Genomic DNA, 57671 nt, shown 5'->3' on the forward strand with positions numbered 1-57671 from the left:
AGAAAACTGATTCTGAGTTGAATTAAATGGAAAGAAGCGTACGCAATCACAGCCTAAATCGACGCTAACAAGAACCTTTGTTTTATCCAGTAACAAGGATTGATGGGCATGAGAGGCAAGGTTTTCAGCCAAGCGTAAAGATTGGTTATCAATCGTTTGTATATGTTGCACGATTTGATGATTGTCATCGGTTGAGAATATATCAATATGGCCTGAACCGTATTGAGCAGTAGTCACTAAGTGATGTTTGATATGATTTTCAACATAGCAAGGTTCGCTACCCGTTAAGCTTGATTCGCTTTTTAAGTGTATCTGATTTTTGTGCAGTGAGTATTGTTGAATAAGTGGCCCTTGGGGTTCAAAAACTTCAGAAATAACCGTGAGTAGCTTATGTTCTTCGCAAGAATCTATTGTTACGTCAAAATAAGAAGGGTGTGGTAAATCGATTTTTGATGGAGTGGTAACTAAGTGACCATCTGAGGTATTGAGTTGGGCAAAGTAAAGCCCTGTTGCTTCATCTCCAGCGGTATATCCGCTAATGATAAGAGGTAATGCTGTCATTCTTGTTTCCTAACACGGTATGAACTTATTCGTCTTATCTTGCTGGTTTTAATTAAATAATGAAAATTAATATAGAAAAGATTGAGTGATATGGTTGGCAAAAATTAAAATTATGAATGACAGAAACAACAAAGCCCACAATTAAGTGGGCTTTGTTAAATAATGGTGCGGACGGAGAGACTTGAACTCTCACACCTTGCGGCGCCAGAACCTAAATCTGGTGCGTCTACCAATTCCGCCACGTCCGCAAATACGTGTCTAGAAAACTCGTTTCTAGTTTCTCGAATATTATGAAAGTGCTAATTGATGAAACACTTTCTTCGAGATACGAGCCTCGATGAACGAGATTCATAAAAAGTGGCTGGGCTACCTGGATTCGAACCAGGGAATGCCGGCATCAAAAGCCGGTGCCTTACCGCTTGGCGATAGCCCAGTTGACGGAACTCGAGTTTTCGTTGCTCGTAACTCGATGTTTATTTCGAAATACGAGACTCGATAACCGAGAAACGTTAAATATGGTGCGGTCGGAGAGACTTGAACTCTCACACCTTGCGGCGCCAGAACCTAAATCTGGTGCGTCTACCAATTCCGCCACGACCGCATGTTCGTGTTTGAGAGTTGAACTCCCAATTTTCTCGATAAAAAAAGCAAGCTGATTGGTTAAGCTTGCTTTTCGAGATGAAGCTTTATATTCACAAAACTTCTTTTCCTAGAAACTAGGAACTAGCTACCTAGGAACTTTAATATGGCTGGGCTACCTGGATTCGAACCAGGGAATGCCGGCATCAAAAGCCGGTGCCTTACCGCTTGGCGATAGCCCAACAATGATGGATAACCATCTAAATAATGGTGCGGACGGAGAGACTTGAACTCTCACACCTTGCGGCGCCAGAACCTAAATCTGGTGCGTCTACCAATTCCGCCACGTCCGCAGCGCTTCTTATGGATTAAGAAGAATTCATAGTTAGAAAGATAATTGGAAAATCTTAATAACGTTGTAATAGTGGCTGGGCTACCTGGATTCGAACCAGGGAATGCCGGCATCAAAAGCCGGTGCCTTACCGCTTGGCGATAGCCCAACTAAATCATGGTGCGGTCGGAGAGACTTGAACTCTCACACCTTGCGGCGCCAGAACCTAAATCTGGTGCGTCTACCAATTCCGCCACGACCGCAAATTCGTGACTAGGATAACTCCTAGCTTTTCGATATGAATGGTAAGTTGATTGGTTAAACTTACTTATCGAATAACGACCCTTATAAAGCATCGTTTAAAATATGGTGGCTACGACGGGATTCGAACCTGTGACCCCATCATTATGAGTGATGTGCTCTAACCAACTGAGCTACGTAGCCATGTGTTACTTTTGGAGCCGAGGAGTATAACTAAATATCTTCTAGACTTCCAGTCTCGAAATTATCTTTTCGAGATTCAAGTTCTGAAAGGTCAGAACTTAGAATAATTGGCTGGGCTACCTGGATTCGAACCAGGGAATGCCGGCATCAAAAGCCGGTGCCTTACCGCTTGGCGATAGCCCAACTAAATCATGGTGCGGTCGGAGAGACTTGAACTCTCACACCTTGCGGCGCCAGAACCTAAATCTGGTGCGTCTACCAATTCCGCCACGACCGCAAATTCGTGACTAGGATAACTCCTAGCTTTTCGATATGAATGGTAAGTTGATTGGTTAAACTTACTTATCGAATAACGACCCTTATAAAGCATCGTTTAAAATATGGTGGCTACGACGGGATTCGAACCTGTGACCCCATCATTATGAGTGATGTGCTCTAACCAACTGAGCTACGTAGCCTAAATCTTGCTGTCTCTTCAACACGTCTGTGTCTCAAGGACGGAGCGCATTATGCGTATCTGGGTCGCAAGCGTCAATAGTTTTTTTTAATAATTTGACTTTCTTGAATCGTTCGACCTTTTTTTAAACAAAAAGCTTTGTTTATGAGCAAATAGCAGCGTTTTAGAGAGGGTTTTTATGATGAAAAAGAACTGAGTAAACTTTTATTTAGGCAATAAAAAAGCCAGCAAATAGCTGGCTTTATTAAAATTATTAGAAATTGTGCTTGTTCTTTATACGTTAAAGCGGAAATGGACGACGTCACCATCTTTTACAATGTAATCTTTACCTTCTAAACGCCATTTACCCGCTTCTTTTGCACCACTTTCACCTTTAAATTGGATGAAATCATCATAACCAACAACTTCGGCACGGATGAAGCCTTTTTCGAAATCAGTATGAATTTTACCTGCAGCTTGTGGGGCCGTAGCACCAACAGGGATTGTCCATGCACGAACTTCCTGCACACCGGCAGTAAAGTAAGTTTGTAGGTCAAGTAGTTCGTAGCCAGAACGAATAACACGGTTTAGGCCTGGTTCTTCAATGCCAAGATCGGCTAAGAACTCATTGCGGTCTTCTTCATCCAATTCTGACATTTCAGATTCAATGGCTGCGCAAACAGGTACTACAACGGCATTTTCACCTTTCGCGTATTCACGTACTTTATCGAGGAATGGGTTATTTTCGAAACCATCTTCGTTTACGTTAGCAATGTACATGGTTGGCTTTAAAGTCAGGAAGTTTAAGTAGCCTACCGCAGCTAGTTCTTCTTTACTTAGCTCTACAGAGCGCGCCATGCCACCTTCGGTAAAGACAGGGAGTAGCTTTTCTAGAACTGTGATTTCATATTTCGCGTCTTTATCTCCGCCTTTGGCTTTTTTAGCTTGACGTTGAATGGCGCGCTCACAGCTATCTAAATCAGCAAGAGCAAGCTCAAGGTTGATGATTTCGATATCTTCAATTGGAGAAATTCGACCTGCAACGTGAACAATGTTTTCATTCTCAAAACAACGAACAACGTGACCAATCGCATCAGTTTCACGGATGTTCGCGAGGAATTTGTTACCTAAGCCTTCACCTTTTGATGCACCTGCAACCAACCCTGCGATATCAACGAATTCCATCGTCGTTGGAAGAATACGTTTAGGGTTAACAATTTCAGCTAACGCATCCAAGCGTAGATCCGGCACTGGTACCACACCAGTATTTGGTTCAATCGTACAGAAAGGGAAGTTAGCCGCTTCAATACCCGCTTTTGTTAATGCATTAAACAATGTTGATTTACCTACGTTTGGTAAACCGACGATTCCACATTTGAAACCCATGATATTAACCTTCTTTCATTCGGCATTGTTGGCCGACTTATGTTGTAATTTGATGACCTTTCGAGATGAATTATTCAGCTTTAAAGGTATGTAATCTATTTTGCGCTTTTGCTAAGCCGTCTTTGAGTAGGATATCTAAGCTTCTCACTGCCTCATCGACCACTGCGTCGAGTAATTCTTGTTCTTTGGCTGGTGCTTTGCCGAGGACATAGCCAGCAACACGATCTTTGTGTCCAGGGTGGCCAATACCGATTCTTAGGCGATAAAAATCTTTGTTATTGGCTTGTTTGGCAATGATATCTTTTAGCCCATTATGGCCACCATGCCCGCCGCCTTTCTTGAATTTAGCAACCCCAGGAGGAAGATCCAACTCATCATGAGCAACCATGATCTCTTCTGGTTTTATTTGATAAAACTTAGCGAGAGCAGCAACGGATTTGCCGGACAAATTCATGAACGTCGTTGGAATCAGTAAGCGAAGATCTTGGCCATTAACCAAAATACGCCCGGTGTGGCCATAGAACTTACTTTCGTCTTTTAGCGTAACGTTGTGAACGCGAGCTAATTCTTCAACCACCCATGCACCTGCATTATGGCGAGTTTTTGCATATTCCGGTCCGGGATTCGCGAGACCAACAAGTAATTTGATAGGTTGAGTCAAAGTCTAGTTCTCTTTCCAAATTTAAAAAGCGCGGCATGATAGCATATTTTTTAGCTTGATGGTGAAGGCGATAAATATAAAAAAACCACTTCACCGTAAAGTAAAGTGGTTTAATTTTTCGAGTCTCGAATTTCTGCTATTAGTTAAACATCGCAGAAATAGATTCTTCGTTACTAATACGACGAATCGCTTCAGCCAGCATGCTTGAAAGCGTTAGCTGAGTGACTTTACCCGTTGCTTTCATTTCTTCTGATAGCTTAATTGAGTCAGTGATGATCACTTGGTCAAGAACTGAATTCTTAATGTTTTCAGCTGCTTTACCAGAGAATACAGCGTGCGTTGCGTATGCGAATACACGCTTAGCGCCACGTTCTTTTAATGCTTCAGCTGCTTTACATAGTGTGCCACCAGTGTCGATCATGTCGTCAACGATCACACAGTCGCGACCTTTAACATCACCGATTAGGTTCATTACTTCAGAAACGTTGGCGCGTGGGCGACGTTTATCAACAATCGCGATGTCCGTATCGTCTAACATTTTTGCTGTTGCACGAGCACGTACAACACCGCCTAAGTCAGGAGATACAACAACAGGATCTTCAAGGTTACGAGACTTCATATCTTCCATCAGTACCGGAGTACCGAAGATGTTGTCTACAGGAACATCAAAGAAACCTTGGATTTGTTCTGCATGTAAGTCGATAGTCAAAACGCGGTCAACACCAACGTTAGAAAGGAAATCTGCAACAACTTTTGCAGTGATTGGAACACGAGCTGAACGGACACGACGGTCTTGGCGTGCGTAACCAAAGTAAGGAATTACCGCTGTAATACGACCCGCAGAAGCGCGGCGCATTGCATCGATCATGACGACTAATTCCATTAAGTTGTCGTTGGTTGGGGCACAGGTAGATTGGATGATGAATACATCACTACCACGAACATTTTCATTGATTTGTACAGCGACTTCGCCGTCGGAAAAACGGTTAACAGTTGCGTCACCAAGGGAAATGTAAAGACGATCTGCAATACGTTGGGCTAGTTCAGGTGTGGCGTTACCAGCAAATAGCTTCATATCAGGCACGGTGGAAACCTCGGGTTGCGTCCAGTTTTAAATTGAGTTGTGGTCGGCTTGTTTATAGTCAGCCAAAGTCTTATGAAGTGGTGAAATGTTCACCCCTTTGGCGATAAAGCCGAAGACACTATTTGATTCTGTTTGAGTGTGGAGCTGTTCAAGAACAATTTCTGCTTCGGCTTGAGTATCAAACTCAGCAAAAAGACACGAGCCCGTTCCAGTCAATCTCGACGGCGCGTATTGTAGCAGCCATGAAAGTTGCTTAGCAACCTCCGGATAGAGCAAAGTGACGATTTTTTCGCAATCGTTTCCGTAGGGCTGCTGTAAAAGCGTTGTAAGATCTTGCTTTGGCGTGTTTCTGGTGAGATCAGGGTGAGTGAAAATTTCTGCTGTTGCAATATTTTCTTCAGGTTTGATCACAAGATACCATTTCTCATTTGGCGTAGCGGGAGTTAACTCTTCTCCAACCCCTTCAGCAAATGCCGCTTGGCCTCGAACAAACACTGGCACATCTGCACCCAGTTTTAACCCTAACTCAGCCAATTTATCCAATGAAAAATTCAACTGCCAAGCGGTATTTAACACCACAAGAGCAGTAGCCGCATTGGATGAACCGCCACCTAAGCCTCCACCCATTGGTAATATCTTATTTAAAGAGATGTCAGCGCCAAGCGATGCGGCATTTTGAATGCCTTGCATCTTAGCCTCATTTCGTAGAGCTTGAGCGGCCTTCCAAATTAAATTGCTTTCTAATTCAACTCCAGGAATTTCAGGTGAGATTGTGATTGTTCCTGAGCGATTGGGTGAAAATTTTAAGGTGTCACCGAAATCAATGAATTGGAATAAGGTTTGCAATTCATGGTAACCATTATCGAGCCTGCCTGTGATATACAAAAATAGATTTAGTTTTGCAGGTGAAGGCCATTCAATCTGTGCAAGCGTTGAGTGTTGAGACATTATAGGATCCATTTGCTGATCAAGATTTTAATTTCGGTATTCGTATCGTTTTGGTGCAAAAGCATCTGTTTTGGCAAAGTAATGCTCTGTTGTTTATTCGCCACACTTTGATAGCTTTGATAAGTGAGATTCCATTCGCGGTTATCGATTGATTTCGTTAAGCTTTCCACTGTGTTGGCTTGGTTGAATATCACGTTGTCTGCTTGGGTTGGTAAACCTTTAATCCAATCGGGTAATTGGCTAACCGGTATTGCCAGCCCGGTTAAATGTTCGATGAGAGTGTTGGCTTGTTGGGCGGTTTGAACTTGCCCATCTGAATTAGTCACCATGGCGCCAGTAGGCGTCATTTGAACGGTCAGCATCGTTTGCCCAAACACAGACAGTAACTTGAGCTCACTATACGAAGAGGCGTGTTTAAGGATGAAATTCAACGATTGACGATGCTCTGAATCTTTATAGCCGATTTTACCTGTGGCTTTAAAGGTGTTGAGTTGTTCTAGAGTTTGTTTTTGAGCTTGCCAATCAACAGAATAATTTTCTTGTGTTGGCGGTACGCTGCTACATCCGGTAAGAATTAACACCAATGCCGACAGTAATACTGTAGAAAAGCGTTGAATAGGTGAACGGGCACTCAATGTGGTGCGAATAAAAGCTAAACTAGATAACAAAGCGGCTTCCTTTGACAGTTCATAATTGAGTGGCAACTATACCACTGTATTTGTGGAGAGAGCATTAGTAATAGAATATTTAACCTTCAGCTGTAATTCGATAGTCGACAATGCCGCTATTTCGACCTTTTGTATCACCCTATTTGGGGTTTGATGTTAGAAAAGTGGGAATAAAAAGTGATGCCTCTTTCATTAATAAGTCCCATCAAGTAAAATTGCGTCCCTTTTATAATAAATTTCAGAGTGTCCTCACTAGATGTCTTTGCTTGCTATTGGTATCAATCACAATACAGCGTCGGTTGAGTTGCGAGAGAAAATTGCATTTTCACCGGAAAAACTGTCTGAAGCATTAGCTCAGATAGCGCTAAGTGACGCCATAAAAAGCGGTGTCATTGTTTCTACGTGTAATCGAACTGAAATTTATTGCGATGTCAAAAAAGGCACAACGAAAGGTTATGTCATTGATTGGTTGATGAACTTTCACCAGTTAGAGTCTGATGAATTGATGTCGAGTATTTATACTTACGAAGAACAAGCTGCCGTGCGTCATTTAATGCGCGTGGCATGTGGTCTCGATTCCTTGGTGCTTGGCGAGCCACAAATCTTAGGTCAAGTGAAGCAAGCTTATGCTGAATCCACTGAGCTAAAAGCGGTTAATGGCATGACAGAAAAACTTTTCCATAAAGCCTTTTCCGTTGCTAAACGGGTTCGCACTGAGACTGCAATCGGTGGTAGTGCGGTGTCTGTTGCCTATGCGGCATGTATTTTAGCCAAACAAATTTTTGAATCGATGAAAAATGTGACGGTTTTACTGGTGGGTGCCGGTGAAACGATTGAATTGGTCGCCAAACATATTTCATCGACAGAATGTAAAAAAATCATCGTGGCTAACCGTACGCTTGAACGAGCGAAAATCTTGGCGGATCAATTCGGTGGTGAAACCATTACCTTGTCTGAAATTCCTGAGCATTTGGCGGAGGCTGACATTGTCATCAGTTCTACTGCGAGCCCATTGCCAATCATTGGGAAAGGTATGGTTGAGAGCGCATTGAAAAAGCGTAAACATCAGCCAATGCTACTCGTTGATATTGCGGTTCCTCGTGATATTGAATCTCAGGTAGGCGATCTAGATGATGCTTACTTATATAGTGTGGATGACTTACAAGGCATCGTGAATAAAAACATGGAACAAAGGAAAGTCGAAGCGATTCAAGCTGAAGCGATTGTCTCAGAAGAAAGCGCGGCATTCATGACCTGGTTACGTTCACTTCAAGCCGTTGATAGCATTCGTGATTATCGCGAACAAGCCAATGAAATTAAAAACGATCTACTGGAAAAAAGCCTAAACGCGCTTTCGGCTGGTGGTGATCCTGAAAAAGTATTACGCGAATTAAGTAATAAACTCACTAACCGTTTAATTCACACTCCTACACGAGCTATGCAAGTTGTCGCAGAGCAAGGTGAGCCAGAAAAACTTGCCATTATTCGTCAAAGCTTAGGTTTAGAAGAGCTCTAGCTGTATTTAAACTGCGGTATAAAAGCATGTGGTATGAAATGCCAAGTTTATTTAGCTCGATTGTGATGAAACGTCCCCCTTTTATTGAACATTAAAAAAAGAACTAGATTATGAAATCGTCAATTTTGACAAAATTAGAAACACTGGTTGAACGTTACGAAGAGGTTCAACATTTGCTCGGTGACCCTGGTGTCATTGGCGATCAAAATAAATTCCGCGCACTTTCAAAAGAATACTCTCAATTAGAAGAAGTGACTAAATGCTTCCAAGCGTATCAACAAGCGCAAGAAGATTTAGCCGCAGCGGAAGAGATGGCGCAAGAAGATGACGCTGAAATGCGTGAAATGGCGCAAGAAGAAATCAAAGAGGCGAAAGCCGCGATTGAGCGTTTAGAAGCTGAGCTGCAAATTCTATTGATTCCTAAAGATCCGAATGATGATCGTAACTGTTTCCTCGAAATTCGTGCGGGAGCGGGGGGCGATGAAGCGGGTATTTTTGCCGGTGACCTTTTCCGTATGTATAGCCGTTTTGCTGAGAAAAAGGGTTGGAAAATTGAAGTTATAAGCAGCAATGTGTCAGAGCAAGGCGGTTTTAAAGAAATGATCGCGAAAGTGAATGGCGAGGGTGCGTATGGCGTATTGAAATTTGAATCGGGCGGTCATCGCGTACAGCGTGTACCTGCCACAGAATCACAAGGTCGTGTACATACCTCTGCGTGTACGGTTGCAGTTATGGCGGAAATTCCAGAAGCGGAAATTCCAGAAATTAAAGCATCGGATTTAAAAATTGATACCTTCCGTTCTTCAGGCGCGGGTGGCCAGCACGTTAACACCACCGATTCAGCGATCCGTATTACCCACTTACCTACCGGCACGGTGGTAGAGTGTCAGGACGAACGTTCGCAACATAAAAACAAAGCCAAAGCGATGGCAGTACTGGCAGCCCGTATTATTAAAGCTGAAGAAGAAAAACGTGCGGCGGCTGAATCTGATACCCGTCGTAACTTATTAGGTTCTGGTGACCGTAGTGACCGTATTCGCACTTACAACTATCCACAAGGCCGTGTGTCAGATCACCGTATTAACCTAACGCTTTATCGTTTAAACGAAGTGATGGAAGGGGATTTGCAAAGCTTGGTTGACCCTGTCATTCAAGAGCATCAAGCCGACCAATTAGCCGCGTTGTCTGAGCAATATTAATCGACATGCTCAGTATTGAAGCTAACTTACAAGCGGCAATTGAAGCCTTAATTGCCAGTGGTTCGGAAACACCGGCGCTTGATGCCGCTGTTTTGATGTGCCACGCACTGGATAAGCCACGCAGTTATTTATTGACGTGGCCAGAAAGAGAGCTTGACGACGCACAGCAAGTGAACTTTGATGATTTACTTGCTAAACGTATTGGTGGGCAACCAGTGGCTTACATTGTTGGTGAGCGAGAATTTTGGTCACTACCATTAGAGGTTGCGCCTTCAACGTTAATTCCTCGTGCCGATACCGAAAGATTGGTTGAGCTAGCATTAGAAAAAATTCCAGCAATCGAGGGGGATATTCTTGATTTGGGGACCGGAACAGGGGCTATTGCACTTGCACTGGCGTCTGAATTTCCTACTCGCCATGTGATTGGTATTGATTTACAACCAGAAGCGCAGCAACTCGCGACCCGTAATGGGCAAAAATTAAATCTAACTAATGCGGAATTTTTACAAGGCAGTTGGTTTGAACCATTAGCGGAACACTCTGAATTTGCCTGTATTGTGAGTAACCCTCCTTATATTGATAAGATGGATCCTCATCTTGCACAAGGTGATGTTCGATTTGAACCTCTGACTGCGCTAGTCGCAGAAGAAAAGGGGCTCGCGGATCTTAGCTATATAGCCGACAATGCACGTCAGTACTTGAAAGCGGGTGGTTGGTTATTAATGGAACACGGCTACGATCAAGGGAGTGCGGTTCGCCAAATTCTTACGCAAGCAAGCTACCAACACGTCACAACCGAACAAGATTATGGTCACAATGATCGTGTCACACTCGGTTGCTGGCTAAACTCTTGAATGCTTTCTATTTAATACAGATAACGGTTAGCATGAGCTGACTATCAAAGGAAGAGATAAACAATGTTATATACCTCAATGAAGCACGTACATTTACTGGCTATTGCACTGAGTGTTTTATTTTTAACGGTTCGTTATATTTTGATGATGATGGATTCGCCGTTACTGAATAAGAAATTCTTTAAAGTGACACCTCATATCGTCGATACCGTATTACTCACCTCGGGTATTGCCCTGATTTTTATTACAGGATTTATTCCATTTACTGCCGCTGGTGCATGGTTGACGGAAAAAATCACCTGCGTTTTAGTTTACATAGCTCTTGGTTTTGTCGCGTTGAAATTAGGCCGTGGCAAGGTTATTCGTACCGTGGCATTTTTTGGTGCTTTAGGTTGGTTATATTGGGCAGCGCATCTTGCGATGACCAAAGTTCCGACGCTATAAACACGGTTTTAACTTAAAAGTGATAACTTTAATTCGAAACCGATAGCTTTAACTTGAGTAGTTTGACGTAATGACTGATTTAGAATTATTTGAACAAGAAATTGATGAATGCAGTTTGGTTGAAGGAGCACTGGCGCTAAACGCGTTGATTTTCCCTGAGACAGATAAGCCTTGGGTGTTGCATACGTTAAATGCCATGTTTGAAGAGCTTGAACATGCTTTAGTGCATGAAAGTGATGAAAAGCAAAAATTCGAATCTTTCCTGCGATTTTTCTATCATGATTGGAATTTTTCCGGTGATAGTGAGCAGTTTTTTGACTCTAGCAATACTCAAGTTGAGCGAGTTTTGAAGCGCCGTAAAGGTATTCCCGTCAGTTTAGGTGCATTGCTATTATACTTTGGTGAGCGTTTAGGGTTTCCGGTTGTCGGCGTGAGTTTTCCAAGTCAGTTTATTGTTAAAGTCAATTGGCCACAAGAATCCCCTTTGTACATTAACCCGTTTAATGGCGAATATGTTTCAAAGTCTATTCTACGCGCTTGGTTGATTGGACACGAAGGCCCATTAGCGAAACTAAAGCCTCAAGATCTTGCCGCTTGTGATAATCCTAGCGTTTTAGGTCGTTGGCTTGCAGTCATCAAAGGCGCACTATTGCGTGAAGATAATTTTGCTCAAGCCTTAGTCTGCACCGATATTGCACTAAGCTTTGTACCAGACGATCCTTATGAAATTCGAGATCGTGGTTTTATCTATCAGCAACTAGATTGTCAGCAGTTGGCGGTGGAGGATTTTCAATTCTTCATTGATAACTGTCCAGAAGATCCGTCTTCTGAAATGCTTAAAATTCAGGTGAACGCGCTAAGTGGTCACCAAGTGACTCTTCATTGATTGGAAGCAGTCATCAATCAAAAAACTCATTAACTAAAAGAATTGATTAGTTAAGACATTTATTAATTAAAAGATTCATTAAATTCAAACCATAGCGTTTGAGCGACGGAGCGACCTATGCAACAGAAAACCGTTCAAATTGGCAACATCCCAGTTGCTAATGATAAACCTTTTACTCTTTTTGCTGGCATGAACGTACTTGAGTCTCGTGATCTTGCGATGCAAATCTGTGAGCACTATGTAAAAGTCACTGAAAAGCTAGGCATCCCATACGTATTTAAAGCTTCTTTTGATAAAGCAAACCGTTCTTCAGTACATTCTTACCGTGGCCCTGGCTTGGAAGAAGGCATGAAAATCTTCCAAGAACTAAAAGATACGTTTGGTGTGAAAATCATTACTGATGTGCATACTGAAGCGCAAGCACAACCAGTCGCGGATGTGGTTGATGTGATTCAGCTTCCAGCGTTTCTTGCTCGTCAAACCGATCTTGTTGAAGCGATGGCAAAAACCGGTGCCGTTATTAATGTGAAAAAACCTCAATTCATGAGCCCGAACCAAGTCGGCAATATCGTGGATAAATTCGCTGAATGTGGCAACGATAAAATCATCTTATGTGAGCGTGGCTCGTGCATGGGCTATGACAACCTAGTGGTGGATATGCTTGGCTTTGGTGTCATGAAAAACGCATCAAATGGCAGCCCGATCATCTTTGATGTGACGCACTCACTGCAAATGCGTGATCCTTCTGGTGCGGCTTCAGGTGGTCGTCGTGAGCAAACCGTAGAGTTAGCAAAAGCCGGCTTAGCAACCGGTATTGCAGGTTTATTTATTGAAGCGCATCCAAACCCAGATCAAGCGAAATGTGATGGCCCATCAGCATTGCCACTAGATAAGTTAGAACCATTCTTGAAGCAAATGAAAGACCTTGATGATTTAATCAAGAGCTTCGAGCATATCGATATTCGATAGTTGCACTAATTTTGCCTATCAGCGTTAAAAACCAGTCATCAAGGTGGCTGGTTTTTTTATACCTAATAAAAACGAGTTTGATCACTAAGATTACAATCGATTCTTTCTAATCCTGATAACCAATGCTAGGTTGAAATAAACTCGAAAATAAGGATTAAGCATGTCACTACAGCCCTTTCATTTAGCGATTCCCGTTTACGATGTCCCATTAACAAGATCATTTTATCGAGATGTTTTTGGCTTAGAAGAAGGGCGGTCTTGTGAACAATGGGTTGATTTCAACTTTTTCGGCCATCAACTTGTTATTCATGAACATCCTCAAACTGACTCGCAACAATCGGTCCAAACCAATGCGGTTGATGGACATGATGTGCCTGTTCCTCATTTTGGTGTAGTGCTTGAATGGGAGCAGTGGCAATCATTAGCGAACAAGCTAAAAGCGGCGAATATCCATTTTGTGATTGAGCCTTATATTCGCTTCAAAGGGCAGGTTGGTGAGCAGGCCACAATGTTTTTTTATGATCCATGCGGAAATGCTTTAGAGTTCAAGGCATTTAAAGATATGTCACAATTGTTTGCTAAATGAGAACGTATACCTCCTTAATAATGCAATCGTTTTTCTGTGATTGAAATGCCACATTTGAACGGTGTCTTATTTTTGTTATATAGAATCAATTACACTTTTTCTTTTATGTGAGAAATCATATTCCCCCATTTTACAGGTATTCATAGATGAAACATTTTGTATTAAAGACTTCAGTTGTTGCGATTGCTCTCGCGTCCGTAGTGGCTTGTTCTAGCCAAAACTCAGGGCATGAGTGGCAAGCGGATAAAACCTATAAACTGACCGTTTTGCATACCAATGATAACCATGGCCGTTTTTGGCATAACAAAGATGGTGAATATGGTATGGCTGCTCGCAAGACTTTAATTGAAAGCATTCGCAAGCAAGTGCAAGCGGAAGGTGGCAATGTACTGTTATTTTCTGGTGGTGACATCAATACAGGCGTACCAGAGTCGGATTTACAAGATGCAGAACCTGATTTTAAAGGCATGAACAATATTGGTTACGACGCCATGGCGGTGGGTAATCATGAGTTTGATAATCCATTATCGGTATTAATGAAGCAGCGTGATTGGGTTAATTTCCCAATGCTGTCCGCTAACATTTACGATAAGAAAACCGGTAAGCGATTATTCCAACCTTATAAAATTTTTGATGAACAAGGGATAAAAATTGCGGTTATTGGTTTAACGACAGAAGATACTGCAAAAATTGGTAACCCAGAATATATCGGTGAGGTTGAGTTTAAAGACCCGAAAACTGAAGCACAAAAAGTGATTGAACAGTTGCAAAAAGATGAAAAGCCTGATTTGATTTTCGCGGTGACTCACATGGGACATTACGATAATGGCATGAGTGGCGTGAATGCGCCGGGTGACGTGACTTTAGCGCGTTACTTACCACAAGGTGAGTTAGATATGATTGTGGGAGGCCACTCCCAAGAACCCGTTTGTATGGAGTCGGAAAATCATCGCCAACAAGATTATAAGCCGGGGGATGAATGTACACCGGATAAACAAAATGGCACTTGGATCGTTCAAGCGCATGAGTGGGGTAAGTATGTCGGACGGGCTGATTTTGAGTTTAAAAATGGCGAGCTTAATCTAGTCAGTTATGATTTGATTCCAGTGAACTTGAAGAAAACCGTTCAAGTTAATGGTGAGAAACAAAAAACTTTCGTGCAATCGGAAATCCCTCAAGACCCAGAGCTCAAAGCACTCTTGCAACCTTATCAAGATAAAGGTCAAGAAAAGCTGAATGTGAAAATTGCCTATTCAAATGGGAAATTAGAAGGTGACCGTAACGTGGTGCGTTTTAAACAAACGAACTTGGGGCGTTTAATTGGTTTAGCACACATGGAAAGAGTCAATGCTGACTTTGCCATAATGAACTCGGGCGGGGTACGTGATTCGATTGCCGCAGGTGATATTACTTATAAAGACGTTCTAAAAGTGCAGCCATTTGGCAATATTGTGACTTATATGGATATGAAGGGCAGTGATGTGTTGGATTATCTCAATGTGGTGGCAACCAAGCCGATTGATTCGGGAGCTTACGTACAGTTTGCTGGTATCTTAATGACCGTTGCCAAAGACAAAGTGAGCAATGTAGTCATTGGTGGTAAGCCGCTTGATCCTAACAAAGTTTATCGTTTCTCAATTCCAAGTTTTAATGCGGCAGGTGGTGATGGCTACCCAAAAATCAGTGATAAGCCTGGGTTTGTGAATACTGGCTTTGTTGATGCAGAAGTGTTGAAAGATTATTTAGAAAAGCACAGCCCAATCAGCGTGGCAGATTACGAGCCTAATGGTGAAATTCAATACAAATAATCCAATCATCAATTGAATTGGACACTGGTTTATTCAACAATAAAACAGCCCCTTAATCAGACTAAGTGGGCTGTTTTTGTTGTGACTTCAGGAGTAATCCATTTGGCATTCTTATTTGCCTCTGAGATTCAGCATTTTTGGATATTATTATGACGCCAGCTATTAACCTTGCGAAAAAGAAAAAAATCCCACACACAGTTCATCAATACAAACATGATCCTAATGCCGCTAGCTATGGATTAGAGGCAGCAGAAGTCCTTGGGCAAAACCCAGCACAAGTATTTAAAACCTTATTGTTTTGCCTCAATGGTGAAGCCAAGAATCTCGCCGTCGCAATTATTCCGGTTGAAAATAAGCTTAACTTAAAGCAAGCAGCCAAAGCCGCCGGTGCTAAAAAAGCCGAAATGGCGGATCCAGATGTTGCGCAAAAAACCACCGGCTACGTCGTAGGAGGCATCAGCCCGCTGGGGCAAAAGAAAGCGTTGCCGACATTTATTCATCAATCCGCGCACAACTTTGAGACGATTTGTGTTTCAGCGGGCAAGCGTGGTTTAGAGATAGAACTTGCACCACAAGATTTAGCGAGTTTAACGAGGGCGAAGTTTGTGGATTTGTGTCAGGGGTAAAAGGGTTTGGGGCAGAAATGAATCGATCCGGCCCCGTCATCCCACACATGAGCCTAAGTGAAGAAGATGCGGGATCTATTCACCATTTGGTCTTAGATCCCTGATGTCGCCTAAGGCTCCTCAGGGATGACTGTTTTTTGATTTTCCGTAACTTGTTTTTGGACAAAAGTGAGCTAGGATATTTGATCTAGCACACTAATATAGGATTAGTAAAAATACATCAAAACATCAGTGTGGGAGGCAAGACCAGCCCCTCTTGCTAAAGAAAATCATCTAAGTCTATATTTACTGAAGTAATAGCTATTCATCCGTCCGATCTTCTTTTTTAGGTGTTAAGATTTCAACCCATTCTATTACATGATTTTTTAGCTTAAAATCTATCTCAAACTGTCGAAGTAAAGTGTGTTCAGGGTGGTTTTCTACTGCCATTTCAACCAGTTCAATAGCGAAATCGTAATCCCCAGACGAACGATAACGTTCAGCTAATTGAAGTATCATTCCCGCTTCAAATAACTTGGGGCAGCGAAATTTTAGTTTGTTGTCTCTTTCTCTGAAGTAGTTTATTAAACAGTCATAATGGGTTTTTATATCCCAATCTGGAACATTGTTAAAAAGAAGGTTTACGATTAATGCTTCTGCACTTGGGGTTGATAATTGTCTCTCATAGGTAGTAATGAAACTCTCATAATTTTCCATTCGCTGTGATTGCGAAACAAAGCCATTAAAAATAAGATAAAGAGCTATAAAAGATAATTTGTCATCTTTTTTAAGCTCATTTACTTTCCCTTCAACTACTGTTAACAACTCTGTTAAATCCGTAACCACACTTTTAGAGCCTGTTGTCATGTGGTTAGATAGTTGAGATAAGAAACCTTCTAGTTTCATGCTGCCTGCACCTTTATATAGGTCAGGTCTTCCAACCCAATATTGAGGTGCCATCGGCATTTGTACAATTCCAGCTCTCTCAAGAGAATAATCATAAGTTTCTTTTTCAACCGTGGGCTGACGCATAATGAATTCTGTTATGACATGTCTTGCAAGCCTTGATAGCCCTTGGATAGTAAACCATGTTTTCTTTTTAATTCTGCATGTTTCTGTATACGAATGAGTCGTGATTAACTGGTCTGGAAGTTTTCGTAAGTTATGAATATATTGTGATCGAGCTTGGTAAGCATTTGATAAGGCTTTAGACAAGTCATTTTTAGATATAGGGTTTAGAACGTCTTCTGCTTCTTCTCGATAGTATGAAGGACTTATATTTTCTAGAGAAAAGTCTCTAAATCGACGACTTAGGGATGTATGTTCAATATCTAAAAGAGCTGCCCTCACTTTTTCTGAGATTATTTCATCTGCATCAGATAACGCTGAATCAATTAGCCGTCTTTTTCTCTGGTCATAATTTAACCATGATGCTTTATGACCATCGAAATTTTGTGCAAGGGATTCTATAGAAGCAACCAATAATGTATACGCCAATTCGAAGTCATCAGCTATACGTTGCATGCCTGTAACGTATGTTCGAATTGAACTCATTACCCCTAGGTAAGTGTGTCTTTTTAAGCCGATAAGATGTTTTATTAGTTTTAGTAAGTGTTCTTCGTCTTTATCATTACAGTAAACATCTTTATCAAACACCCGTTTTACTACTTGCTTTGGTGTAGAGTGTGTAGAGATTCCACGTTGATCACCAAGCAATCTATCAGTAAGAGTATAGCTAGGTGAGGCTGTACAGTTCAAAGCAAATGAAATAATGGCTGAAAAATCAAGTATATATGGATCTACTCCATGTGAGGCGAGTACCCCTGCACCATGACCGCTAGCCTCGATTAGTTCTTCTAATTCATAAACAATAGCGTTTGACTGTCCTAAGTTTGATGTTGATAAAAGGGAGCCAGCTTCTGTATCCAGCTTTTTATCTCGGTTTAGTCTTAAATTTGTATAAAGTATTCCTCGTAGACTATTTCTATACTCAACATCTCTTTGGAACATTTTTCCTGAACATATCTGTAGCATTATGGAGCCTTCAACCAATAATCAACTATAGGCATATTCATACATTAGAGAAACTAGGTCAATGGTAGGAGGAGGACATCCTACATATTGTTAGTGCTAAACAGGAATGGGGTAAAAATGTGTCAATGAGATAGTTGAATTTGCAATCTCATTCTATTTTTATAAACGCAAAAAGCCTGACTATTTCTAGTCAGGCTTTCTAAATTTGGAGGCGCCTCCCGGAGTCGAACCGAGGTCCACGGATTTGCAATCCGCTGCATAGCCACTCTGCCAAGGCGCCATATAATACTGAGTATTGATTTGAAGAGAAATCTTCGGGGTAACAAGAGCAAGATTTAGATGGTGCCCCGGGCCGGACTTGAACCGGCACAGCGCGAACGCCGAGGGATTTTAAATCCCTTGTGTCTACCAATTCCACCACCAGGGCACAAGCAACCTAAATTGCAAGGCTCCTAACTGAACAGTTAGAACACCATCGCCTTCACTAGAAGACGAGGCATACTTTATAGGATTGAGCTCAGAGGTAAACAATTATTTTCAAAAATTGAGTTCAAGTGCCTGCTTTTTCGGCTTTTTGGTTTGTTTGTAAGCAGTTAAGGTGAGATCTAATCTATCCGTTTCACATTTTCTTTTTCGTTAATGTATTACTCTTGAACTTATTAGAATGAATTTACTCAAGTGAAATACATTGGGAGTCGCTCATGTTGCATCTTCATCGCATGTCATTACGCCCTAAAAACTGGCGAATGATTGGTCGCGGCGGTCTTGTATCCATATTTTTAGCCTCGCTATTAATTGGTTGTACTCCCTCTGAGCCAACTCAAGCCTCTGGCACGTTAGAGAGAGAGCGCATTAGCTTATTGGCGACAGAGGGGGAAATCATCGTTGCACGGCCAATCGCGGAAGGCAGCTTGGTTAAACAGGGGCAAGTCCTGTTGCAATTAGACAATAAAAACCAACAGGCGAGAGTTGCGAAAGCAAAGGCCGAGTTGATGCAAGCCAAAGCAAATCTAACCAAAATATTAAATGGTGAGCGGGCGGAAGATATTGACGCAGCAAAGGCCAATTTAGCGAATAGCAAAGCGAAACTTACGGATGCTCAAAAACACTATCGCCGGATCTCAGAATTAGTCACCAAGAAGTTGGTTTCGGTGGCTGAACGGGATAATGCGTTAGCTGAACGGGATGCAGCTCAAGCCAGTTATGACTCCAGCTATCAAATATGGCAAAGAATGACCAAGGGAAGCCGAGTGGAAGATATCGATGCGGCGCAGGCTCAATTCGCGGCGGCTAAAGCTCAATTTGTTCTTGAGCGCCACAAACTAGGTGAGCTCACCATCAAAGCCACTCGAAACGGTATATTAGACTCCTTACCCTATCAGCTTGGTGAGCGGGTTCCTCAGCATGCAGTTGTGGCGATTGTGCAAGCAAACTCTCGCCCCTACGCACGAGTGTATATCCCTGAACCATACAAGTATAAAGTCCATGTTGGTGCGCTATTACCTGTGCATGTGGATGGCGTTGCGTCGGTGATGCAAGGCAAGGTTCGTTGGAGTTCGGTGGAACCAGCCTTTACCCCCTATCGTAATATGACGGAGGACGATCGTTCACGTTTGGTGTATTTAACTGAAATTGATTTACCAGAATCCGCTGATTCCTTACCCTCTGGAATTCCTCTGCAAGTGGATTTGGAGGCGAAGTAAATGTCCCAGGAAATTGCGATCCAAGCCCACAACGTAGTGAAACAATTTGGTGATTTTAAAGCGATTGATGATATTTCATTAACGGTGCCGAAGGGCTGTATTTATGGATTTTTAGGGCCAAATGGATGTGGTAAATCGACCACTATTCGCACCTTGACAGGACTATTGACTCCAACCTCTGGTGAGATAGAAGTACTGGGCTACCACATTCCAAAAGATGCTGAGAAGCTAAGGCTAAAAATTGGCTATATGACGCAGAAATTCTCGCTTTATGAGGACTTAACCATAGAAGAAAACCTAACCTTTATGGGGCAGATCTATGGCATGGAAAAACATCGGCTTAAATCAAGAATAGAAGGACAACTGAATACCTATGGTTTAGATCAACTGAGAAAGCAGCGGGTGAAGGGCATGAGTGGAGGGCAAAAGCAGCGCCTGTCGTTAGCCTCTGCCACGATCAATCAACCGGAATTGTTATTTTTAGATGAACCAACCTCGGCGGTTGATCCTGAAAATCGTCGTGACTTTTGGGAAAAACTGTTCGATCTTTCCGATCAAGGCACCACTATTTTGATCACTAGCCATTACATGGATGAAGCCGAAAAGTGCCATCGATTGGCGATTATGGAAGCGGGGAAGATTCGGGCCGATGGCGAGCCGGAGGTCTTGATGCAGCAAATGGGAGTCAATATTGTTGAAATTAAAGCGGATAATCTTCGTCAATTGAAACAACAATTACTGCTCAAACCTGAGATCCGCACCGCTGCACAGTTAGGGATGCGGTTACGGGTATTGATTTATCAAAGTGTCGCGGATCCAATTGATTGGCTACGTAAAACGTTTCCTCCACTGGTAAATTGTGAGATGAATAGGGTACGGCCAACGCTGGAGGATGTCTTTGTCAGCGTAACGGGAGAGGGACGCCAATGAGCAGCCTTTTTCGTATGAAAGCGATAGTGGTTAAGGAGTTTCGTCAGTTAGCCCGAGATAGATTGACCTATGCGATGATTGTGATGATTCCACTGATCCAACTTTTGCTATTTGGCTACGCGATTAATACGGTGGTACGAGACATTCCAGTGGCGGTGGTCGACCACAGTCATAATCAGGCCTCTCGCTGGCTGGTGGAGTCGGTACAGGCCTCTCAAGTCGTTGATGTGGTTAAATATTATCAATCGACCACACAAGCTCAGCAAGGCATTCAAGCAGGGGAGGTGCGAGCGGTCTTAGTGATTCCACACGATTTAGCCCAGAGACAGGCGCAGCAACGAGTGCAAGCCCAGTGGATGATTGATGGCTCCGATAGCATGATAAGCTCGGCGATTTTAGGCTTAGCAAAGATGCCAGTTAATGAGAGGGATAAACTGTCCAATCTACCGGTAGATTTAAAGCGAGAGAGCACCACCTTTGAAATGACTACGTTTTATAATCCAGCCCAGCGCTCGGCGATTAATATTGTGCCTGGGCTATTAGGCGTGATCTTGACCATGACGATGGTGTTGTTTACCAGCGTGGCAATTGTTCGAGAATCTGAGCAGGGTAACTTGGAATTGTTGATCACAACACCAGTGAGCTCATTCGAATTAATGATCGCCAAAATCATACCCTATATATTTGTTGGTTTGCTGCAAGTGGGGATTGTCCTAAGTTTGGGATACTTTATTTTTAAGGTGCCGATCAATGCTTCGCTGGTGGATATTTTGCTTGGCTCGTTAGTGTTTATTTCAGCCAGTTTGACGCTTGGGCTGGTGATCTCAACCATTGCTAAAACTCAGTTACAGGCGATGCAACTGACATTATTCATTATTTTGCCATCAATCTTACTGTCGGGATTCATGTTCCCAATTGAAGGCATGCCCGTTATCGCGCAATGGCTTGCCGAAGGGTTACCTGCTACCCATTATATGCGGATCATTCGGGCATTAGTGTTGAAAGGGGCTGAACTAGGCGATTTGTATAAAGATGTGTTGTGGTTGCTGGTTTTTACGATTGTCGGGATTGTTGTAGCGGCATTTCGATTTAAGAAAACGCTTGATTAAAGATAACCGGTAGCACAGTGGCTACCGGAGTATCGATCAAATGGTTACTTTTTCGGTGTCCATTTTTTGATGGTGCTGCTATTTGAATTACCAAAGCGAGAGCCTTTGCTAGCGTTTGGTTTACTTGAACCCGCTGCTTTCGGCTTATCTTGGTTGCGAGCACGGTTGCCACCAGAACGCTCGCCTTCTTTACCTTTAGCTCGCGGTTTACGCTCGAATTCACCTTTACCACGGTAGGTTTTAAACTGAGGTTGACTATCGGCTTCACGTTGGCGAGCAAATTCACGTTCTTTTTCAGCCTTAGCTTGTATACGTGCATCGTGCAGTTTGGCATCCGTTGCCTTGGCAATGATTTGTCCATCTGCTGCTACCATTGAGGCTTCTTGTGTACCGACAGAACCTTCAATCATGGCATGAATTTCAGCGACTTCCGCATCGGTCAAGTAACGCCATTTACCATTTGGCAGGCCATCAATAGTGATGTTCATGATACGAACGCGACGGAGCTTATAAACATCGTAACCCAAAGCTTCACACATACGGCGAATTTGACGGTTTAAGCCTTGAGTTAAGGTAATACGGAATGAAAAATCGGTTTCCTTGCTTACTTTACAAGGTAGAGTTGTGGTATCCAAAATATCGACACCAGCGCCCATTTTGGCAATAAACTCTTCGGTGATGGGTTTATCGACACGTACGACATATTCTTTTTCGTGTGAGTTACCCGCACGCAAAATTTTATTCACGATGTCGCCATCATTGGTCATAAAAATCAAACCATCTGAGGGTTTATCTAAACGGCCAATCGGGAAAATACGTTTATGGTGACCAATGAAGTCGACGATATTACCTTCCACATGGCGCTCGGTGGTACAGGTAATGCCCGTTGGCTTATTGAGTGCGATATAGATAGGCTTTTCTTTGGTCTTAATCGGCTTGTTATCCACTTGCACATCATCACCCGGTAGCACTTTGGTGCCCATTTCAGGAACGATGCCGTTGATCGTGACACGGCCTTGGTCGATAAGTTTGTCGGCTTCGCGACGCGAGCAAAAACCAGAATCGCTGATGAATTTATTAAGACGAATAGCAGAAGTTTGATTGGTCATAGTGATCTCTTTTGACGTTTCACAACGGAATGCTCACCAAAAAAATGAAAATTGTTAGGTTGAGCGTTAAAGTGGGCAGAGTTTAGCAGCTTGCATGAAAAAGAGACAGCAGTTAACTCATGCGTTTTTGGTGCCGCTCACGGTTATCCAGTTTCATTTCAGGGCTTTTTTTGATCAGAACATACACCGCGCCACTACCTCCATGAAAAGGTTGCGCAGAGTGAAAGCACATTACATCGGAAATTTGTTCAAGCCAGGCTGCTAAGTAGCTTTTCATTAAGGCTGGTGGATTGGAACGTTCACCTTTGCCATGAACAATCAACACACTGCGAGTATCTAAGCGCTGAGCTTGGCGCAAAAATGACACCACATCTTCTCGAGCTTGCTCTAACGTGCGGCGATGTAAATCGAGTTTAGCGGTAATAGGGTACTTGCCGAGACGTAGTTTGCGGAACACGCCGTCTTGTACGCCATCTTTTTTATATTCTAAAATGTCATCCGGTTTGAGCATTGGGGCATTATCGAGCGATAAGTATTCGTCATATTCTTCAGCTAACGATACGGCAGCTTGACGTCTGGCTAGGTGAGCCTCAGTGATAGTACGCTCTTTGATACGAATGGTTGTGTCTTGTTTTATCGGTTTAACATCGCCCATCATTTGTTGAAATAAGTCTAAGTCGTTATCGTCTGTCATCATAATCACCACTTGATGGGAGTTAGTTATAATCAAATTATAACGACCGAGAGTGATATGGGAATCACATCTGATTATAAAAACAGCAAACGAACATTATTTTTTTAAAATCACAAAATAATTGTTCTTACCCCCTTGCACTTACTAATAAAATCCGTAATATACGCAGCTCATTCAGCGACACATTGCTGACATGAATCTCGGTGAATAGCGCAGCTTGGTAGCGCATCTGGTTTGGGACCAGAGGGTCGGGGGTTCGAATCCCTCTTCACCGACCACTTTTAAAAAAAGCTCCGCAGAAATGCGGAGCTTTTTTGCATTTAAGCCCCGACTAATTGGGGGTTCGCCTGAAATTAGAATCTTGGCTCTTCACCGAGCACTTTTGAAGAAGCCGTATCAGAAATGATGCGGCTTTTTTGCATTTAAGCCCCTGCTAATCGGGGGGCGCTTGATGTTAGAATCTTGGCTCTTCAGCAACCCTTTCCTCAAAACAGCTCTACAGCATGGCGCGTTTTTTCATTTGAATTATTGACAATCATTCTTATTAAAAACAACCTCCCTCCGAGACACGAGACACGAGACACGAGACACGAGACACGAGACACGAGACACGAGACACGAGACACGAGCTTCTGCTATTATTCCGCCACTTTTTTCTACCAGATACTTTTCATGCCTAGTTTAAATTCTCATATTACGATTGGTTTAACCAACCCTAAAAGCCCGTCTAATGTTGGCGCTGTGATGCGTGCCGCGGGTTGTTATCGCGCAGATGCAGTGCGTTATACGGGGGTGCGATATGAAAAAGCAGCTAAGTTTCATACTGATACCAAAAGTGCTGCCCGTCATATTCCACTTGATGGGGTCGATGACATGCTGCAAGGCTTGGATGCGGAGACCAAGATCGTGTGTGTTGAATTAGCGGAAGGCGCGATTTCTCTACCGGAATTTGTTCACCCAGAAAAAGCGTTATACGTGTTTGGCCCCGAAGATGGCAGCATCGATCAAGCTGTGGTATCAAAGGCGGATGCCGTTGTTTATGTGCCAACAGTGGGATGTATGAACCTAGCCGCCACGGTGAATGTCTTGTTGTATGACCGCTTGGCTAAATCGTCGAATGTAGAACAAGGCGACGATCTGATCCGTAAAAGTCGTGATAATCGCAATAAACTGCAAGTTGTTTAATTTCTTTAAAATATACCTAAAGTCATTGGAGTTGCAGTCAACAAAGCTGCAACTTCAAATTCGATGGGTATGGGTTAAAGCGGGCAATAACTGTCGCTGCTGGTGGTGACCTGAGTAACGTGATAACCGTGATCAGTCAGTGCTTGAATCAAGTTTTGTTCGGCGATTAAATGCAAGGCACCGACCGCAATAACATAGTGACCTGTCGGAGATAAAAACGATGGGTCAGTGATTTTTTTTATCCAATCTTGGTTACGGCTATACAGTAGATCATCACTGGTTTGCTGATCCCATTCAGATGTTTCGAGTAGTTCGAGTAAGTTGTCTTGATCGCCATCTTGCCAGCTTTGAATCATGCACGAATAAATATCTTCATTTTGTTGTCCTTGCTCACTGATTGCATCAAGTAATAAGCTTTTTCCGTTATCAGGTAGGTTCTGCAATACATCAAGTTGTTGGGCAAGGGTTTCAAAAGTGAGTACTGGGACTTTTAATGCTTGTGCTTGTTTTTGTATGGTCTGATCTACCCCTTCACTGGCGTCATAACCAAGCGATTCAAAGGTTTGATTTTCAATGCTGACTGCGGTTAACCAAGGCGGTAAATTGAGTAACACTATCGGGTCGAGTTTGAGGTGTTTTGCGGTTGTTTCAAGTTGCTTTCTTTGCTCGGAAGTCAGTACTTGCTTGGTGAGTGTGACACCATCAAAGTTTATTTGTGGCATGCCTTCTTCAAGGTTGGCTTCTAATACTAATCCATCACTGGTTTTTAAAAATTGTTCTAATACTTCTGGCAGCGGGTACATACTTTTGTGCCCAAGGTGAATGGTACCGATCAGCATTAATTGTTGTTGTCCTTTGGTCGCTTTCCAAACCAATGGTTCGGCATGACTTGTTGTCGCAAACAACAAAGAGGGCAGTGACAATAAAGAAAGTAGAAGAGGACGCCAGTTTTTCATATCAGCCTTTTAGGTCATAACATTAATCTAAGCATAGAGTAGCATGCGGAATATCTCTGCATACTACTCTCTATCAATTACTGTTTTGGTTTAAATAACCTCAAGCGATTGGCATTACTCACCACGGTGATGGATGACAGTGCCATTGCCGCACCTGCTACCACTGGGCTCAGCATGATACCGAACACTGGGTATAACGCACCTGCCGCAACAGGAATACCGAGGCTGTTATATAAAAAGGCCCCTAGTAAGTTTTGTTTGATATTTTTGACGGTGGCTTTAGATAATTCAATGCCATGCACCACCGCGAGTGGTGAGGATTTAAGTAACGTCATATTGGCGTTTTCTATCGCAATATCAGAGCCGCTTCCCATTGCAATGCCTACATCGGCTTGAGCTAACGCAGGTGCATCATTAATACCATCACCGACCATGGCTACCACTCGTTTTCCTTGGTCTGAATGTTGCAGCGAACTAATATGCTGCGCTTTTTGATCGGGCAGAACGCCAGCGATGACTTTATCAATGCCCAATTTCTTACCAATTGCCTGTGCGACTGATGGATGATCGCCCGACAACAGCACCACTTCGATGCCCATTTTCTGTAATTGAGAGACCGTCTGTTTTGATTCATCTCGCAAGGGATCGGATACCCCAATAATGGCTACTAATTTTCCGTCTTGAGCAATTAAGATCGGGGTTTCAGTATTCTTTTCTAGTTGCTGTAGTACCTCTTTATGTGGCGATAACGCGACTTGATTTTGTTCAAGATAGCGTGGACTACCAATCCAATATTGATGACCGTTGATTTTACCTTGTAGCCCTAAGCCTCGTTCGGTTTGGTAATGCTCAACTTTCGTTTCAACTGATTTGATATTGGCATCTGCTTGCTCTATATATCGACATACCGCTTGAGCTAAAGGGTGCTCCGATTGTGATTCTAATTTATAAATATCATGCAATAATTTTGTCGAGTCTGGAAGCAGGTTAACGATAGTTTGAACCGTCGGTTTCCCTTGAGTTAGCGTGCCGGTTTTATCAAAGACAATGGTTTGAATTTGGCTGGCAGTTTGCAGCACTTCGGCATCTTTAATTAGGATACCAAGCTCTGCCGCTTTACCCACCCCAACGGTAATCGATAGGGGAGTTGCAAGGCCAAGCGCGCAAGGGCAAGCAATAATTAGCACCGTTGTTACCACAACCAACATATAACTGGCTTGTGGCGTTGGACCAAATAGATACCAAACTGCTGCAGCAATGATGGCAATCATAATGACTACCGGCACAAATACCGATGAGATTTGATCGGCTAAACGCGCTAGCGCAGGCTTACTGCTTTGAGCTTGGCGAACTAACTGAATAATGCGCGCCAGGGTAGTCTGCTCACCAACCATCGTGGCTTTAATTAATAAACTGCCGTCTTGGTTGATGGTGCCGGTAAACACTTTATCGTCTTTTTGTTTTAGGGCTGCAATAGGCTCTCCGGTGAGCATGGCTTCATCAAGATAAGAGGAACCTTCGACAACCACACCATCAATGGGAATACGTTCACCGGGTTTTACTCGAACGAGCATACCTGTTTGGATATCTTTGACGGCGATTTGTGTTTCCTCGCCGTCTTGATAAAGCGTCGCGGTTTTCGGTTGTAAATTGATTAGGCCTTGTAGCGCATCGGTGGTTCTTGCTTTGGCTTTTGCTTCTATATAGTGACCTAATGAAATCAAGCCTATAATCATTGCGCTGGCTTCAAAATACACATGGCGAGCTTGTTCTGGAAACCAACTTGGAGCCATTACGACCAACATCGAATACAGCCACGCTGCACCAGTGCCGAGTGCGACTAAGGTATCCATAGTGGCACGTTTATGCGTCAGGGCCTGCCAAGCATTGATGAAAAATGGTTTGCCAGCAGTTGTCAGTAGAGCTAAACAAATAATGCCGATCATTCCCCACGCCCATTGTGATTGCGGGTTATTGATCATCATATTGCCACCAAAGACGCCCCACAGCATTAAAGGGCCACCAATTGCAATACCAGCAATCGCACTGTTACGGTGTGCTTTTTGGGTTTTGCTAAATTGTGTTTGTTGCTGCTCACGCATTCGCTCGTCATCCTGAATGCGTTCTGCCTGATAACCTGCCGTTTTTACCTGTTCAATAATTTGTGCAGAGAGAGTCTCCGATTCTTGTTCCGTGCAGTCTTGACCTTCAAGATAGGCCCAGGCGGTTTGTTCCGCTAAATTGACTTGCGCGCGATGGACTTGTGGATGCGAAGCGATGGCTTTTTCAACGGATGAGACGCAACTGGCGCATGTCATGCCGGAAATCAAAAAATGAAGCGCGGTTGCTCCTTCCATTTTAATCTCTGGTTGCGTGTCTATTGCCTTATCCTCACTTGGTTGTGATTCGCTCGCCTCTGACCTTTGCTTTTGAGCGGTTGGATGTTCAGGCTGAGTCGATGAAGCTTGAGTGATATTGGCTTGGTAGCCGAGCGGATGGATCGCCTCTATGATTTCATGCGCTTCAACCTCACCAACGACTTGTAGTGAGTGTTTAGTGACTTCTAATTTTTTGATACCTGAAAGATCAGTTAATGCGGATTCAACTTTTGCAACACAACGCCCGCAATTTAAACCGGTTAACTCAAAGTTGAGAACTTGTTCGGCACGATAACCCAATTCGCTTAATGCATGGTTAATATCACTTAAAGATGCTGAAGTCTGAATATTGGCCTGAGTGGGGGTTAACGAGGCTATTTGGGTATTGGTTAATGTTTCCAATTTAGATCGGGCTTTATTGGCACAACCCATGCAATTTAGCCCATGAAGTTTTAATTGATATTGAGTCATAGCATCCTCTTTAACGCGTCTATTGTTGCGATAACAACACTATAAACCTTCCAATAAGTGGAGGGTCAAGCAATCGTTATGGCGTTATTTACTTAAGGGTTGTCAATTAACGACATGACTGTTGGGCTCGAAATCGATAGTGGCAAGTTGAATAGGGTGGTCTGTGGGACTTTATTTGTATCGAAAATTGATTGTTTTCAAGTTAACTAACTGAATTCTTTATATATTAACGTTTTTGACGTTAATTAAACTGTGTGGCAACTCAAAATTTTTAATCATTGGATACCCATGTAAACAAAAAGGATATAAAACGAGTGTGATGAAGATCTTGATAGTGCTAATAATAACTAAATTGATGTGATATGTGTCGCATTGAGTTTTGTTTTATGTTTTTTTATTTTGTTACATCTATTTGTTTTATATGGAAAATAAATTTTCACCTTATGTTCGGGTTGAGCAGGTTCATATTTTACCTTTGATTTAATTTTCATCTCGAAAAAAGATGACATTCTAGCCCCGTGGAAAAATTCTCAAGCAAGCTCACCAGCTAGCGCTTGTTTGAGAGAAATAAAAACAATAGGGGAAAAATATGAAAACAACGTTTAGAAAGACAGTATTGAGCAGTGTGGTCACGTCTTTACTATTAGGTGCTTCGGCTTATTCAAGTGTCATATATGCTGCCGATGATGTAGCGCCCAATGACCCAGCTATTGCCGGGGAAGGGGTATCAGAGAAGCCGTATGAAGGCGGTTTTTTTGAAGATGCCAGTGTTAACGGTGCTATCAATATTTGGATGCGAGACCGTACCCGCGCCAAAGTGGATGCCAATGGCCATGATACGGCAAAGTATACCAACCTAGATCATGGTTCTATCTACGCCGGCTTAGATGTTAAATCTGGCTATATTAAAGATGTCGTGGGCTTAGATTTAAACGTATATGGCACATTTGATATGTGGAATAACGGCTCACCTGATCATGAAATGAATTTTTGGAACGTTAATAACCCTTATGAAATGAGTCCAGGTACCAATACAGGATGTGCCGGTACGTGGGATTCTTCTTGTACCGATAATGGCGCGGCTTTCCAAACCGCAGCGGTTAAATTCAAATTTGGTGAGCACGTTATCGCACGTGGTGGTTACTTCCAACCATCCGTACCAACCGCAATGGGCGTTAACTGGTCTTATGCCGCGGGTACCTATGAAGGTGGAGAAGTCGGTTTGAACTTTGGCCCTGTTGCATTAGGTTTTGTGTATGCTGATGCGTATAAAGCCCCATGGTATAAGCATGATTACAGTTTCCGCACAGGCACCGGTCCTGATGCTGAAGATGCTGGCGATGCATACTCAGTCGGTATGCGTTATACCATTAGCGATAAAATGCTATTGGATGTCGCTTATGCTGGCTTAACCGATGGCGATCGTAAAAATGCCCATGTGAAATTTAAAATGACCACAGATGGTGGTTGGTATGTATCTCCACAAGTGTATGTGGTCGATGATGACAACCAATACGATAAAACGGCATTCCAAGCTGCTTTCTTAAGTTCTAAAACCTTTGGTCAATATGCCTTACGCTTAGAAAGTACCTATACTTCAGCAGACTCAGAAGACACTCGCGGTAATGTTGGCAATATGGCGTATCGCTTAACCGAAGCTTATGGTGGTTCAAATGGTGCGTATGACATCTGGTGGAATAACCGTTCGGATTTCAACCATGATGGTGAGTTAGGCTTCTTCGCAGAGCTAAAACGTGACTTTTCTGACCTAGGGGCACCTGGCTTTACTGTCGGTCTAAATGGTGTGTATGCCTTTGGTGCGGATTCTGACCAACAAGGTATTGATGACCTAGTGGAATACTCAGGTAGTGCGTTTGCATACTACTCAATCCAAAATGGTGCATTAAAAGGGGCTAACTTTGGGATTTATTACACCCATTATGTTAATGACTCTAATGCCAGCGACTGGGCACCGTACTCGAATGCCTTCCAAGATGAAAATGACTTGAAAGTCACCTTAACCATTCCTTTCACTGTGAAATAATCACGGAAGTCTTGAGTTAACTGCAACACCAAGTGGCCTCATGATGTTATGTCGTGGGCCACTTGCCGAATGAAGGTGGCCGCCATTCATTCAGATAATCCTAAATGATGTAGCAAAACAAAAGGAAGTGACTCTCGGGCATTTCCTTTTTCTTATTTTAGTTATTCGCAGGTGAGATTAGTTCGAGTCAATTTATGGGTTGGCTATTTTAGTGCCTAGCATTGGGTGCTAGAATGTGCCCAACATTTTGCCACTGTATTGGTTTCCCCATGCAGTGAGTCAAAAACCTGTTTTGTAAAACATTCGATAAGGTAATTTTGATGACGGTTAAAACACGTTTTGCTCCTAGCCCAACAGGCTATCTTCACGTAGGCGGTGCTCGTACTGCTCTTTATTCTTGGTTATACGCAAAAAGCCAAGGCGGTGAATTTGTTTTACGTATCGAAGATACCGACATTGAACGTTCTACCCAAGAAGCGGTGGATGCAATTTTAGAAGGCATGCAATGGATGGGTTTGGATTGGGATGAAGGTCCTTACTACCAAACTAAGCGCTTTGATCGTTACAACGAAATGGTTGATCAGCTACTCGCTGAAGATAAAGCCTATAAATGCTACGCATCAAAAGAACTGCTTGATGAAATTCGTGCCGAGCAAGAAGCGAATAAAGAAATGGCTCGCTACGATGCTAATCATCCAAAAATTGTTGCAGTAAACCAAGCAGCAAAAGATGGCGATCCATGCGTGATTCGTTTCCGTAACCCGAAAGAAGGTTCGGTAGTATTTGAAGACCAAATCCGTGGCCGTATCGAAATTTCTAACAGCCAGTTAGATGATTTGATCATTCGTCGTACTGATGGCTCTCCAACCTACAACTTCTGTGTCGTCGTGGATGATTGGGATATGGGCATTACTCACGTGGTTCGTGGTGAAGATCATATCAACAACACGCCTCGCCAAATTAACATTTATGAAGCACTAGGCGCGCCAGTTCCAACGTTCGCTCACTGTGCAATGATCTTAGGTGATGACGGCGCCAAACTTTCAAAACGTCATGGCGCAGTCAGCGTGATGCAATACCGTGATGAAGGTTACTTGCCGAACGCTCTAAATAACTACCTAGTGCGTCTTGGTTGGTCTCATGGCGACCAAGAAATCTTCTCTCGTGAAGAAATGATTGAGTTCTTCAGCTTGAATGCGATCAGCAAATCCGCTTCTGCATTTAATACTGATAAGCTACTTTGGTTGAACAACCACTACATCAAAACATCAGAGCCTGAGTACGTAGCAGAGCACCTACAATGGCACCTAGATAACCAAAACATCAACATCGAGAATGGCCCAGCGATTACTGATGTGATCAAACTGGTTGGCGAACGTTGTCATACTCTTATTGAATTAGCAGAGCAATCTCGCTACTTCTATGAAGATTTCTCTGAGTTTGAAGCTGGCGCAGCCAAGAAACATCTACGTGGCGTAGCGAAAGGCCCATTAGAACTTGCGTTAAGCAAAGTAGAAGCTTTGAGCGATTGGAGCACAGAAAACTTACACGGCGTGATAGCACAAGTGTGTGAAGAGTTAGAAATTGGCATGGGTAAAATCGGCATGCCACTTCGCGTTGCCGTAACCGGTGGTGGTCAGTCTCCGTCTGTTGATGCAGTCATGCAGTTAATTGGTCAAGAGCGCGTGATTGCTCGTATCAAAATGGCATTAGCATTCATTGCAGAACGTGAAGCTAACGCTTAACCCTTCGTACTTGAAGCGGCAGCTTTGTTGACGGCGTTCACTCGCCTCAATCACTTGTCGCCTCGCTGTAACTTCAATTACTTTGAGTTAGTTGAAGTTGCGATAAAACACCTTATGAAAAGCCGATCGATTGATCGGCTTTTTTTTACTTTCTACTGATACTCTTTTCTATAAAAGTTATATTAACCTGACTTATATCAAGGTTATATTTGATTATTTATTCTTAATGGTAATTATTATCATTAACTTTTGGGTTTTTATCGTATAGAATGTTGCTCTACTCGGATATATACACAAAGTCATTGGAGTTGCAGTGAGGCGACAACAAAGCTGCTGCTCAAGTACGACGGGTATAAAATCCGTTGGTTTACCCGACGTCTTATATTGAACGGACTTAATCATGCAGTTTCCATCATCATTCATACCTTCTTGCGATTCACGCATAGGTGTAAAGCTCAAAGGCGTTACGCTAGCGATGATAGCCGTGGCTTCCTTTTCAGCTCAAGCCGACTCTTTAGACAATGCGCGTAATATTGAGCGTCAAACTAATCAAGTCGCGCAAAATGCACAGCAAAAAATTGATGCTAATTCTGATCAAAGTTTTCAATTACAGGCCGAAGTTGAGCGCCTGCAAGATCAAATTGATAATCTGTCTTTATACCAAGCTCACTTGAAGAAGTTGGTGGCGAGTCAAGAAGCTGAAAAAGTCAGTATTGATGAGCAACTCACCAACATCACCGAAACCCGTCAAGGGGTCGTACCTTTGATGTATCACATGATCGATGGCCTGCAAGCTTCCTTAGAGCAAGGCGTTCCAGTTCGTATGGCGAGTCGTGAAAAGCGTCTTGATGAACTAAAAACCTTGATGGGGCGCGCCGATATTTCAGAGGCAGAAAAATACCGTAGAATTCTAGAAGCCTACCAAATTGAAATAGACTACGGTTCAAAGCTTGGTGTCTATGAAGGTCAGATTAAGCTAAGCCAAGATGATATTCGCCAAGTTGATTTATTGTATGTCGGTAAAGTGGTGTTACTGGCTCGTAGCAAAGATGCGCAACATGCATGGTTGTGGTCACAATCTCAAAAACAATGGCAAGACGTATCAGCGGATCAAAAGTCAGATATTAACCAAGCCTACGCGTTAGCTAATAAGCAACAAGCGCCAAGTTTATTGCATTTACCGCTTTCTGTGACTCAAGTATCCGAGCCTAATTCTTCAACTCAGGAGACAAAATAATGAAGTTGCTGTCTCTTATTATGACTGCAATCAGTTTAGCGATTGTCAGTGTTAGCGCGTCAGCTGATGATTTGGCTAGCCTTGATAATAAAGCCAAAGCTGAGCAACAAACCGAAAATGCGCACAACCAACAGCGTGTTGCATTAAGTGCTAAGCAACGTGCCGCGCTGCAAGCGAAACGCGATCAACTCGCGAAACAACTGGTACAAATTGAACAAGAAAATGCCCAATTGAGCGATACTTTTTCAGCCAATGAAGAAATCTTGGCAGAGAAAGAAAAAGAGCTTCAACTGGCAACTGGCAGCTTAGGTGAATTGTTTGGCGTCGTTCGTCAGGCCGCCAAAGATGTTCAATTAAGCTATGAAAGCTCATTACTTGGCGAACAAGGTAAAGCGTTGAATGCCACATTAGATAAAGTGATCAGCACCGATACGCTGCCATCTTTAAAATTGCTGAATGGCCTATGGCAAGCGATGCAATACAAGGTAATAACCGGCAGTGAGGTCACAGCGGTTTCACTTCCTTTTGTTCAAGGTGATGGTAAAACCCAGCGAGTGGATGCTCTGCGTATTGGCGATATGGCTTTGCTTACTGAGCACGGTTATGTGAAGTGGGACTTTGCCCGTCAGCAAGCGTCCAACTATTTAGCACTACCTTCTGATACGCCAACTCTGGCAAGCTTTAAGCAAGATGCGAATCAAGCCATGTTACTTGATCCGACTCGTGGCGTGATGCTTGAGCAATATGCGCATCAGCCAACCTTGATGCAACGTATTGATCAAGCGGGGGTTGTCGGGAAAGTTATCATTGCGATTTTAGTGATTGGCTTAATCATTGCTCTGGTTCGTGGCGTTCGTTTAATGATGGCGCAGCAACAAATCTCAAAGCAGCTCAAACAACCGGATAATCCAACCGATGATAATCCTCTGGGCCGCATTCTGCATGTGTATAACAAAGAGAAAAAGCAGTCAGTTGAATCTTTAGAGTTACGTTTATTAGAAAGTATTCTTGATGAACAACAAGGTTTAGAGCGTGGTTTGTCGATGCTGAAGTTATTCGCCGCTCTTGCGCCAATGTTGGGCTTGCTAGGTACCGTAACTGGCATGATAGAAACCTTCCAAGTGATCACTCAATTTGGTAATGGTGACCCGAAAGTGATGGCGGGGGGGATTTCCATGGCCTTGATCACGACCGTATTAGGCTTAGTCGCGGCGATGCCGTTGTTGTTGGCACATAATATTCTTTCCAACCGCGCTGAAGTGATTCGCAATACGCTTGAAAAACAAGGCGTGAGTTTAGTGGCTCGCCGTGCTGAAATTGAGTCGGATAAAGCTAACTTATCATCAGCTGTTGTAGCCGGAGCTAATGCGTAATGTTGGCTTGGATTTCCACTCTATTTCCTGACCTGATGAATTCTCATCTTTTAGAGTTCATGTCACGTGGTGGGCAAGTGTTGTGGTGGTTAGCGGCGGTCGTGCTGTTGTGCTGGGTATTGATTATTGAGCGTATTCTGTTTTTAAGTGTGTCTTATCGTCATGCCAAAGCGGGGTGGGTCGATCAGTGGAAGCAACGTCACGAACATGATTCTTGGTACGCGCTGGCACAAAAGCAAGGCATGCTGCAACAAGCGCATGTGATGCTGACTCAACACTTAGATTTGATCAAAGCGCTGGTCAGTTTATGCCCAATGCTCGGTTTACTCGGTACGGTAACTGGCATGATCACGGTGTTTGATTTGATGTCGATTTCAGGCAGTAATGACCCCAAACTCATGGCATCAGGTATTTCAATGGCAACATTACCGACAATGGCTGGCATGGTGGCCGCATTAGCCGGAATGTTTGCTCATTCTCGTTTAGTGAAAGTGGCGACTCGTAAAGAGCTGCACTTAGAACAGCAATTAAGGAGCGGCGAATGAGATTAGTTCGTCCCACAAAAGCCAAAGAAGAAGCACAAGTCGATTTAACCTCAATGCTTGATATTGTGTTTATCATGTTGATCTTCTTCATCGTCACCAGTTCATTTGTCAATGAATCGGGGGTTGAAGTGAATCGCCCTCAAGCATCCCATGCCAGTGCGCAAAAAGATGCCGGTATTTTTATTGCGGTAACCGCAGCCAATGATATTTATATCGATAAACGTCGAGTCGATGTCGAGCGAGTGCAAGCGGCATTAGAAAAAATCGCCATCGATAAACCGGATGCCAGTTTGGTGATTCAAGCGGATAAGCATGCGTATAACGGCACCGTGGTTGAAGTGATGGATGCGGCGAAAGGGGCCGGTATTGCCAAGATTGCTTTAGCCACAGCGGATAAGTCTTAAGTGGGTGTAAAGATGAGTGATTGTCGTGCTGCTGAGACTATGACGAACGCATCATTGCGCTTATTGATTGCGATTCCGCTTGGCTTAGTCACCGCCGTGGCGTTATTTGCCTTTATGTCTTGGATGGTCGGAAGCGTTAAAACTGGCGTAAGCGATGACCAAGGCCCACTGGCGTTTGATGTGGTGATGCAAGAGCAAGATTCGGACTCACAGCGCCGCATGCGCCAATTGCCAGAACCGCCGAAAGTGCCAGAGCAACCTCAAGCGTTATCAACGCCTGCGACGCCTGCTGCTTCCATGCCATCAGTACAAGCCCCTCAAGTATCTTTAGATACGAGCATGGCATTCTCGGATGTTGGTGTGGCGATCAATATGCCGAATATCAATGTCAGTAATAACATCTCGCAAGGGGTTGGTCAGCAACAGCAAGCGATGCCTTTATATCGTGCTCAGCCCACTTATCCTGCTCGTATGCTTAAACGCCGTGTTGAAGGTTATGTGGTGATGTCATTTACCATCAATGAGCAGGGGCATCCTGAAGATATTGAAGTGGTTGAAGCTGAGCCGTCGAAAGCCTTTGTTCGCCCTGCGGTTCAAGCGTTGAGAAACTGGAAATACCAGCCTCAAATAGAAGGTGGTAAGGCCGTTAAGCAGCCCGGCCAGCAAGTTAAAATTGAATTTAAGATCAGCCAGTAGTCATGACGATAAAGGTGATTATTGGTAAAAAGGGTCAACTTATGATGTTGAATATGGATAAGTTATTTCACAATCTTTCGTTTTCTTTATTCAAGAAGAGTGTGCTATTGGCGTGCCTGCTCGCCAGCTTTATGATGGCCTCGAACCATGCTATTGCCGCAGGTGTGACACCTTATACTGGTAAGAAACTGACACAAGCCAGTGAGTTGGCGCAAAATGATCACCTTGATAAAGCGATTAAAGTGTTAACGTCTTATGATCCTAAAGCGGATTATGATAAAGCGTTCGTCAATCGAGTCTTGGCTATTTACTACTGGCAAGCCGAACAACCCAAATCCTCCATTTCAGCGTTAAGAGCAGCAGTGGCGCTAAAGGCTCTAGAGCCAAAAGTGCAATGGCAAGCTAACCGCATGTTGGCTGATATTCTGTACTCTGAACAAGACTTCTCTCATTCAGCCAAAGAATACCGTAATACTTTAGCGATAAAATATACCCCAAGTGCTGCCGATAAAACGCAATTTAAAAAAGACAGCAATGAAGTGTATTTTCGCCTAGCCGCCGCTTATTACCAGCAGCAACAATGGCCGCAGGTTCGTAGTGCTGTCATTAAGTATCAAGCCCCCGATGCTAAAAAACGTCTACAGGCTCTGCGTATGCAAGTGATTGCCGAATTAAGATTAAAGCAATGGGGCAATGCGGAAGGTACATTGAGCAACTTGATCCGCCTTGAGCCCAATAATAAAGCGTGGTGGCAGCAACAAATTTCCACGCAATTGCAACAGCATAAAAACCAATCGGCGCTTGAAACCTATTCACTGGCGAAAAAGCAAAACCTCGAATTTAGCGCCAATGATTATAAGTCGCTGTCTCAACTGTATGCACAAAATAAGATCCCAGAGCGTGGCGCACGAATCTTACAAGAAATGTTTAAAGCCTACCCTGAGACTAAAACGATTGATAATCAAAAGACTCAAGCTTATTACTATCAAATGGCGCGTGAATGGCCACAAGCAATGGCAAGTTGGGAAGCGCTAGCCAAACGTGATGCAGAATATTACTGGCCGCTGACTCAGTTGTATATTCAACAAAAACAATACAATAAAGCCAACCAAGTGATTGATAAAGCGCAGCCCTATGCCAAAAAATCTGAATTTAGTTTGGCGAAAATTCAATTGTTGTATCGCTTAGAAAAATACAATGATGCGTTGGCAGAAGCGAAGCGTCTGAATGAAGTACAGCCATCGGATTCGGTGCAAACCTGGATTGTATTTTTAAATAATAAATTGCAAAACCAGCAGCCAGAACCGTCTCAAGATGGAATGACATCTTAATGACAGAAGTAGTGAGGGGGAGCGTACAATCCGCTCAACTTACTCGAATAGAAAAGGTGCTGGAGTTTATCCATCAGCATCTTTTTTTACCACTATCGCTTGACGATATCGCACAAAAAAGTTGTTGGTCACGATGGCAATTACAGCGCGTTTTTACCGCGAAAACGGGCGTTAATGTCGCGCAATATATTCGTGAATTAAAGCTGAGTCGCGCCGCTGAAATCCTATTAGATTCCCCATCAGAAAGAGTGCTCGATATTGCTCTTAGCGTCGGGTTTAATTCAGAAATTAGCTTTAGTCGTTCCTTCAAACAATTTTTCGGCTGCTCACCGAGAGACTATCGTAAACGAGGCATTCGTAGTGGTTTACGTCAGCCGATGACCGCCATATCATTATCGACTTCCGATGCCGGCCATTTAAACTCTCTACAAGCCAATTTTAGTTTTACTCAGATTCGAATTGAACATAAAGCGGCATTTCGTGTGATGGGGTATCGTGGTGAGATTGGTGGGCTCTTTGCATCTCAACCCGATTTTCAACAATCGGTTCCTCAGATTTGGCGAACCTTTGAGGCGATAAAACAATCCGAATCTCTTTTAGCGAATATGACAACCATGCGCTATGGCGTCATTGATACCCTGTCGCTAAATTCAGAACGCTTAGATTATTGGGCGGCCGAAGCGTCGCAAACGTTGTCATCTCAATCATTAAACACGCTTGAAATCCCAACCCAACAATACGCTGTTCTAGCGCATAAAGGGCCAGTTGACGGCTTAAAAAACAAACTAGAATGGCTATTTACTGAGTGGTTACCGCAAAGTGGTTATCGCGGCATCGATGGTTTTGAATTAGAAATTTACCCTGCAAATTATCAAATGCATTCAGCGGATGCTTATATGGAATATTGGTTGCCGATCCAATAAATTTCGTCAGTCACGTATAGCATGATTCGAAAAAGTTCCCTCTCACCTCAAACATGCACCAAATTGTTAACTTTCTCTAATTGCAAATGGTTATCATTCATAAATGATACTTATTATCGTTATTTGATATCCATTATTGGTAGGAAAGGGAAATGCCTCGCGTGAAAAACACAAATTATAATTCCAACATACTCATCGCTAGCCCATTGGCTTTAGCGATTACCAGTATTTTATTTGCCCCTAATTTGATGGCGGCAACGGATACGGCGGCGACAGAACAAGAGACCATTACGGTACTCGGCCAAACCTATCGTAATACGGCGACTAAAACGTCACTTGAACCAGAAGAAACGCCTCAGGCTATTTCAGTGATCAATTCTGATGACTTTGAAAAGCGTGGTGTGTCATCGGTGCAGCAAGCGTTGCGTTATGCACCGGGCGTCAATGCCGAGTTGAAAGGTGGCAGTGTCACCATGTATGACAACTACAACATCCGTGGCTTTGAAAATAACCAGATGTACTACGATGGGTTGGTTCTACAATACCTGGTCGGTTGGAATTTACAGCCACAAATTGATCCCATTGCCTTAGAGCGTGTTGAAATATTTAAGGGCCCTAGTTCGGTTTTATATGGCGCTATGCCTCCAGGCGGTATGGTCAATTTAATCGCCAAATCACCGCAAAAAGAACGCAATACCGATTTCTCTATTGCGACAGGATCGCGCAATCTCGTCAAAGCATCAATTGATACTACTGGTCAGTTTGGTGACTCTAATGTTTATTACCGCCTTATTGGCTCGGCTTCTCATCGTGATGGACAAGTCGATTACACCGAAGAAGAACGTTACGTGTTTGCGCCGTCTATCGATTGGTATGTGACGGATAATACCCTTATAAACTTCAATTTTTATTATCAAAACGATCCCAACATGGGTATGAACTCAGCGATGCCAGCGTCTGGTTCGGTATGGGATAACCCGAACGGCAGCATAGATAAAAATGCTTCAATGGGGGATAAAAACTGGAGCAAGTTTGAACGAGAATTCTGGATGGCAGGCTATAAGATCGATCACTCATTCAATGAAAACTGGTCGTTTTTACAAAATGCGCGTTATATGAAAGCCGATCTTTATCAGGAAAACACCTACCATGCGGCGGCGGGTTGGGATCCTGCCACTGGTAACTTAGACCGCTACATCTACAGTACAGATGAAGACTCACAAGGCTTTACCATTGACAATCAATTATCAGGTCGAGTCGTAACAGGCGCAGTTGAACATAACTTATTATTTGGTATTGATTATCAACACTTAAAAGGTAGCTCAAACTACACTAGCTATGGTTACGATGGTGGCTACACCGCGCCAAGCTTTAATGCCTTCGCGCCAGATAACAACCAAATCGATCGCTCAAAAGTAACCGCGTCTGGTGTGTATATCGATGATGTGAAAGTCGAACAATTGGGCTTCTACTTCCAAGATCAAATGCGTATTAACCGCATCGTCTTAATGGCTGGTGGACGTTTTGATAACTATGAAGCGACCAGTGACTACGCTGGCAGTGTGACCAAAACCGATCAAAACAACTTTTCTTATCGCATAGGCGCAATGTATGAATTTGATTCCGGTTGGTCACCATACATTAACTACGCGACCAGCTTTGAACCGGTAGCCGGCGTAGATAGTCGTGGCGATAGCTTTGAGCCATCGATAGGCCAACAAATTGAAGGTGGGGTGAAGTACTTATCTGCGGACTACGCGACCACTATGACCGCTTCATTGTTTCACATTATTAAAAGCGATGTGGTGGTGCCCGATCCGAATGATCCAAGTTACCAAGGAAAAATCCAAGTGGGTGAAATTCGCTCGCAAGGTTTGGAGTTAGAAGGGCGAACCATGCTTACCGATAGCTGGGATGTCTCAGCGAGCTACACCTATACCGATATGGAAATCACTAAAGACACCACGGGCCTTGAAGGTAACACGCCAATTTATGTACCTGAACACGCCGCGACCTTATGGACGAATTATTACGTCTATAACGGCATTTTAGGTGGGTCGCGTTTCGGTGCCGGTGCTCGTTATATTGGTGAACGTCAAATGGATGCCGCCAACACCGACACAGTACCAGATTACACCGTGGTCGATTTGTCTTTAGGTTACGACTTGGCATATTTAACCAACAGCCTACAAGGTGCGGCAGTTAATTTAAGCGTTAATAACTTATTTGATGAAGATACTTATGCCTGCTATGACTCTGCTAACTGCTGGTATGGCGAAGAGCGTACCGTAGAATTTAAGTTTGATTATAAGTTCTAGCAGATAGCGTCACTTATCAAATCGCAGTAAAGAGCTAGCCGTTGGTTGGCTCTTTATTTGTTGTGAGATGGGGGACGAGATCCGAGGACGCTTCGCTCGAGACACGAGAAGCAGATAAAGATCGTTTTTTGCTTTTTCACGTAACTCGAAACACGCTACTCGCGTCTATTGCGTCTATTGCGTGTAACGTGAACGCTGCGCTCCGTGTTGTGAGTAAAATTAGCCGCTAATCTGGGATTGCTTTTGGTTCTTCGGTTACCGAATGAAACGTCCCCGCGGCCCGTATCACACAATTTTCCCTTTTAAATGTAAATGAAAATCAGTATCATTGCGTTTAACCTAATTTGGCTTGATGAGATTTCCAGTGAGCGATCCTAGATACCAACAACTTTTCCATTATGCAGACCATGTGACGCCTTATCTTCGAGGAACATTATGTGGCGGAGAGCTGGCGCAAGCGCCATTGGGTGACGATTGGTTACTCTCAGAGCATAACAATCAAGAATTACTGCAAGATATTTACGCCAAACTTCAGCTTTCTCACCCTGAAGCAGGGCATGCCTATTGGTTAAACCGTACTTGGACTCTACTTATTTGGCAGCCAGTCTATGTGAGTTTTATCAGCATTTATGGCGTGCAAGCTTTGCCTTCGATGTCAACGATTGCTCAGCAATGGCGTGGGGATGCAAATTTTGTGGCGGGCTTTACGTTGCAAGATACGCCGATGCATGATGGTTCTCCGGAAGAGCTAATTCAAATTGCAGCTAATGAGTTACTGCCTTTATTTGAACAATACCGCACTCAATTGGATGAACAGGTGCGTATTCGTCCGGGATTTACTAAACATGTCCTTGCTGATTTGTTGGTGATGGCGCTTTTACGCTTGCAAGATTTGCATAAAGACCTGCCACAGGAGTATATTCCTCAACACGCCAAACGTTGGTTAGAAGCGTTTGGGCTTTCGACAAAGGCAATGGATTCATTACATTACGATTTGGTCGCAAGCAAATGGCATTACGTTCGTACCACCTGTTGTATGGTGTATCGCTGTGAAGGCCGAGGTTTATGTGATAACTGCCCACGAACGGCGAAAGACTAAGACTGTTTTCCGCCTAAGCTTCGGTCAGTTAGGCAATGCTCTTAAAAGTGAGCCAATAGGAAAGCAAAATGAAAATAGGTGTTGTTGGATTAGGTGGTATTTTCGAGGTCGCTTATTGGCCAGCATTTCAACAATTTCAAATTGAATATCCAGATCAGCCCATTCAGTTGTTTGGTTATGATCCGAAATATAGCGCTGAGCCCTCTTTAGCTTCGCCATTTCCCAATCTCACTTTCGCAACGAGTTACTCCGATTTACTGTCATTCGACTTAGATTTACTGTTGATTCTGACGCCACCTGAAACCCATTACGATTTAGTTGTGGAAGCTCTCCAATCGGGTACGACTTCGATTGTGATTGAAAAGCCTGTCGTAGCAAACCTTGAACAATTAGCTCAACTTCGTAGGTTATTGCAAGACCAAGCTTATGCCACGCGTGTATTAGCGCTTGATCACTGGAGTGGGCGTAATGGTATTCAAACCTTGGTCAATCATCAGCTTGATGGCTCTTGGCAGTTACAAACCGAGCATTCAAGTACCGATTGTGTTCCGGATATACCAATAATCGAACCACAAGATATTCTCAATGTTGAAGGGTACTTATTGGAGCCTTGTGGGTTTAATCAACAAGGTGAGCCGATTGCCTTAAATTTTGCTACTGGCTTGGAAGATAGCCGCCAATTTTTTCACCCTGATGGTGTGATTCTCGATATTGGTACGCATGTATTAACTATGATGCGTGAGTTTTTGGCTCAATATTGTTCAAACCATTCGTTACAGCTGCAAGCAAAAGTAGCTCGAGATCGTTTAGGTAATGATATTGCAAGTGGTGATGTTAAGACTGCGGAAGGCGAGGCATTGCTGGAAGGGCATTGTGGTTCTGTGCCGATTCGTTTGCACCTTAATAAATACGCTGGGCTTGAAGGTGGACAAAAGGGCATGACGGTAGATTTGGTTGGTGGACGTCGCTTGATACTTGATCGCCAAGGCGCGGATGAGTTGATGATTTATTGCGATGGTAAACAACATTGGCAGTGGATTCGTTACGGTTCTCTATATCAACATACCATTTTTGATCTATTGCTTAACTTGCCATTGGCGGGCAACGTGATTGCCTCAATGACATCTCGCCGGATGGACGAAGTACACAGCTTGTTGAATATTCAGCAAGGCTTACGCGGCAAGCACTGATTCAATCTGAAGGGAAACATTCACGGCAAAAACCATTACCAAAGATCAACCACACCGAGTATTATCGCCCTCTTTTGCTGGATGATGGTATGGAGTGGCTATGTTTATAGGCTTTGATTATGGAACGGCGAACTGTTCTGTCGCAATGATGGATAATGGTGAACCTCGCTTATTGCCACTGGAAGGTGACAGTCATTTTATCCCCTCGACCATTTGTGCGCCTACCCGTGAATCGGTGGCAGAATATCTGTATCGCTTTATGCAAGTTCAGCCGAAAGACAGCGCGGGTGAGCAAGCTTTACGACGTGCGATCAATCTTAATCGTGAAGAAGATATCGAGCTGCAACTTGGTGATGTGCAATTTGGTCAACACGCGCTGGATACTTACCTTTCTGATCCTCAAGAAGTCTACTACGTAAAATCGCCGAAATCCTTCCTAGGGGCGAGTGGTTTGCATGCCACTCAACTGGTGTTTTTTGAAGATCTGGTTTGTAGCATGATGAAGAATATCAAGAGCCAAGCCGAACTTTCCAGTCAACAAGATATAACTCAAGCGGTGATTGGCCGCCCGATCAACTTCCATGGCCGTGGTGGTATCGATGCCAACCGACAGGCTGAAAGTATTTTATTACACGCTGCGACTCGCGCAGGTTTTAAAGATATCGAATTTCAATTTGAGCCAGTGGCGGCAGGTTTAGAATATGAAAGTACCTTGAGCCAAAATCAAACCGTATTAGTGGTGGATATTGGGGGTGGTACCACCGATTGTTCATTGATCGAAATGGGGCCGGATTGGCAACAAAAAACGGACCGTAGTGCCAGTTTGCTTGGTCATAGTGGGCAACGTGTTGGCGGGAACGATCTTGATATCTATCTTGCATTTAAACAAATCATGCCGTTATTTGGTTTTGGTACCCAAATGAACAGTGGGATTGAAATGCCGATCACCCAGTTTTGGAATCCGATTGCAATTAACAATGTGGTGGCACAAAAAGACTTCTATGAAGCGGCGAATTTTAAGTCGTTAAAGTTATTACAAAAAGAAGCCAAAGAGCCTGAGAAACTCGCGCGGTTATTAGCCGCCTACCAACACACTCTTGGTTATCAAATTGTGCGTAAAGCGGAAGAAGCCAAGATTGGTTTATCGGATGCTCAAAAACATTCATTGATGATGCCGGTGGCTTCCGAGTTGTTAGAGCTTGATATTCGCTTAGAACAAATGGTTGATGCGGTAGAGACACCAGTGCAAAAAATGATGGATTTGGTGACCGAAGTGATCAGCCAAGCAACAAAAAAGCCTGATGTGATTTTTATGACCGGTGGTAGTGCTCGTTCACCCTTTTTGCGTCAAGCCTTAGAGCTGCAATTACCGAATGTACCGATTGTCAGTGGTAACTACTTTGGTTCTGTGACAGCGGGATTAGCACGTTGGGGGCAGACCGTGTTTGGTTAATTGGTACATCATCGTGGAATGAAGCTTTCAGCTACACTCAACAAGTCCGCTTGATTTTTATTTAGGATTCTTATGAAAACCCCAGCTTCAATTTATAAAAATAAAAAGTTTCATAACTTAAATTCACAGGAACTAGAAAAAAGTAAGTCGAGTTTTTTCAAAAATCTCGCGATCTTGTCACGTTATATTACTGAAAAGCGGGTTGATGTGAATCCACAGCAAGCCATCCCGGTTGAAGCGTTGACACCGGCTAAACTTGAGCAGCTAAGTTCAAGCCAACTTCATGTGATTAAACTAGGTCACTCTTCTTTGTTACTTAAAGTGTATGGTGAATATTGGTTGTTGGATCCGGTGTTTTCGAAGCGGGCTTCCCCTTTTCCTTTTTTAGGGCCGAAGCGTTTTCATCCTGCACCAATTGATATTGAAGCATTGCCAGAGATCGATAAGGTTCTGATTTCACATGACCACTATGATCATTTAGATAAACAAGCGATTCGAGCGTTAGCCCATAAAACAAAACAGTTTTTAGTGCCGATGGGGATTGATCTTCGTTTATATGAATGGGGGGTTGAAGAGGAACAAGTTTATTACTTTGATTGGTGGGAAGAGCTCGCAATCGATAACGGCTTCATTGCTTATACTCCCGCGCAACATTTTTCAGGTCGAGGATTAGGCGATGGTAATAAAACACTTTGGGGTTCATGGGTGATTAAAGCCGGAGAGCATAGCGTATTTTTTAGTGGTGATTCCGGCTACTTCTCAGGCTTTAAAGATATTGGCGCGAAATATGGTCCTTTTGATTTGGCTTTTCATCCTTGGTATGAACCATTAGATCGCATTCATCGTTTGGCTCAAGAACAACAAGTCGACTTATTAACGCCGAAGTTTGGCCAAGTGATCACACTTGGTACGGATAATCTCACATCCGTTTGGTGGGAAAGTCTAAAGCAAAAATAAAATGAATAAGATTTTATAGCATTAAATAAAAACGCCCCCATTCTTGTCTTTCAAAGTATGAGGGCGTTTTAGTTTCAGAAGTTCAGCGTAGTAAATCTGCGAAAGGAAAGTCGTGGGGGTTAAGCCACAGCCATGATTTTCTTTTGATGATCTAGGTACTCATCATAAGTGCCTTGGAAGTTCACTAATTTCTTGTCTTTCACATCAATGATCGATGTCGCCAATGATGAAACAAATTCACGGTCGTGGCTCACGAAGATTAAGGTGCCTTTATAGACTTTAAGTGCTGAGTTTAACGCTTCAATCGCTTCCATATCCATGTGGTTGGTTGGTTCATCCATCACTAACACGTTGATGTCTTGCATCATTAATTTACCAAACAATAGGCGGTTCTTTTCACCCCCCGAGCAATTACGGGCTTTTTTATTGGCATCATCAGCGGTAAATAACAGGCGGCCTAAAATCCCACGGACCATTAAGTCATCATGCTTAGTGGTGCGCCATTGTGAAATCCAATCGAAGATGCTTAAGTCATTATCAAAATCTTTCGTGCTATCTTGCGGACAGTAGCCGATAGACGCATTTTCTGACCATTTTACAATGCCTTGTTTTTGCTCTAAGTCTTTCACTAAGCAGCGTAGAAAGGTGGTTTTACCGACACCGTTTTCACCAATAACGGCAAGGCGTGTACCAGCTTCAAGGAGGAGATTACCGCCTTCAAATAACAGTTCATCTTCAAACGCATGACCAAGATCTTGCAGTTCTAATGCCAAACGGTGCAGCTTCTTACCTTCACCAAAATCAATCGATGGGCTCATACGGCTAGAGGATTTCACTTCATCAAGTTTGATTTTATCCATCTTCTTAGCACGAGAACTGGCTTGCTTGGCTTTCGATGCGTTGGCACCAAAACGGTTTACGAAGTCTTGCAGTTCGCTAATTTCTGCGGCTTTCTTTGCGTTGCTAGACAACAGTTGCTCACGGATAAGCCCTGATGCTTCGAGGAAGTATTCGTAGTTACCTGGGTAGATGCGTAATTCGCCGTAATCAATATCAGCCATGTGGGTACAAACTGAGTTTAAGAAGTGACGGTCATGCGAGATGATGATCATAGTGCATTTACGTTGGTTCAGTTCTTCGGCCAGCCAATTGATTGTATGGATATCCAAGTTGTTGGTTGGTTCATCAAGCAACAAAATATCAGGGTTAGCAAATAAAGCTTGAGCGAGTAGCACACGTAATTTCCAACCGGGTGCGACACGTTGCATCAAGTCAAAATGAAATTCTTCTTCGATACCCGCTTGGATGAGAATGTCGCCCGCACGGCTTTCGGCTGTGTAGCCATCCATTTCGGCAAATTCGCTTTCAAGCTCTGCGACTTTCATGCCGTCTTCTTCGCTCATTTCTGGTAAAGAATAAATACGGTCGCGTTCTTGTTTGATTTCCCATAACTTGCGATCACCCATGATCACCACATCAATGACGTTATGGTGCTCAAACGCGAATTGATCCTGACTTAGTACACCCAGTTTTAATCCTGGAGTAATGGATACGTTGCCAGAGCTTGGCGCAAGCGCTCCGCTGAGGATTTTCATAAAGGTTGATTTACCGCAACCATTAGCGCCAATTAAGCCATAACGATTGCCATTGCCAAATTTGGCTGAGATGTTTTCAAATAAAGGTTCAGCACCAAATTGCATGGTGATGTTTGCGGTTGAAATCAAAGAAATATCCTTAGGTGATGGGTAGCACTGAATAGCAGGTAGAACGCATCAAAATTGAAGTGTAAATAGGCGGCGGATTATACAGACTTATCGTCTAAAGAACAGACAATAAATATTAAGAGTGATGGTAAACAGATGTTATGCTGATTCGGATGTAACCGTATTGAAGGGATGATAAATGGCTAAGCGAAATTCACCATCGTGTGACAGAAATAAACAACCGATTTTAGATGTGATAGCGCCGCACTTTTTCAAAGTATCTCAAATACTCGAAATCGGTTCAGGTACAGGGCAGCATGCGGTGTTTTTTGCTAAACATCTACCGCATGTAATATGGCAAACCAGTGATGTGGTTGATAATCATGACAGTATTAATGCGTGGATAACTGAGAGCATGCTATCTAATGTTCAATCGCCTGTGGAGTTTATGCTCGGCCGAGACTCATGGCCAGCTATCAATGTGGATGCGGTATTTACTGCTAATACCACTCACATTATGCAACCACAAGAAGCTAAGATTATGATGGAGCAGGTCGCTCAGCATTTACCAAGAGGAGGCGTATTTTGTCAGTACGGGCCGATGAAGGTGAATGGTGAGTTTACCAGCGAGAGTAATCAAGCTTTTGATTGCAAGATTCGCGGTGAAGGACGAGGTGGCATTCGTGATATTGAAGAATTAAAAGAGTGGGCGGTAGATATGACGTTGAGTGAGATCTACCCAATGCCTGCAAACAACTTTCTTTTGGTTTGGCATAAGCATTAATTAACGCGGTTTCAGTAAAGTGATTTAAATAAAAAAGAGTGAAGCCACGATGACTTCACTCTTTTAAAATCAGCTTATTTAACCCACATTACCTAACAAGGTGAATTGTGGTTAAGAAGGCGATTATTCAGCAGCAGCTTCAGTGTCTGTTGCTTCTGGAGCAGCTTCTGCTGGTTGTTCGATTTCAATGGTTACACTAACGTCAGCGCGACGGTTTTGTGCGCGACCTTCAGTGGTATCGTTGCTAGCAACTGGAGAAGCTTCACCTTCGCCGCTAACAGAAATTAGGCTAGCATCGAAGCCTTTGCCTGTTAGGTAATCTGCAACCGCTTGAGCACGCTCTTCAGATAGCTTTTGGTTGTACTCATCAGTACCTACGCTGTCAGTGTGGCCAACGATAGTGATTGATTTAAGGTTAGCCGCTGTTGCTTTGCTTACCGCTTCGTCAATTGCGTCAGTTGTTTTTAGAGTAGCTGAATCAAAATCGAATAATAGATCAGCACTTAGGCTAACTGGAGCCATTACTGGAGCTGCTGGTGCTTCTTGTGTCGTTGTTGGCGCTTCAGCTACTTCTTCACTTGAACTACAGCCAGCTAGTGATGCCATTAGGCCAAGAGCACAAGCCATACCTAGATAATTTTTTTTCATACGTTTTTCCATTATTGTTACTCCGATATTGAGCTAGAGACTTATTTAATCCTGTCGCTACTTTGTAACTAATCAGATTCTCTTTAGAGCCACAATTGAGAATTCAGTTAGCGATTCTAAATATAGCTGAAATAGTCATTTTATTACAGTTTGCCGTATTTAAATATATGTTTAAACATCAACAATTATTTGTAATATGGTCAATAGTAAATGAAAAAACAAGAATTTACCTAATGAAATAGTGTTAAAAATCTGTCATTTTTATTAAAGATCTAAAAGAGCAGCTAAACAGAACGTTAATCAACATGTCTATTTTTCGTGGTTACTTCGCTAAAGGATGCTCTGTCAAATATTGATTGTTCATCATGGCTGTCAATTGTCAGAAATATAATTTAGATCAGCGCTGAGTTTTTTGTCCACGGATTAGCAGAAGTAAGAAGTAACTGCCACCGATAATCGAGACGACGGTTCCGGCAGCAATTTGCATTGGAAATAACACTATTTGACCTATCCAATCGGCAAGTAACATTAATAGCCCACCCATTAATCCTGCAACCAGTAGCTGTGAGCGAGCTTGTTTGGCGCCAATCATCACTGCCATGTGTGGTGCGAGTAAACCCACAAAGGCAACAGGGCCCATGGTCGTGGTAACCAACGCGCATAGTAGGGCTACACTGCAAAGTAGAATGACGCTGGTGGCTTGTACATTTAACCCGCGAGCAGCAGCAAATTGACGGCCTGCTGAAATAAGTGTTAGCCAGCGAGACACACTGATTAATGCTGAAAAAATAACAGTAACACTAAGCGCTAAAATAATCGCGCCATGACCGGTAACTCGATAGGTCGAGCCAGCTAACCAGCCTATGATGGTATAGGTATCTTGGGTGCCTTTTGCGAGTGCAAATTGGACTAGAGATTCGATTAATGCACTGATGGCAATACCGATTAGGATCATACTCGATGGCGCAAATTGATTTTTACGCCCTAGAAGGAGTAGGGCGACCAGTACAATCATACTACCTGCGAATGCAATCCATGAGCCTGAAGCAAAGATATTGGTGCCTAAAAATACCGTCGCGCCAACTAATGCAAAGGTGGCCCCAGCGGAGATGCCAAGAATATCAGGGCTCGCTAATGGGTTGTAAATAAGGCGTTGCAATACAGTGCCCGCGGCTGCGAGAGCAACGCCAGCGGAAAGAGCTGTCACAAAACGAGGCCAACGTAGATCCCACGTAAAGGCATCAGGAATTGCCCAATGGAAACCGTTATCCGTCATGGATAACGTAGCACTGACAAACAACATAACGCATGTCATCGCGAATAATGCCGGTACCGCTAGGTTAGAGAGATAATTTTTACTTGGTGGAAGCTTGATGGAAATTTGGTCTTGTGCTTTCAACGCGCGGCGGCTGAACCAAACGAGAGCGGGCGCGCCAATGGCTGCTGCTGTCGTACCGCTAGGTATCATTTCTTGAGTGAATTGGCTAATTAACAGCGCCAGTATATCGGTAGCTAAAAGGGCGATGCTACCAATGACCATACTGGTATACAGCTCAGCTTTCGGTGTTCTCGCGCCAATGGCACGGGCAATATTAGGTGACAACAAACCAATAAAGCTAATCACACCAACCGCAGTAATTGAAGCGGAGACGACCCATAGGCCAAGTGCGATGAGAACAATGAAATAAGGAATAACATTGAGACCACGAGCGGCTGCGCCCTGATGCCCTAACCGCATTAAGTTTAGAATACGCGGCGCGATAGCCAGTAATACAAGAGCAACCGAGAGCCTAGGTAATAACCATTGCACCATTTCCCAGCCATTTTGTGCAAGATCGCCAGCGCCCCAAATAAACACGTTTTTCGCGTATTGATCATTGAGTAAAATAATCGCAGTCGCAATCGCGCCAAATAAGATGTTGACGACCATACCGGATAAAATCAACGGCAGACCGGTAATGTTTTTCGGTCCAGCAATCGTAATCACAAGTCCCATGGCAAACATTGCCCCTACCATTGCCGAGAGGGCCATGTAATCGCTGGCTAAATTAGGAAACCAAACATTGACCACAATTAAGGCTAACCATGCACCAGAAGAGGTTCCGAGTGTCAGTGGTGATGTCAGCGAGTTTTGAGTCAATTGCTGCATCAAACTACCAACTAGGCCAAGCATTGCCCCGACGATAATGGCCATTACCGCGCGAGGTAGTTGGGCGTAAACAAAATTGAAATCGGCAAATTCTTGTGCTTCTGCACCCATCAATAAATGCCACTGTTGATAAAGGGACAATGGGTTGGCGATTTGCAAGCTAGTCACTGCGATAAGCAGTAACGCTAAAAAACTAGCAATGATGATAGGGAAGCGAAGGGAAGACATGTTGGGTTCCTAGTTTCGAGTTCCTAGTCCCTAGATTCGAGCCTAGTAGATTAGTGATTCTCTATAATATTCTTATGCTGCTAATTTGATATTGTTAATAAGGAAATTATTTTTAGCCGTGGAGCTTTTCCTAGGAACTAGGGACTAGAACCTAGGAACTTATTTTCTATGGCTTTATTTCCAACAAACTCTTGGTGATGGATTCGGCAATATATTGCATCGACATTGCCCCACCATAATTCCAAACTGGGTCGGCTTCATTAACATGACCATTGCGGACAAATGGCATCGCTTTCCATAACATCGATTTATTCAATTGTGCTTTTTGCGTATCAGAAAAGGGGCCGAAGTAGATCACATAACCGTCTTTAATATGCTGCAGATCGGTGATTCTCTTTTGTACGATCCCCCATTCCTTTGCCGGTTGAGGTAGGGCCGTGGTTAAGCCTAATTGATGGATCACGTAGTCCGTGGTGGAATTACTCGCATATAAGTAGATAGAAGTTTGGTTGGCAAAACGCATCGCTGCCACACTTGGCATTTCTCCATTAAAGGCCGTTTCTAGCTGAGCTCTTAAATCAGCAAAACGTTGGTTCATGGCGTTAAGTTTTTGTTCGGCCAATTCACTTTTATTTACTATCGCTGCAATATTGCGAAAGTTTTCGATCGCCGCTTGAGCACTGTCTTGGTCGGCATTATAGGCTTGATAATATAAAACGGGCGCAATAGTTTGCAGACGAGGGATCAAATCTTTCTGTGGAGATGCCGCCAAAATTAAGTCAGGTTTTAATTCTGCTAGCTTCTGCATGTTGGGTTCTGCGCGAGTGCCGAGGTCTTCAACTGAATTCGGTATCGCGGGTTTTACCACCCAGGTGGTGTAGTCTTTGATGTTTGGCACGCCAACTGGTGTAATCCCTAATTCAAGTAATTGCTCAGCGAGATCCCAGTTTAAAGCGACAATTCGCTTAGGATGATCATTAAGTTGATGCTCGCCTAGGCTATCGATGACGGTCATCGACGCGAAACTTGGTAGGCTAAATGTCGTTATAATTAAGGCGAATAGTTTGAACAATGTTTTCATATTGAAAAGGGTTCCTAGTTTCTGCTTCCTAGTTCCTAGGAAAAACGATAAGTCTTGCTGAGTGTTAGATTACGACGGCGATTTTCTGATCATCTTGCTTAGGGTGATCTAAAAGACGGATATCGGTTTCATAGAGATCAGTCAATCGTTGATCGTCGAGTAATAATTCTTTTGCACCACTAAAGGCAATTTTACCTTGTTTTAATGCAACGATATGAGTGGCGTAACGGAGCGCTAAATTTAGATCGTGTAAGATGACTAAAATTCCACATCCAGTTTGTTGATTCAGTTCTTGCAGTAGATCCATTAAGTGGTATTGATGATGAATATCCAAAGCGGAAGTTGGTTCATCGAGGATTAATACCGGAGATTGCTGCGCCAGTAACATGGCGACCCAAGCGCGTTGGCGTTCACCACCAGACAGTTTGTCGGCAAGGTTATCCGCATATTGCGCGACGCCGGTTTTTTGCATGGCTTCTTGAATGATTTTTTCATCATCATTTTGCCAGCGACCAAAGACGCCCCGCCAAGGGAAACGCCCTAAGCGAACTAACTCCTGTACCGTAAGACCGGCGACATCCGGTAGCTTTTGCGGTAAGAAGGCAATTTCCTTAGCTAATTGTTTGTGGGAGAAGTCTGAAATTTCAGTCTCATTGAGTGTGACTTGTCCAGAGTCGGCTTGCGATTGTCCTGAAAGCAGGTTAACCAGTGTCGATTTCCCACTACCATTATGTCCAAGCACAACCGTCAATCCATCACTTGGAATGGACAGTTCATCTATCGCTAAAATATCGCGATTATCTCGGTGAACGCGGACTTGGTTGAGTTTGAACATAGCTTTCTCTGGATTGAATATGTTTTTAGAAAATAAATACTAGGGCCATGTTACTCAGTAGCCCTAGTGAATTTAAGGTGTTTTTTACCACATGTAGTTAATGGTTGCGGTTGCAGTCAATTCTTCACCGTAGTAGCAATAGTAATCACAGCTCGATACGTACTCTTTGTTGGTTAGATTATTGACGTTAACTTGAGCTCGCCATTTCGGTGTGATGTCATAGCGGGCCATCGCATCGTATAGTGTGACGGCTGGAACATGCAAAGTGCCTGTACTATCTGAAGTTGACCCAACTGACGACCCCATATAACGAACACCCGCACCTATCACAAAGCTATCAAGACCTAGGCTAGAAAAATCATACTCCAACCAACCGGATGCCATGTGGCGAGGAATCAGCGCGGTGCGTTTTTCATTGCCCATGCCATCGTCCGACTTAGCGTCTGTGTAGGTGTAGTTTGCTCTTGCTAATAAATCCTTAGTGACGTGAGCTACGCTTTCTAATTCAACACCTTGTGATGTTAATTCTTGGGTCTGTGTTTGTTGAGCGGTGGTTGGGTCATAGACCAAACCGTTGTCTTGAGTCAGGTTAAACCACGCAACATTAAAGTAGCCATTGATGAATGATGGCTCATATTTGAAGCCTGCTTCGGTTTGTTTGCCTTCTAATGGCTTATAAGCTTTACCGGTAGCAGCATCTACCGATGCGATGACCTCAAATGACTCTGAGTAACTGACATAAGGTGAGAAACCAAAATCCGTTAGATACATCAATCCGCCACTGAGCGATAAGTGATCGTTGTGGATATCTTCGTCGCTGGTGGTGCTTTCATTTTGTAGGCGTACGATATCGTAACGGCCACCTAACTTAGCGATCAGCTTTTCGTTGAATTTTATTTGTTGCTGAGCGTAAACGCCGAGCTGTTCTTTTTTGATATGAACCGGAGTGGCGCGATCATCAATTGGAACAATGTTGCCGTGTTGCGGGTGGAAAGCATTGATATTTGATGTTGTGCCACCATAAGGGCCCCAGTCATCGGCTTCCATACTGTCATTTTTAAATTGCTGAACATCGACGCCAAGTAGAGTGGTATTGTCAGTATTACCTAACCCCCAGTTCGCGATGAATTGGTTATCCATGCTAAGCATTTGCGTTGAACCATCTCGATACACGATGCCTCGCCCTAAATCTGCACTGGTTTCGCTACCAAATGCATAAGTACTACGCAGTAATAAGTCGGTATAGGCATAGCGTGTATTTTGCTTGAACTGCCAAGTGTCATTGATGTAATGCTCTAATTCATACCCGACAGAGTATTGGTTACTTTTGTTCTTATCGTAGCCCGGCTCACCGTAGTTAGTACTTGGATCGATTTTGCCCTGCGGTGTATCAATCAAAGTGCCGTAAGCGGGGAAGAAACCTGCGGTAGGCACGCCATCATCTTGTTGCCATGAAGCAAGGAAGGTGATCGATGTATCGGAATTGATATCCCATGCAAGACTAGGCGCTAGGTACACTCGGTTGTTATAAGTATCATCCAGTGTGCCATCTTGTTTACTCATCAATGCCACTAAACGAAAACGAACATCGCCATCGTCATCAATAAAGCTAGTGGCATCAATTCCGACTTTTTGTAGATTTCGACTACCACCCGTTAATTCAAATTCGCCACCTTCGGTGTAGCCCGGACGTTTGCTGACCGCATTGACAACGCCACCCGGAGGCGCTTCACCGTAAAGAAGAGAAGCTGGGCCTTTCAATACTTCTACTTGCTCTAGGCCGTAAGGTTCGAGATTCCAAGTATAATAACCGGTATTAAATAAGCGATTGCCATCAAGGTAAGTAGCCGCATCAAAGCCACGAATTTTGAACCAATCCGTATTGTTATCGGAGCCATAAGGTTGCGTCATCACACCTGGTTGATAGCGCAGCGCTTCATCTAATTTTTGAGGCTGTTGAACCGACAGTTGCTCATCATTAATCACAGATACGCTACGTGGCGCTTCTGCTAATGGGGTAGCCACCTTTAGCGCAGAAGCGGTAACCGTGATGGTATCGACACTGTCCGTTGAGGTTTCTTCTTCAGCGTTAGAGGGCAGAGTCATGAATGCTAACGATAAACCTAATGCAGGTTTCATGATGCAAGAAAGCGCTTGTGAAAGCGGGTGTTGTGCAAAAGACATAAATCAATCCGTTGTTTATTAATTGAGAATCATTATTATTTCGAATTGTATTAAGTTTTATGGTGGTTGCCTAGACCTAATTTGCAAATTTATTATTAAAGGAGAAAGATCATGATCAAAATCAATGGGGGGTGGGAAATTAACCGTTTTCCCTTTATGATAGCGCCATATTGCTACATTGAAATTCCGTGTTAGCACATGTCTTTATTGGATCGAACGTGATTCAACTTTTGAACACCTTACCTCTGAATGGAACCATTTTATGTTCAAGTTTTTTGAAGGTTTAACCAAGCCTTTTCCTAAAGATGCGGTAAATACGCCACCGAATACCTTGTTTGCATTTTGCATGCATTACAGCCGTGACTTTTTATTGCCAATTATTTTTATGTCAATTTTGAGTGCTTGTATCGCCATTATTGAAGTGTCTTTGATGGGGTTCATGGGGTCAATTGTTGATATGCTTTCTAACCATACGCCAGAGACATTATGGGATGCGGAAGGTACGCGTATTATCGGCATGGGATTGGTCATTATTGTGGTGATCCCTGTGATTGGCTTTTTCCATTCAATGATCATGCACCAAACGTTACTTGGTAACTTTCCTATGTCGATTCGTTGGCTTGCCCACCGCTATTTGCTCAATCAAAGTGTGACGTTTTACCAAGATGATTTTGCAGGGCGAATTGCGACTAAAGTGATGCAAACGTCGCTCGCTATCCGTGAAACAGTGATGAAATTCGCCGATATGTTGGTTTATATCACGGTTTACTTTGTGTCGATGTTTGTATTAATGGCGCAGGCGGATTTATGGCTTATGGTACCTGTTTTTGTTTGGCTGGTGGCCTATGTTCTGACTCAGATTTATTTCGTACCTAAAATGAAACGTATTGCCACTGAACAGGCGGATGCGCGTTCATTAATGACGGGGCGTATTGTTGATAGCTACACCAATATTGCGACCGTGAAACTGTTTTCACACACTAATCGTGAAACGGAATATGCTGAAAAGGGCATGAAGTCATTTCTGAAAACCGTTTATGCACAGATGCGTTTAGCAACGGTATTCTTGTTCAGTATTGATATGCTTAACTACCTACTGCTTTTCTCAGTGGCGGCACTATCTATTGGCTTATGGATGAATAGCATGATCACGGTAGGTGCGATTGCCGTAGCGATCAGCCTAGCACTACGTATTCAAGGCATGTCGAAATGGATCATGTGGGAAATCAGCGCCATTTTTGAAAACATTGGTACGGTGGTCGATGGGATGAACACCTTGTCCAAACCGGTGATCACGCAAGATGTGGATAATGCCCCTGCATTGAAAGTCGATAAGGGACAAATCGAGTTTGATAATATCAGCTTCCATTATGGTGAAGCGAATAAAGCGGTAATTAATGGCCTTAACTTGAACATTAAACCGGGTGAAAAAGTTGGGTTAGTCGGGCGCTCTGGTGCCGGTAAATCGACGCTAGTGAATTTGTTGCTGCGTTTTTACGATTTAGAAAGTGGCGCTATTCGTATTGATGGCCAAGATATCTCTCAAGTGAAGCAAGATTCTCTACGTGGCAAAATTGGCATGATCACTCAAGATACATCGCTATTGCATCGTACTATCAGAGAAAATATTTTATATGGTCGCCCTGATGCGACAGAGGAAGAGCTACTTGCTGCTACAAAACAAGCGCATGCCCATGAATTTATTGAAGGCTTGACTGATACCTTTGGTAACGTCGGCTACGATGCTCAAGTCGGTGAGCGTGGTGTGAAGCTTTCAGGTGGGCAGCGTCAACGTATCGCCATTTCTCGTGTGTTACTAAAAGATGCGCCAATTCTCATCATGGATGAAGCCACCTCTGCGCTTGATTCTGAAGTTGAAGCGGCAATTCAAGAAAGTTTGTATGAATTAATGGAAGGTAAAACCGTGATCGCGATTGCGCACCGTTTATCGACGATTGCTGCGATGGACCGTCTTATTGTTCTCGATAAAGGTGAAGTCCTAGAGCAAGGTTCACACCAAGAACTGTTAGCACACGGTGGGGTTTACGCTCAACTGTGGGCTCATCAAACCGGTGGGTTCTTGGGGAGTGATGAAGACAAAGAAAAAGTTGTAAATATATAATTTCAATCTATATCTTTTCAACTTAAAGGCCTACATAGCGATAATGTTATGTAGGCCTTTTTTGTTTGCTTAGTAACCATGGCATATA

General features: G+C 43.3%; 46 protein-coding genes and 14 tRNA genes (1 of these 60 only partly in view). 30 read left to right on the top strand and 30 right to left on the bottom strand.

Going from position 1 to position 57671, the window contains the following annotated elements; translation table 11 throughout:
* From VRUMOI_RS04190 to lolB, 17 genes are all read right to left on the bottom strand, one after another.
* Positions 1–561: the 5' portion of a lactonase family protein gene (locus VRUMOI_RS04190; RefSeq protein ID WP_089137465.1), read on the bottom strand. It extends 495 nt beyond the left edge of the window; the window shows 561 of its 1056 coding nt (coding positions 1–561); its start codon is at positions 559–561; its stop codon lies beyond the left edge, outside the window.
* Positions 562–724: 163 nt separating this feature from the next.
* A tRNA-Leu gene (locus VRUMOI_RS04195) sits at positions 725–809 on the bottom strand.
* A 110-nt stretch (positions 810–919) separates the two neighbouring features.
* A tRNA-Gln gene (locus VRUMOI_RS04200) sits at positions 920–994 on the bottom strand.
* A gap of 83 nt (positions 995–1077) precedes the next feature.
* Positions 1078–1162, bottom strand: a tRNA-Leu gene (locus VRUMOI_RS04205).
* A 145-nt stretch (positions 1163–1307) separates the two neighbouring features.
* A tRNA-Gln gene (locus VRUMOI_RS04210) sits at positions 1308–1382 on the bottom strand.
* 26 nt (positions 1383–1408) lie between these two features.
* Positions 1409–1493: transfer RNA gene (locus VRUMOI_RS04215), tRNA-Leu, on the bottom strand.
* Positions 1494–1565: 72 nt separating this feature from the next.
* Positions 1566–1640 (bottom strand) — tRNA-Gln (locus tag VRUMOI_RS04220).
* Between the two features lie 9 nt (positions 1641–1649).
* A tRNA-Leu gene (locus VRUMOI_RS04225) sits at positions 1650–1734 on the bottom strand.
* A gap of 104 nt (positions 1735–1838) precedes the next feature.
* A tRNA-Met gene (locus VRUMOI_RS04230) sits at positions 1839–1915 on the bottom strand.
* Positions 1916–2023: 108 nt separating this feature from the next.
* Positions 2024–2098: transfer RNA gene (locus VRUMOI_RS04235), tRNA-Gln, on the bottom strand.
* Between the two features lie 9 nt (positions 2099–2107).
* Positions 2108–2192: transfer RNA gene (locus VRUMOI_RS04240), tRNA-Leu, on the bottom strand.
* A 104-nt stretch (positions 2193–2296) separates the two neighbouring features.
* Positions 2297–2373: transfer RNA gene (locus tag VRUMOI_RS04245), tRNA-Met, on the bottom strand.
* 272 nt (positions 2374–2645) lie between these two features.
* The gene (ychF, locus tag VRUMOI_RS04250) at positions 2646–3737 is read right to left on the bottom strand and encodes a redox-regulated ATPase YchF (RefSeq protein WP_089137464.1); all 1092 of its coding nucleotides are present in this window, start codon (positions 3735–3737) and stop codon (positions 2646–2648) included.
* Between the two features lie 70 nt (positions 3738–3807).
* The gene (pth, locus tag VRUMOI_RS04255; protein WP_089137463.1) at positions 3808–4398 is read right to left on the bottom strand and encodes an aminoacyl-tRNA hydrolase; all 591 of its coding nucleotides are present in this window, start codon (positions 4396–4398) and stop codon (positions 3808–3810) included.
* 139 nt (positions 4399–4537) lie between these two features.
* Entirely contained in the window at positions 4538–5482 is a 945-nt protein-coding gene (locus tag VRUMOI_RS04260) for a ribose-phosphate pyrophosphokinase (RefSeq protein WP_027697493.1), read from the bottom strand.
* A gap of 27 nt (positions 5483–5509) precedes the next feature.
* Positions 5510–6430: a 4-(cytidine 5'-diphospho)-2-C-methyl-D-erythritol kinase gene (ispE, locus tag VRUMOI_RS04265; protein WP_089137462.1), complete on the bottom strand. Its 921-nt coding sequence runs from the start codon at positions 6428–6430 to the stop codon at positions 5510–5512.
* Positions 6430–7098 carry a lipoprotein insertase outer membrane protein LolB gene (gene lolB / locus VRUMOI_RS04270; protein ID WP_162598335.1) on the bottom strand — a complete coding sequence of 223 codons (669 nt, stop codon included), beginning with the start codon at positions 7096–7098 and terminating at the stop codon, positions 6430–6432. Before lolB ends, ispE begins: the two co-directional genes overlap by 1 nt.
* 256 nt (positions 7099–7354) lie before the next feature.
* Between lolB and hemA the strand changes: the two genes are divergently transcribed.
* The 9 genes from hemA (at position 7355) to ybaK (ending at position 15986) form a co-directional block, all read left to right on the top strand.
* Positions 7355–8614, top strand: coding sequence for a glutamyl-tRNA reductase (hemA, locus tag VRUMOI_RS04275; protein WP_089137460.1), 1260 nt, complete (start codon positions 7355–7357; stop codon positions 8612–8614).
* Positions 8615–8724: 110 nt separating this feature from the next.
* Positions 8725–9813, top strand: coding sequence for a peptide chain release factor 1 (gene prfA / locus VRUMOI_RS04280; RefSeq protein ID WP_089137459.1), 1089 nt, complete (start codon positions 8725–8727; stop codon positions 9811–9813).
* A 5-nt stretch (positions 9814–9818) separates the two neighbouring features.
* Positions 9819–10667: a peptide chain release factor N(5)-glutamine methyltransferase gene (prmC, locus tag VRUMOI_RS04285; protein ID WP_089137458.1), complete on the top strand. Its 849-nt coding sequence runs from the start codon at positions 9819–9821 to the stop codon at positions 10665–10667.
* 63 nt (positions 10668–10730) lie between these two features.
* Entirely contained in the window at positions 10731–11111 is a 381-nt protein-coding gene (locus tag VRUMOI_RS04290; RefSeq protein ID WP_089137457.1) for a SirB2 family protein, read from the top strand.
* 70 nt (positions 11112–11181) lie between these two features.
* The gene (locus VRUMOI_RS04295) at positions 11182–11997 is read left to right on the top strand and encodes a SirB1 family protein (protein ID WP_089137456.1); all 816 of its coding nucleotides are present in this window, start codon (positions 11182–11184) and stop codon (positions 11995–11997) included.
* A 117-nt stretch (positions 11998–12114) separates the two neighbouring features.
* A complete protein-coding gene (kdsA, locus tag VRUMOI_RS04300) occupies positions 12115–12966 on the top strand; it encodes a 3-deoxy-8-phosphooctulonate synthase (protein ID WP_089137455.1) in 852 nt (283 codons plus the stop codon).
* Positions 12967–13126: 160 nt separating this feature from the next.
* On the top strand, positions 13127–13552 hold the full coding sequence (locus VRUMOI_RS04305) for a VOC family protein (protein WP_089137454.1): 426 nt from the start codon (positions 13127–13129) through the stop codon (positions 13550–13552).
* Positions 13553–13698: 146 nt separating this feature from the next.
* Entirely contained in the window at positions 13699–15360 is a 1662-nt protein-coding gene (gene ushA / locus VRUMOI_RS04310; RefSeq protein WP_089137453.1) for a bifunctional UDP-sugar hydrolase/5'-nucleotidase UshA, read from the top strand.
* Positions 15361–15509: 149 nt separating this feature from the next.
* Positions 15510–15986, top strand: a complete 477-nt coding sequence (gene ybaK, locus VRUMOI_RS04315; RefSeq protein WP_089137452.1) for a Cys-tRNA(Pro) deacylase — start codon at positions 15510–15512, stop codon at positions 15984–15986.
* 300 nt (positions 15987–16286) lie between these two features.
* Here ybaK and VRUMOI_RS04320 read toward each other — a convergent pair whose 3' ends face one another.
* From VRUMOI_RS04320 to VRUMOI_RS04330, 3 genes are all read right to left on the bottom strand, one after another.
* Positions 16287–17999, bottom strand: a complete 1713-nt coding sequence (locus VRUMOI_RS04320) for a hypothetical protein (protein WP_089137451.1) — start codon at positions 17997–17999, stop codon at positions 16287–16289.
* A 206-nt stretch (positions 18000–18205) separates the two neighbouring features.
* Positions 18206–18279, bottom strand: a tRNA-Cys gene (locus VRUMOI_RS04325).
* A 60-nt stretch (positions 18280–18339) separates the two neighbouring features.
* Positions 18340–18426: transfer RNA gene (locus VRUMOI_RS04330), tRNA-Leu, on the bottom strand.
* A 319-nt stretch (positions 18427–18745) separates the two neighbouring features.
* Here VRUMOI_RS04330 and VRUMOI_RS04335 point away from each other — a divergent pair.
* The 3 genes from VRUMOI_RS04335 to VRUMOI_RS04345 are packed head-to-tail and all read left to right on the top strand — an operon-like array spanning position 18746 to position 21741.
* Positions 18746–19702: an HlyD family secretion protein gene (locus tag VRUMOI_RS04335; RefSeq protein WP_089137623.1), complete on the top strand. Its 957-nt coding sequence runs from the start codon at positions 18746–18748 to the stop codon at positions 19700–19702.
* A complete protein-coding gene (locus VRUMOI_RS04340; RefSeq protein ID WP_089137450.1) occupies positions 19703–20632 on the top strand; it encodes an ABC transporter ATP-binding protein in 930 nt (309 codons plus the stop codon).
* Positions 20629–21741 carry an ABC transporter permease gene (locus VRUMOI_RS04345; RefSeq protein ID WP_089137449.1) on the top strand — a complete coding sequence of 371 codons (1113 nt, stop codon included), beginning with the start codon at positions 20629–20631 and terminating at the stop codon, positions 21739–21741. The genes VRUMOI_RS04340 and VRUMOI_RS04345 overlap by 4 nt, the downstream gene beginning before the upstream one ends.
* A 44-nt stretch (positions 21742–21785) precedes the next feature.
* Here VRUMOI_RS04345 and rluF read toward each other — a convergent pair whose 3' ends face one another.
* The gene (gene rluF, locus VRUMOI_RS04350) at positions 21786–22850 is read right to left on the bottom strand and encodes a 23S rRNA pseudouridine(2604) synthase RluF (RefSeq protein ID WP_089137448.1); all 1065 of its coding nucleotides are present in this window, start codon (positions 22848–22850) and stop codon (positions 21786–21788) included.
* Positions 22851–22962: 112 nt separating this feature from the next.
* Positions 22963–23544, bottom strand: coding sequence for a DNA endonuclease SmrA (smrA, locus tag VRUMOI_RS04355; RefSeq protein WP_089137447.1), 582 nt, complete (start codon positions 23542–23544; stop codon positions 22963–22965).
* A 201-nt stretch (positions 23545–23745) separates the two neighbouring features.
* Between smrA and VRUMOI_RS04360 the strand changes: the two genes are divergently transcribed.
* Both VRUMOI_RS04360 and VRUMOI_RS04365 read left to right on the top strand, forming a co-directional pair.
* A tRNA-Pro gene (locus VRUMOI_RS04360) sits at positions 23746–23822 on the top strand.
* Between the two features lie 394 nt (positions 23823–24216).
* Complete coding sequence (locus VRUMOI_RS04365; protein WP_089137446.1) at positions 24217–24729, top strand: RNA methyltransferase; 513 nt, start codon at positions 24217–24219, stop codon at positions 24727–24729.
* Positions 24730–24803: 74 nt separating this feature from the next.
* Here the strand turns inward: VRUMOI_RS04365 and VRUMOI_RS04370 are convergent, their stop codons facing one another.
* Together VRUMOI_RS04370 and VRUMOI_RS04375 are read right to left on the bottom strand one after the other, a co-directional pair.
* Positions 24804–25685: a TraB/GumN family protein gene (locus VRUMOI_RS04370; RefSeq protein ID WP_089137445.1), complete on the bottom strand. Its 882-nt coding sequence runs from the start codon at positions 25683–25685 to the stop codon at positions 24804–24806.
* A gap of 77 nt (positions 25686–25762) precedes the next feature.
* A complete protein-coding gene (locus VRUMOI_RS04375; protein WP_089137444.1) occupies positions 25763–28534 on the bottom strand; it encodes a cation transporter in 2772 nt (923 codons plus the stop codon).
* A 589-nt stretch (positions 28535–29123) separates the two neighbouring features.
* Between VRUMOI_RS04375 and VRUMOI_RS04380 the strand changes: the two genes are divergently transcribed.
* The 14 genes from VRUMOI_RS04380 to VRUMOI_RS04450 all read left to right on the top strand — a co-directional run bounded on the left by VRUMOI_RS04380 (position 29124) and on the right by VRUMOI_RS04450 (position 45849).
* Complete coding sequence (locus VRUMOI_RS04380; protein ID WP_089137443.1) at positions 29124–30578, top strand: OprD family outer membrane porin; 1455 nt, start codon at positions 29124–29126, stop codon at positions 30576–30578.
* Positions 30579–30898: 320 nt separating this feature from the next.
* A complete protein-coding gene (gltX, locus tag VRUMOI_RS04385; RefSeq protein ID WP_089137442.1) occupies positions 30899–32323 on the top strand; it encodes a glutamate--tRNA ligase in 1425 nt (474 codons plus the stop codon).
* 400 nt (positions 32324–32723) lie between these two features.
* The gene (locus tag VRUMOI_RS04395; RefSeq protein WP_089137440.1) at positions 32724–33560 is read left to right on the top strand and encodes a DUF3450 domain-containing protein; all 837 of its coding nucleotides are present in this window, start codon (positions 32724–32726) and stop codon (positions 33558–33560) included.
* Positions 33561–33568: 8 nt separating this feature from the next.
* A complete protein-coding gene (locus VRUMOI_RS04400) occupies positions 33569–34933 on the top strand; it encodes a MotA/TolQ/ExbB proton channel family protein (RefSeq protein WP_408646266.1) in 1365 nt (454 codons plus the stop codon).
* The gene (locus VRUMOI_RS04405; protein WP_089137438.1) at positions 34933–35478 is read left to right on the top strand and encodes a MotA/TolQ/ExbB proton channel family protein; all 546 of its coding nucleotides are present in this window, start codon (positions 34933–34935) and stop codon (positions 35476–35478) included. The genes VRUMOI_RS04400 and VRUMOI_RS04405 overlap by 1 nt, the downstream gene beginning before the upstream one ends.
* Positions 35475–35882 (top strand): ExbD/TolR family protein, encoded by a 408-nt coding sequence (locus VRUMOI_RS04410; protein ID WP_089137437.1) that lies wholly within the window; start codon positions 35475–35477, stop codon positions 35880–35882. Before VRUMOI_RS04405 ends, VRUMOI_RS04410 begins: the two co-directional genes overlap by 4 nt.
* 12 nt (positions 35883–35894) lie before the next feature.
* A complete protein-coding gene (locus tag VRUMOI_RS04415; protein ID WP_089137436.1) occupies positions 35895–36578 on the top strand; it encodes an energy transducer TonB in 684 nt (227 codons plus the stop codon).
* A 53-nt stretch (positions 36579–36631) separates the two neighbouring features.
* Positions 36632–37909 carry a tetratricopeptide repeat protein gene (locus VRUMOI_RS04420; protein ID WP_231897486.1) on the top strand — a complete coding sequence of 426 codons (1278 nt, stop codon included), beginning with the start codon at positions 36632–36634 and terminating at the stop codon, positions 37907–37909.
* On the top strand, positions 37909–38832 hold the full coding sequence (locus VRUMOI_RS04425) for an AraC family transcriptional regulator (protein ID WP_089137435.1): 924 nt from the start codon (positions 37909–37911) through the stop codon (positions 38830–38832). The genes VRUMOI_RS04420 and VRUMOI_RS04425 overlap by 1 nt, the downstream gene beginning before the upstream one ends.
* 152 nt (positions 38833–38984) lie before the next feature.
* On the top strand, positions 38985–41150 hold the full coding sequence (locus VRUMOI_RS04430; protein WP_089137434.1) for a TonB-dependent siderophore receptor: 2166 nt from the start codon (positions 38985–38987) through the stop codon (positions 41148–41150).
* Between the two features lie 364 nt (positions 41151–41514).
* Positions 41515–42249: a siderophore ferric iron reductase gene (locus VRUMOI_RS04435; protein ID WP_162598336.1), complete on the top strand. Its 735-nt coding sequence runs from the start codon at positions 41515–41517 to the stop codon at positions 42247–42249.
* A 68-nt stretch (positions 42250–42317) separates the two neighbouring features.
* Positions 42318–43439, top strand: coding sequence for a Gfo/Idh/MocA family oxidoreductase (locus VRUMOI_RS04440; protein WP_089137432.1), 1122 nt, complete (start codon positions 42318–42320; stop codon positions 43437–43439).
* Between the two features lie 100 nt (positions 43440–43539).
* A complete protein-coding gene (gene yegD / locus VRUMOI_RS04445; RefSeq protein WP_089137431.1) occupies positions 43540–44892 on the top strand; it encodes a molecular chaperone in 1353 nt (450 codons plus the stop codon).
* A 72-nt stretch (positions 44893–44964) separates the two neighbouring features.
* Positions 44965–45849: an MBL fold metallo-hydrolase gene (locus VRUMOI_RS04450; RefSeq protein ID WP_089137430.1), complete on the top strand. Its 885-nt coding sequence runs from the start codon at positions 44965–44967 to the stop codon at positions 45847–45849.
* 119 nt (positions 45850–45968) lie between these two features.
* On the opposite strand, the gene VRUMOI_RS04455 is transcribed toward VRUMOI_RS04450, so the two are convergent.
* Positions 45969–47573, bottom strand: a complete 1605-nt coding sequence (locus VRUMOI_RS04455) for an ABC-F family ATPase (RefSeq protein ID WP_089137429.1) — start codon at positions 47571–47573, stop codon at positions 45969–45971.
* Positions 47574–47751: 178 nt separating this feature from the next.
* Here VRUMOI_RS04455 and VRUMOI_RS04460 point away from each other — a divergent pair, with 178 nt between their 5' ends.
* Positions 47752–48336, top strand: a complete 585-nt coding sequence (locus VRUMOI_RS04460) for a DUF938 domain-containing protein (RefSeq protein WP_089137428.1) — start codon at positions 47752–47754, stop codon at positions 48334–48336.
* Positions 48337–48459: 123 nt separating this feature from the next.
* Here the strand turns inward: VRUMOI_RS04460 and VRUMOI_RS04465 are convergent, their stop codons facing one another.
* The 5 genes from VRUMOI_RS04465 to VRUMOI_RS04485 all read right to left on the bottom strand — a co-directional run bounded on the left by VRUMOI_RS04465 (position 48460) and on the right by VRUMOI_RS04485 (position 55461).
* The gene (locus VRUMOI_RS04465) at positions 48460–48984 is read right to left on the bottom strand and encodes an OmpA family protein (protein WP_162598337.1); all 525 of its coding nucleotides are present in this window, start codon (positions 48982–48984) and stop codon (positions 48460–48462) included.
* Positions 48985–49381: 397 nt separating this feature from the next.
* Positions 49382–51361, bottom strand: a complete 1980-nt coding sequence (fhuB, locus tag VRUMOI_RS04470) for a Fe(3+)-hydroxamate ABC transporter permease FhuB (RefSeq protein ID WP_089137426.1) — start codon at positions 51359–51361, stop codon at positions 49382–49384.
* Between the two features lie 166 nt (positions 51362–51527).
* Positions 51528–52442 carry an iron-siderophore ABC transporter substrate-binding protein gene (locus VRUMOI_RS04475; RefSeq protein ID WP_089137425.1) on the bottom strand — a complete coding sequence of 305 codons (915 nt, stop codon included), beginning with the start codon at positions 52440–52442 and terminating at the stop codon, positions 51528–51530.
* Positions 52443–52506: 64 nt separating this feature from the next.
* Entirely contained in the window at positions 52507–53277 is a 771-nt protein-coding gene (locus VRUMOI_RS04480; protein ID WP_089137424.1) for an ABC transporter ATP-binding protein, read from the bottom strand.
* A gap of 84 nt (positions 53278–53361) precedes the next feature.
* Positions 53362–55461 carry a TonB-dependent siderophore receptor gene (locus VRUMOI_RS04485; protein ID WP_162598338.1) on the bottom strand — a complete coding sequence of 700 codons (2100 nt, stop codon included), beginning with the start codon at positions 55459–55461 and terminating at the stop codon, positions 53362–53364.
* Between the two features lie 262 nt (positions 55462–55723).
* On the opposite strand from VRUMOI_RS04485, the gene VRUMOI_RS04490 reads away from it, so the two are divergent.
* Positions 55724–57583: an ABC transporter ATP-binding protein gene (locus VRUMOI_RS04490; protein ID WP_089137423.1), complete on the top strand. Its 1860-nt coding sequence runs from the start codon at positions 55724–55726 to the stop codon at positions 57581–57583.
* Positions 57584–57671: the final 88 nt, after the last annotated feature.

The organism is Vibrio rumoiensis, assembly GCF_002218045.2.
Lineage (GTDB): Bacteria > Pseudomonadota > Gammaproteobacteria > Enterobacterales > Vibrionaceae > Vibrio > Vibrio rumoiensis.

Coding starts and splice junctions, on each gene's coding strand:
- ychF (WP_089137464.1), bottom strand. CDS start 3,737: ATGGGTTTCAAATGTGGAATCGTCGGTTTACCAAACGTAGGTAAATCA.
- ispE (WP_089137462.1), bottom strand. CDS start 6,430: ATGTCTCAACACTCAACGCTTGCACAGATTGAATGGCCTTCACCTGCA.
- hemA (WP_089137460.1), top strand. CDS start 7,355: ATGTCTTTGCTTGCTATTGGTATCAATCACAATACAGCGTCGGTTGAG.
- prfA (WP_089137459.1), top strand. CDS start 8,725: ATGAAATCGTCAATTTTGACAAAATTAGAAACACTGGTTGAACGTTAC.
- prmC (WP_089137458.1), top strand. CDS start 9,819: ATGCTCAGTATTGAAGCTAACTTACAAGCGGCAATTGAAGCCTTAATT.
- VRUMOI_RS04290 (WP_089137457.1), top strand. CDS start 10,731: ATGTTATATACCTCAATGAAGCACGTACATTTACTGGCTATTGCACTG.
- VRUMOI_RS04295 (WP_089137456.1), top strand. CDS start 11,182: ATGACTGATTTAGAATTATTTGAACAAGAAATTGATGAATGCAGTTTG.
- kdsA (WP_089137455.1), top strand. CDS start 12,115: ATGCAACAGAAAACCGTTCAAATTGGCAACATCCCAGTTGCTAATGAT.
- VRUMOI_RS04305 (WP_089137454.1), top strand. CDS start 13,127: ATGTCACTACAGCCCTTTCATTTAGCGATTCCCGTTTACGATGTCCCA.
- ushA (WP_089137453.1), top strand. CDS start 13,699: ATGAAACATTTTGTATTAAAGACTTCAGTTGTTGCGATTGCTCTCGCG.
- ybaK (WP_089137452.1), top strand. CDS start 15,510: ATGACGCCAGCTATTAACCTTGCGAAAAAGAAAAAAATCCCACACACA.
- VRUMOI_RS04320 (WP_089137451.1), bottom strand. CDS start 17,999: ATGCTACAGATATGTTCAGGAAAAATGTTCCAAAGAGATGTTGAGTAT.
- VRUMOI_RS04335 (WP_089137623.1), top strand. CDS start 18,746: ATGATTGGTCGCGGCGGTCTTGTATCCATATTTTTAGCCTCGCTATTA.
- VRUMOI_RS04340 (WP_089137450.1), top strand. CDS start 19,703: ATGTCCCAGGAAATTGCGATCCAAGCCCACAACGTAGTGAAACAATTT.
- VRUMOI_RS04345 (WP_089137449.1), top strand. CDS start 20,629: ATGAGCAGCCTTTTTCGTATGAAAGCGATAGTGGTTAAGGAGTTTCGT.
- rluF (WP_089137448.1), bottom strand. CDS start 22,850: ATGACCAATCAAACTTCTGCTATTCGTCTTAATAAATTCATCAGCGAT.
- smrA (WP_089137447.1), bottom strand. CDS start 23,544: ATGACAGACGATAACGACTTAGACTTATTTCAACAAATGATGGGCGAT.
- VRUMOI_RS04365 (WP_089137446.1), top strand. CDS start 24,217: ATGCCTAGTTTAAATTCTCATATTACGATTGGTTTAACCAACCCTAAA.
- VRUMOI_RS04370 (WP_089137445.1), bottom strand. CDS start 25,685: ATGAAAAACTGGCGTCCTCTTCTACTTTCTTTATTGTCACTGCCCTCT.
- VRUMOI_RS04375 (WP_089137444.1), bottom strand. CDS start 28,534: ATGACTCAATATCAATTAAAACTTCATGGGCTAAATTGCATGGGTTGT.
- VRUMOI_RS04380 (WP_089137443.1), top strand. CDS start 29,124: ATGAAAACAACGTTTAGAAAGACAGTATTGAGCAGTGTGGTCACGTCT.
- gltX (WP_089137442.1), top strand. CDS start 30,899: ATGACGGTTAAAACACGTTTTGCTCCTAGCCCAACAGGCTATCTTCAC.
- VRUMOI_RS04395 (WP_089137440.1), top strand. CDS start 32,724: ATGCAGTTTCCATCATCATTCATACCTTCTTGCGATTCACGCATAGGT.
- VRUMOI_RS04405 (WP_089137438.1), top strand. CDS start 34,933: ATGTTGGCTTGGATTTCCACTCTATTTCCTGACCTGATGAATTCTCAT.
- VRUMOI_RS04410 (WP_089137437.1), top strand. CDS start 35,475: ATGAGATTAGTTCGTCCCACAAAAGCCAAAGAAGAAGCACAAGTCGAT.
- VRUMOI_RS04415 (WP_089137436.1), top strand. CDS start 35,895: ATGAGTGATTGTCGTGCTGCTGAGACTATGACGAACGCATCATTGCGC.
- VRUMOI_RS04420 (WP_231897486.1), top strand. CDS start 36,632: ATGGATAAGTTATTTCACAATCTTTCGTTTTCTTTATTCAAGAAGAGT.
- VRUMOI_RS04425 (WP_089137435.1), top strand. CDS start 37,909: ATGACAGAAGTAGTGAGGGGGAGCGTACAATCCGCTCAACTTACTCGA.
- VRUMOI_RS04430 (WP_089137434.1), top strand. CDS start 38,985: ATGCCTCGCGTGAAAAACACAAATTATAATTCCAACATACTCATCGCT.
- VRUMOI_RS04440 (WP_089137432.1), top strand. CDS start 42,318: ATGAAAATAGGTGTTGTTGGATTAGGTGGTATTTTCGAGGTCGCTTAT.
- yegD (WP_089137431.1), top strand. CDS start 43,540: ATGTTTATAGGCTTTGATTATGGAACGGCGAACTGTTCTGTCGCAATG.
- VRUMOI_RS04450 (WP_089137430.1), top strand. CDS start 44,965: ATGAAAACCCCAGCTTCAATTTATAAAAATAAAAAGTTTCATAACTTA.
- VRUMOI_RS04460 (WP_089137428.1), top strand. CDS start 47,752: ATGGCTAAGCGAAATTCACCATCGTGTGACAGAAATAAACAACCGATT.
- VRUMOI_RS04465 (WP_162598337.1), bottom strand. CDS start 48,984: ATGAAAAAAAATTATCTAGGTATGGCTTGTGCTCTTGGCCTAATGGCA.
- fhuB (WP_089137426.1), bottom strand. CDS start 51,361: ATGTCTTCCCTTCGCTTCCCTATCATCATTGCTAGTTTTTTAGCGTTA.
- VRUMOI_RS04475 (WP_089137425.1), bottom strand. CDS start 52,442: ATGAAAACATTGTTCAAACTATTCGCCTTAATTATAACGACATTTAGC.
- VRUMOI_RS04480 (WP_089137424.1), bottom strand. CDS start 53,277: ATGTTCAAACTCAACCAAGTCCGCGTTCACCGAGATAATCGCGATATT.
- VRUMOI_RS04485 (WP_162598338.1), bottom strand. CDS start 55,461: ATGTCTTTTGCACAACACCCGCTTTCACAAGCGCTTTCTTGCATCATG.
- VRUMOI_RS04490 (WP_089137423.1), top strand. CDS start 55,724: ATGTTCAAGTTTTTTGAAGGTTTAACCAAGCCTTTTCCTAAAGATGCG.